Source organism: Azospirillum sp. VT-I1 (assembly GCF_055698305.1).
The window spans coordinates 2,763,362-2,818,971 of sequence record NZ_CP168800.1 but is presented as its reverse complement, the minus strand read 5'-3'; the positions used below and the strand labels follow the sequence as shown (position 1 = coordinate 2,818,971).

The 55,610-nt window shown below is 68.4% G+C and carries 56 protein-coding genes, 1 tRNA gene, 1 other RNA gene and 1 pseudogene (2 of these 59 running past the window's edge); 19 read left to right on the top strand and 40 right to left on the bottom strand.

The window, feature by feature from the left end; genetic code table 11:
• Positions 1 to 570: the final stretch of a methyl-accepting chemotaxis protein gene (locus tag AB8P05_RS13595; protein WP_472758309.1), read on the top strand. Its footprint begins 1,116 nt before the window's first position; 570 of the gene's 1,686 nt are visible here — the last part of the coding sequence; its start codon lies off the left edge, out of view; the stop codon is at positions 568 to 570.
• Positions 571 to 809: 239 nt separating this feature from the next.
• Here AB8P05_RS13595 and AB8P05_RS13590 read toward each other — a convergent pair whose 3' ends face one another.
• The 8 genes from AB8P05_RS13590 to pdxH form a co-directional block, all read right to left on the bottom strand.
• Entirely contained in the window at positions 810 to 1,631 is an 822-nt protein-coding gene (locus AB8P05_RS13590; protein ID WP_472758308.1) for a universal stress protein, read from the bottom strand.
• Between the two features lie 167 nt (positions 1,632 to 1,798).
• Entirely contained in the window at positions 1,799 to 2,911 is a 1,113-nt protein-coding gene (hypD, locus tag AB8P05_RS13585) for a hydrogenase formation protein HypD (RefSeq protein ID WP_472758307.1), read from the bottom strand.
• A gap of 99 nt (positions 2,912 to 3,010) precedes the next feature.
• Positions 3,011 to 4,240: an HD domain-containing phosphohydrolase gene (locus AB8P05_RS13580; protein WP_472758306.1), complete on the bottom strand. Its 1,230-nt coding sequence runs from the start codon at positions 4,238 to 4,240 to the stop codon at positions 3,011 to 3,013.
• 108 nt (positions 4,241 to 4,348) lie between these two features.
• Positions 4,349 to 5,584: an SLC13 family permease gene (locus AB8P05_RS13575; RefSeq protein ID WP_472758305.1), complete on the bottom strand. Its 1,236-nt coding sequence runs from the start codon at positions 5,582 to 5,584 to the stop codon at positions 4,349 to 4,351.
• Positions 5,585 to 5,597: 13 nt separating this feature from the next.
• Complete coding sequence (locus AB8P05_RS13570) at positions 5,598 to 6,422, bottom strand: MBL fold metallo-hydrolase (RefSeq protein WP_455171265.1); 825 nt, start codon at positions 6,420 to 6,422, stop codon at positions 5,598 to 5,600.
• A gap of 131 nt (positions 6,423 to 6,553) precedes the next feature.
• Entirely contained in the window at positions 6,554 to 7,945 is a 1,392-nt protein-coding gene (locus tag AB8P05_RS13565) for a methyl-accepting chemotaxis protein (protein WP_472758304.1), read from the bottom strand.
• A 278-nt stretch (positions 7,946 to 8,223) separates the two neighbouring features.
• On the bottom strand, positions 8,224 to 9,147 hold the full coding sequence (locus AB8P05_RS13560) for a cation diffusion facilitator family transporter (RefSeq protein WP_472758303.1): 924 nt from the start codon (positions 9,145 to 9,147) through the stop codon (positions 8,224 to 8,226).
• Positions 9,148 to 9,199: 52 nt separating this feature from the next.
• Entirely contained in the window at positions 9,200 to 9,811 is a 612-nt protein-coding gene (gene pdxH / locus AB8P05_RS13555) for a pyridoxamine 5'-phosphate oxidase (RefSeq protein WP_472758302.1), read from the bottom strand.
• 203 nt (positions 9,812 to 10,014) lie between these two features.
• Between pdxH and AB8P05_RS13550 the strand changes: the two genes are divergently transcribed.
• Positions 10,015 to 10,488, top strand: a complete 474-nt coding sequence (locus AB8P05_RS13550) for an RT0821/Lpp0805 family surface protein (RefSeq protein WP_472758301.1) — start codon at positions 10,015 to 10,017, stop codon at positions 10,486 to 10,488.
• 51 nt (positions 10,489 to 10,539) lie between these two features.
• The gene (locus AB8P05_RS13545) at positions 10,540 to 11,502 is read left to right on the top strand and encodes a DnaJ C-terminal domain-containing protein (RefSeq protein ID WP_455171260.1); all 963 of its coding nucleotides are present in this window, start codon (positions 10,540 to 10,542) and stop codon (positions 11,500 to 11,502) included.
• Between the two features lie 93 nt (positions 11,503 to 11,595).
• Here AB8P05_RS13545 and AB8P05_RS13540 read toward each other — a convergent pair whose 3' ends face one another.
• A complete protein-coding gene (locus AB8P05_RS13540) occupies positions 11,596 to 13,482 on the bottom strand; it encodes a YihY family inner membrane protein (protein WP_472758300.1) in 1,887 nt (628 codons plus the stop codon).
• A gap of 118 nt (positions 13,483 to 13,600) precedes the next feature.
• Between AB8P05_RS13540 and fabI the strand changes: the two genes are divergently transcribed.
• From fabI to AB8P05_RS13525, 3 genes are all read left to right on the top strand, one after another.
• Complete coding sequence (gene fabI, locus AB8P05_RS13535) at positions 13,601 to 14,449, top strand: enoyl-ACP reductase FabI (protein WP_085088841.1); 849 nt, start codon at positions 13,601 to 13,603, stop codon at positions 14,447 to 14,449.
• Between the two features lie 153 nt (positions 14,450 to 14,602).
• Entirely contained in the window at positions 14,603 to 15,358 is a 756-nt protein-coding gene (locus AB8P05_RS13530; protein WP_472758299.1) for a hypothetical protein, read from the top strand.
• Between the two features lie 41 nt (positions 15,359 to 15,399).
• On the top strand, positions 15,400 to 15,747 hold the full coding sequence (locus tag AB8P05_RS13525) for a hypothetical protein (RefSeq protein ID WP_472758298.1): 348 nt from the start codon (positions 15,400 to 15,402) through the stop codon (positions 15,745 to 15,747).
• Between the two features lie 244 nt (positions 15,748 to 15,991).
• On the opposite strand, the gene ftsH is transcribed toward AB8P05_RS13525, so the two are convergent.
• The 20 genes and pseudogenes from ftsH to AB8P05_RS13425 form a co-directional block, all read right to left on the bottom strand.
• The gene (ftsH, locus tag AB8P05_RS13520; RefSeq protein ID WP_063634124.1) at positions 15,992 to 17,929 is read right to left on the bottom strand and encodes an ATP-dependent zinc metalloprotease FtsH; all 1,938 of its coding nucleotides are present in this window, start codon (positions 17,927 to 17,929) and stop codon (positions 15,992 to 15,994) included.
• Between the two features lie 82 nt (positions 17,930 to 18,011).
• Positions 18,012 to 19,382: a tRNA lysidine(34) synthetase TilS gene (gene tilS / locus AB8P05_RS13515; RefSeq protein WP_472758297.1), complete on the bottom strand. Its 1,371-nt coding sequence runs from the start codon at positions 19,380 to 19,382 to the stop codon at positions 18,012 to 18,014.
• Positions 19,370 to 20,221: a tol-pal system protein YbgF gene (ybgF, locus tag AB8P05_RS13510; RefSeq protein WP_455171256.1), complete on the bottom strand. Its 852-nt coding sequence runs from the start codon at positions 20,219 to 20,221 to the stop codon at positions 19,370 to 19,372. Before ybgF ends, tilS begins: the two co-directional genes overlap by 13 nt.
• Before the next feature lie 234 nt (positions 20,222 to 20,455).
• Entirely contained in the window at positions 20,456 to 20,926 is a 471-nt protein-coding gene (gene pal / locus AB8P05_RS13505; protein ID WP_044549598.1) for a peptidoglycan-associated lipoprotein Pal, read from the bottom strand.
• A gap of 150 nt (positions 20,927 to 21,076) precedes the next feature.
• Entirely contained in the window at positions 21,077 to 22,429 is a 1,353-nt protein-coding gene (tolB, locus tag AB8P05_RS13500) for a Tol-Pal system beta propeller repeat protein TolB (RefSeq protein WP_455171255.1), read from the bottom strand.
• A 2-nt stretch (positions 22,430 to 22,431) separates the two neighbouring features.
• Positions 22,432 to 23,634, bottom strand: a complete 1,203-nt coding sequence (locus tag AB8P05_RS13495; protein ID WP_472758296.1) for a hypothetical protein — start codon at positions 23,632 to 23,634, stop codon at positions 22,432 to 22,434.
• Positions 23,635 to 23,650: 16 nt separating this feature from the next.
• The gene (locus AB8P05_RS13490; RefSeq protein WP_455171253.1) at positions 23,651 to 24,133 is read right to left on the bottom strand and encodes an ExbD/TolR family protein; all 483 of its coding nucleotides are present in this window, start codon (positions 24,131 to 24,133) and stop codon (positions 23,651 to 23,653) included.
• Positions 24,134 to 24,136: 3 nt separating this feature from the next.
• The gene (tolQ, locus tag AB8P05_RS13485) at positions 24,137 to 24,871 is read right to left on the bottom strand and encodes a protein TolQ (protein WP_472758295.1); all 735 of its coding nucleotides are present in this window, start codon (positions 24,869 to 24,871) and stop codon (positions 24,137 to 24,139) included.
• Between the two features lie 59 nt (positions 24,872 to 24,930).
• Positions 24,931 to 25,413 carry a tol-pal system-associated acyl-CoA thioesterase gene (ybgC, locus tag AB8P05_RS13480; RefSeq protein ID WP_472758294.1) on the bottom strand — a complete coding sequence of 161 codons (483 nt, stop codon included), beginning with the start codon at positions 25,411 to 25,413 and terminating at the stop codon, positions 24,931 to 24,933.
• On the bottom strand, positions 25,406 to 26,479 hold the full coding sequence (gene ruvB, locus AB8P05_RS13475; protein WP_472758293.1) for a Holliday junction branch migration DNA helicase RuvB: 1,074 nt from the start codon (positions 26,477 to 26,479) through the stop codon (positions 25,406 to 25,408). The genes ybgC and ruvB overlap by 8 nt, the downstream gene beginning before the upstream one ends.
• Positions 26,476 to 27,102, bottom strand: coding sequence for a Holliday junction branch migration protein RuvA (gene ruvA, locus AB8P05_RS13470; RefSeq protein WP_472758292.1), 627 nt, complete (start codon positions 27,100 to 27,102; stop codon positions 26,476 to 26,478). The genes ruvB and ruvA overlap by 4 nt, the downstream gene beginning before the upstream one ends.
• Positions 27,099 to 27,503, bottom strand: a complete 405-nt coding sequence (locus AB8P05_RS13465; protein ID WP_472759350.1) for an endonuclease domain-containing protein — start codon at positions 27,501 to 27,503, stop codon at positions 27,099 to 27,101. Before AB8P05_RS13465 ends, ruvA begins: the two co-directional genes overlap by 4 nt.
• 189 nt (positions 27,504 to 27,692) lie before the next feature.
• Positions 27,693 to 28,157: pseudogene (gene ruvC, locus AB8P05_RS13460) on the bottom strand (crossover junction endodeoxyribonuclease RuvC); the annotation flags it as partial.
• An 81-nt stretch (positions 28,158 to 28,238) separates the two neighbouring features.
• The gene (locus AB8P05_RS13455) at positions 28,239 to 28,991 is read right to left on the bottom strand and encodes a YebC/PmpR family DNA-binding transcriptional regulator (RefSeq protein ID WP_455171247.1); all 753 of its coding nucleotides are present in this window, start codon (positions 28,989 to 28,991) and stop codon (positions 28,239 to 28,241) included.
• 181 nt (positions 28,992 to 29,172) lie between these two features.
• Positions 29,173 to 29,652 carry a DUF29 domain-containing protein gene (locus tag AB8P05_RS13450; RefSeq protein WP_472758291.1) on the bottom strand — a complete coding sequence of 160 codons (480 nt, stop codon included), beginning with the start codon at positions 29,650 to 29,652 and terminating at the stop codon, positions 29,173 to 29,175.
• Positions 29,653 to 29,681: 29 nt separating this feature from the next.
• On the bottom strand, positions 29,682 to 30,506 hold the full coding sequence (locus AB8P05_RS13445; RefSeq protein ID WP_455171246.1) for a TIGR00282 family metallophosphoesterase: 825 nt from the start codon (positions 30,504 to 30,506) through the stop codon (positions 29,682 to 29,684).
• A gap of 22 nt (positions 30,507 to 30,528) precedes the next feature.
• The gene (locus tag AB8P05_RS13440) at positions 30,529 to 31,107 is read right to left on the bottom strand and encodes a 5-formyltetrahydrofolate cyclo-ligase (protein WP_472758290.1); all 579 of its coding nucleotides are present in this window, start codon (positions 31,105 to 31,107) and stop codon (positions 30,529 to 30,531) included.
• 35 nt (positions 31,108 to 31,142) lie between these two features.
• A non-coding RNA gene (ssrS, locus tag AB8P05_RS13435) (6S RNA) lies at positions 31,143 to 31,306 on the bottom strand.
• A 14-nt stretch (positions 31,307 to 31,320) separates the two neighbouring features.
• Positions 31,321 to 31,629: a cell division protein ZapA gene (locus AB8P05_RS13430; RefSeq protein WP_391347757.1), complete on the bottom strand. Its 309-nt coding sequence runs from the start codon at positions 31,627 to 31,629 to the stop codon at positions 31,321 to 31,323.
• Between the two features lie 4 nt (positions 31,630 to 31,633).
• Positions 31,634 to 31,858 carry a hypothetical protein gene (locus AB8P05_RS13425; protein ID WP_472758289.1) on the bottom strand — a complete coding sequence of 75 codons (225 nt, stop codon included), beginning with the start codon at positions 31,856 to 31,858 and terminating at the stop codon, positions 31,634 to 31,636.
• Between the two features lie 398 nt (positions 31,859 to 32,256).
• Here AB8P05_RS13425 and tkt point away from each other — a divergent pair, with 398 nt between their 5' ends.
• Both tkt and gap read left to right on the top strand, forming a co-directional pair.
• Complete coding sequence (tkt, locus tag AB8P05_RS13420) at positions 32,257 to 34,251, top strand: transketolase (protein ID WP_472758288.1); 1,995 nt, start codon at positions 32,257 to 32,259, stop codon at positions 34,249 to 34,251.
• 59 nt (positions 34,252 to 34,310) lie between these two features.
• Positions 34,311 to 35,318 (top strand): type I glyceraldehyde-3-phosphate dehydrogenase, encoded by a 1,008-nt coding sequence (gene gap / locus AB8P05_RS13415; RefSeq protein ID WP_472758287.1) that lies wholly within the window; start codon positions 34,311 to 34,313, stop codon positions 35,316 to 35,318.
• 200 nt (positions 35,319 to 35,518) lie between these two features.
• Here gap and AB8P05_RS13410 read toward each other — a convergent pair whose 3' ends face one another.
• Complete coding sequence (locus AB8P05_RS13410) at positions 35,519 to 37,207, bottom strand: methyl-accepting chemotaxis protein (protein ID WP_472758286.1); 1,689 nt, start codon at positions 37,205 to 37,207, stop codon at positions 35,519 to 35,521.
• 171 nt (positions 37,208 to 37,378) lie between these two features.
• The gene (locus tag AB8P05_RS13405; protein ID WP_472758285.1) at positions 37,379 to 37,813 is read right to left on the bottom strand and encodes a toxin-antitoxin system HicB family antitoxin; all 435 of its coding nucleotides are present in this window, start codon (positions 37,811 to 37,813) and stop codon (positions 37,379 to 37,381) included.
• Between the two features lie 235 nt (positions 37,814 to 38,048).
• On the opposite strand from AB8P05_RS13405, the gene AB8P05_RS13400 reads away from it, so the two are divergent.
• From AB8P05_RS13400 to AB8P05_RS13375, 6 genes are all read left to right on the top strand, one after another.
• Entirely contained in the window at positions 38,049 to 38,393 is a 345-nt protein-coding gene (locus tag AB8P05_RS13400; protein ID WP_472758284.1) for a hypothetical protein, read from the top strand.
• A 110-nt stretch (positions 38,394 to 38,503) separates the two neighbouring features.
• Positions 38,504 to 38,746 (top strand): hypothetical protein, encoded by a 243-nt coding sequence (locus AB8P05_RS13395; protein ID WP_455171238.1) that lies wholly within the window; start codon positions 38,504 to 38,506, stop codon positions 38,744 to 38,746.
• A 164-nt stretch (positions 38,747 to 38,910) separates the two neighbouring features.
• The gene (locus tag AB8P05_RS13390; RefSeq protein WP_455171237.1) at positions 38,911 to 39,840 is read left to right on the top strand and encodes a class I fructose-bisphosphate aldolase; all 930 of its coding nucleotides are present in this window, start codon (positions 38,911 to 38,913) and stop codon (positions 39,838 to 39,840) included.
• A gap of 3 nt (positions 39,841 to 39,843) precedes the next feature.
• Positions 39,844 to 40,509, top strand: coding sequence for a thiamine phosphate synthase (gene thiE / locus AB8P05_RS13385; RefSeq protein ID WP_455171236.1), 666 nt, complete (start codon positions 39,844 to 39,846; stop codon positions 40,507 to 40,509).
• 43 nt (positions 40,510 to 40,552) lie between these two features.
• On the top strand, positions 40,553 to 41,359 hold the full coding sequence (locus AB8P05_RS13380; protein WP_472758283.1) for a TSUP family transporter: 807 nt from the start codon (positions 40,553 to 40,555) through the stop codon (positions 41,357 to 41,359).
• A 260-nt stretch (positions 41,360 to 41,619) separates the two neighbouring features.
• Positions 41,620 to 42,945, top strand: coding sequence for an OmpP1/FadL family transporter (locus AB8P05_RS13375; protein WP_455171234.1), 1,326 nt, complete (start codon positions 41,620 to 41,622; stop codon positions 42,943 to 42,945).
• 189 nt (positions 42,946 to 43,134) lie between these two features.
• Here the strand turns inward: AB8P05_RS13375 and epmA are convergent, their stop codons facing one another.
• Entirely contained in the window at positions 43,135 to 44,217 is a 1,083-nt protein-coding gene (epmA, locus tag AB8P05_RS13370) for an EF-P lysine aminoacylase EpmA (protein ID WP_472758282.1), read from the bottom strand.
• 393 nt (positions 44,218 to 44,610) lie between these two features.
• Here epmA and efp point away from each other — a divergent pair, with 393 nt between their 5' ends.
• The 5 genes from efp (at position 44,611) to AB8P05_RS13345 (ending at position 49,640) form a co-directional block, all read left to right on the top strand.
• Entirely contained in the window at positions 44,611 to 45,177 is a 567-nt protein-coding gene (efp, locus tag AB8P05_RS13365) for an elongation factor P (protein WP_472758281.1), read from the top strand.
• A 97-nt stretch (positions 45,178 to 45,274) separates the two neighbouring features.
• Positions 45,275 to 46,072: an inositol monophosphatase family protein gene (locus AB8P05_RS13360; protein WP_149197337.1), complete on the top strand. Its 798-nt coding sequence runs from the start codon at positions 45,275 to 45,277 to the stop codon at positions 46,070 to 46,072.
• A 589-nt stretch (positions 46,073 to 46,661) separates the two neighbouring features.
• The gene (locus AB8P05_RS13355; protein ID WP_472759349.1) at positions 46,662 to 46,955 is read left to right on the top strand and encodes an OmpA family protein; all 294 of its coding nucleotides are present in this window, start codon (positions 46,662 to 46,664) and stop codon (positions 46,953 to 46,955) included.
• A 108-nt stretch (positions 46,956 to 47,063) separates the two neighbouring features.
• Complete coding sequence (locus tag AB8P05_RS13350; protein ID WP_472758280.1) at positions 47,064 to 48,209, top strand: flagellar motor protein MotA; 1,146 nt, start codon at positions 47,064 to 47,066, stop codon at positions 48,207 to 48,209.
• A gap of 36 nt (positions 48,210 to 48,245) precedes the next feature.
• Complete coding sequence (locus tag AB8P05_RS13345; protein WP_472758279.1) at positions 48,246 to 49,640, top strand: peptidoglycan -binding protein; 1,395 nt, start codon at positions 48,246 to 48,248, stop codon at positions 49,638 to 49,640.
• Between the two features lie 15 nt (positions 49,641 to 49,655).
• Here AB8P05_RS13345 and AB8P05_RS13340 read toward each other — a convergent pair whose 3' ends face one another.
• The 8 genes from AB8P05_RS13340 to recJ form a co-directional block, all read right to left on the bottom strand.
• Positions 49,656 to 50,246 carry a GNAT family N-acetyltransferase gene (locus AB8P05_RS13340; RefSeq protein ID WP_455171229.1) on the bottom strand — a complete coding sequence of 197 codons (591 nt, stop codon included), beginning with the start codon at positions 50,244 to 50,246 and terminating at the stop codon, positions 49,656 to 49,658.
• Positions 50,247 to 50,422: 176 nt separating this feature from the next.
• Positions 50,423 to 51,682: a M16 family metallopeptidase gene (locus AB8P05_RS13335; RefSeq protein WP_472758278.1), complete on the bottom strand. Its 1,260-nt coding sequence runs from the start codon at positions 51,680 to 51,682 to the stop codon at positions 50,423 to 50,425.
• Entirely contained in the window at positions 51,679 to 53,100 is a 1,422-nt protein-coding gene (thrC, locus tag AB8P05_RS13330) for a threonine synthase (protein ID WP_472758277.1), read from the bottom strand. The genes AB8P05_RS13335 and thrC overlap by 4 nt, the downstream gene beginning before the upstream one ends.
• 184 nt (positions 53,101 to 53,284) lie before the next feature.
• Positions 53,285 to 54,289: a tRNA dihydrouridine(20/20a) synthase DusA gene (gene dusA, locus AB8P05_RS13325; protein ID WP_472758276.1), complete on the bottom strand. Its 1,005-nt coding sequence runs from the start codon at positions 54,287 to 54,289 to the stop codon at positions 53,285 to 53,287.
• A 53-nt stretch (positions 54,290 to 54,342) separates the two neighbouring features.
• Positions 54,343 to 54,627 carry an addiction module antidote protein gene (locus AB8P05_RS13320; RefSeq protein ID WP_472758275.1) on the bottom strand — a complete coding sequence of 95 codons (285 nt, stop codon included), beginning with the start codon at positions 54,625 to 54,627 and terminating at the stop codon, positions 54,343 to 54,345.
• Between the two features lie 27 nt (positions 54,628 to 54,654).
• Positions 54,655 to 54,945 carry a type II toxin-antitoxin system RelE/ParE family toxin gene (locus AB8P05_RS13315; protein WP_472758274.1) on the bottom strand — a complete coding sequence of 97 codons (291 nt, stop codon included), beginning with the start codon at positions 54,943 to 54,945 and terminating at the stop codon, positions 54,655 to 54,657.
• A gap of 98 nt (positions 54,946 to 55,043) precedes the next feature.
• Positions 55,044 to 55,119 (bottom strand) — tRNA-Glu (locus AB8P05_RS13310).
• A 272-nt stretch (positions 55,120 to 55,391) separates the two neighbouring features.
• A protein-coding gene (gene recJ, locus AB8P05_RS13305) for a single-stranded-DNA-specific exonuclease RecJ (protein WP_472758273.1) crosses the window boundary here: on the bottom strand, positions 55,392 to 55,610 show its 3' end. The gene runs 1,581 nt beyond the window's last position; 219 of the gene's 1,800 nt are visible here — the last part of the coding sequence; its start codon lies beyond the right edge, outside the window; its stop codon occupies positions 55,392 to 55,394.

Sequence of the window (55,610 nt, the reverse complement as noted above, 5' to 3'; positions counted from 1 at the left end):
GTCAGCGGCGCCGGCCGCGCCAACAGCGTCGTCTCCAGCCTGGCCGAAGGCGCCCAGAAGATCGGCGAAGTGGTGGACCTCATCAGCAACATCGCCGCCCAGACCAACCTTCTGGCGCTGAACGCGACCATCGAGGCCGCCCGCGCCGGCGAGGCCGGCAAGGGCTTCGCCGTAGTGGCGAGCGAGGTGAAGAGCCTCGCCAACCAGACCGCCAAGGCGACCGAGGACATCACCGGCCAGATCGCCACCATCCAGGGCTCCACCCGCGAGGCGGTCGCCGCCATCAGCGAAATCGGCCGCATCATCACGGAAATCAGCCAGATCTCCGCGACCATCGCCTCGGCGGTGGAGCAGCAGAGTGCCGCGACCCAGGAGATCAGCCGCAACGTCCAGGAGGCGGCCCAGGGCACCCAGCAGGTGACCAGCAACATCGCCGACGTCACCCGCGCCGCCGGCGACACCGGCCGCGCCGCCGGCGAAGTCCGCAGCGTCGCCGACCATCTGAGCAGCGAATCCGCCCGCCTGCGCCAGGAGGTGGAGAGCTTCCTGGGCGGGGTGAAGGCGGCGTGAAACGTCGGGGAGGGCGGCGCGTTTTGCCCCCTCCTCCTCCTTTGCCCCCTCCCCATCCCTCCCCCGCTCTCGGCCGGCCAAAGGCCGGTCCGATCGCGGGAGAGGGGGCAGGACGCTTGGAGGCGTGACGTATGTGTCAAAGCGGCGGCAGTCCCCTCTCCCGTGATCGGACCGGCCTTTGGCCGGCCGAGAGCGGGGAGGGTTAGGAGGGGGCAAAAACGAAGCCCCCCGACACCCGCTCAATGCGACAGCAGCAGCGGCACCGGGCAGCTGCGCAGGACGTGCCGGGTGCCGCTGCCGCGGTGCAGGAACGGGAAGCCGTAATGGCCGTGGGCGCCCATCACCAGCAGGTCGGCGCCGGTGTCCATGGCACGGGCCAGCAGGGCGTCCATCGCGCCGATGTCGGTCACGGTGAAGTGGGTCTGCTCCGCCGTCACGCCGTGGAAGGCCAGATGGTCGAGCAGACCGACCCGCGGCGCCTCCGGTGCGGAGTTCGATGCCTGGGTCAGGACGGTGATGACCGTCACCTCGTCGGCCTTCTCCAGCATCGGCATGGCGTCGGACAGGGCGCGGGCGGCCTCGCGCTCGGCGTTCCAGGCGACGGCGACGCGCTTGCCGATCACCGGGAAGCGGCCGGCATAGGGAACGACCAGGACCGGACGGCCGGAATTCAGCACCACCTGCTCGTTCAGTTCCTCCGGCGCCGCCTGCGACCCGGCTTCCCGGTCGTACTGGCCCAGCACGGTCAGGTCGGCGAAGCGCGACCAGATGATGACTTCGCGGATGACATGGTTGTATTCGCCGTGGGTCAGGCCGTGCCACTGGCCCTGCAGGCCGGCCGCGGCCAGCTTGTCCCGGAACAGCGCCTCGCTGCGCCCCGCCGCCTCGACCAGATGGTCGCTCGACCGCCGGGCGATGACGCTGGTGGCGTTGCGGTCGCCCTGCGCGAACAGGCCGCGCAGGAAGGCGCCGTGACGCTGCGCCAGCGCGATGGCCGCGTCCAGCCGCGCCTCCACATGCGGGCTGCTGTCGAGGTGAACGAGGATGTGCTTGTAGGTCATGCGGGTCCTCCCGGTATGAAATGCGATGTCTTCCGACGTCTGCCGTTCTCCGCCGGACCGACCAGGGGCCGGGCGGATTGTTTCATGTGCATCATGTTTAACCGCGCAGCGTCCGTCCAGCCTGCGGCGAAAGGTCGCAAGGCTGCGATGCCGGCGATCATCGCGGCTCAGGCGTCGCGGAACCGCCCGTAGGTGTAGTGGGCGGCGCAGGCCCCTTCGGCCGAGACCATGCAGGAGCCCATCGGGTTCTCCGGCGTGCAGACGGTGTCGAACAGCTTGCAGTCGACCGGCCGCTTCACCCCGCGCAGGATGGCGCCGCAATCGCAGCCCTTGTGGTCGGGCACGCTGGCGCCGGCGATGGGGAAGCGCCGTTCGGCGTCGAAGGCGGCATAAGCCTCGCGCAGCTTCAGCCCGCTGTGCGGGATGCTGCCCAGGCCGCGCCATTCGAAGGAGGGGCGGGCCTCGAAGATCTCGGCCACCAGGGCCTGGGCCTTGCGGTTGCCGTCGGCGGTGACGGCACGGGTGAACTGGTTCTCGACCTCCGCCCGGCCGTCGTTGATCTGGCGGACCAGCATCAGGATCGACTGCAGTACGTCCAGCGGTTCGAAGCCGGAGATCACCACCGGCTTGCCGTGCTCTGCCGCGGCCGGGGCGTAAGCCTCCGATCCGATGACCACCGACACATGGGCCGGCCCGACGAAGCCGTCCAGCGACAGCCCCTCCTCCTTGCCGGACAGGATGCCCTGGATGGCCGAGGGGGTCAGCACATGGTTGCAGAAGACGGAGAAGTTGGTCAGCCCCTGCGCCGCCGCGGCGCGCACCGCCAGCGCGGTGGGCGGAGTCGTCGTCTCGAAGCCGATGGCGAGGAACACGACCTGCCGGTCCGGATTCTCCGCGGCGATGCGCACCGCGGCGTCGGCCGCCACCACCATGCGGACGTCGGCCCCCTGCGCCTTGGCCTTCAGCAGGCTGAGCCGCCCCGATCCGGGCACGCGCATGACGTCGCCATAGGTGCAGAGCGTCACTTCCGGCCGGCGGGCGAGCGCGATGGCGTCGTCGATCCGCCCGACCGGCAGCACGCAGACCGGGCAGCCCGGCCCGTGGATCATGCGGACGTTGGCGGGCAGGAGATCGGGAATGCCGTAGCGGGAGATGGCGTGGGTGTGCCCGCCGCAGAACTCCATCAGATGATAGGAGCGGTCGGTCCGCACCTCCCGCGCGATGGCGGCGGCGACGTTGCGGGCAAGAACCGGATCGCGGAACTCTTCGACATACTTCATGGTCGCTCCCTCTCCCCGCCATTTCACCCGCAACACTGACCGTTCGCGTTGATACGGATCAAGGGGTGTGTTTGGAGGAAGCGTTCGCGATGCCCGCCCTCAGGCCTCGACCGGGGCCTTGTCCTTCAGAGCCTCCCAGATGGCGTCGAACTCGACATGACGGGCTGCGAACAGGGAGAGCAGGCGGGGGTCGAAGTGGATTTTGGGATCCAGCCGGTCGTCGCCGTTCAGCAGGATGTCCACCGTCTTCTCGTGGCTGAAGGACGGCTTGTAGGGACGGGCGCTGCGCAGGGCGTCATAGCAGTCGGCGATGGCGACGATGCGGGCGGCGAGCGGGATTTCCTCGCCCTTCAGCCCGTGGGGATAGCCGGTGCCGGCCCACTGCTCGTGGTGGCACAGCGCGATGTCCGCGGCCATCTTCAGCCGGTCCGACACCACCAGGATGTTGTGGCCATACACCGGGTGGCGCTGCATCTCCGCCAGTTCCCGCGCGTCCAGCCTGCCCTTCTTGTGCAGGACCGCCTGATCGACGCTCATCTTGCCGACGTCGTGCAGGGCGGCGGAAAAGCGGATCTCGTCGCAGAAGGCACGGCTGCAGCCGGCCCAGCCGGCCAGCGCGTAGGAATATTCGTTGACGCGCAGGATGTGGTTGCCGGTGTCCTCGTCATGCACCTCGGCGGCGCGGGCCAGCAGGTTGACCGACACCATGAAGGCGCGCTCCGTCTCCGCCTGGAGTTCGGCGACGCGGCGGCGCTCCCTGGTCAGGGCGCGGTTGCGCTCGGTCAGCCGCTCCAGCGTCGCGGCGCGTTCCAGGGCACGGCCGACGATGTGGTTGACCGGGGCGATCATCTGCTCGTGGACGGGCAGGAAGATCGGCGCCCCCGCCTCCCCCGGCACGGGCCGGCGGTTGATCAGTTGCACCACCCCGATGGGACGGCCGCGGGCGCCCTTCAGCGCGAAGGCCATGATGGAGCGGGTGCGGAAACCGGTGCGCTGGTCGAAGGCGGGGTTGAAGCGGTAGGGCCGCTCCTCCGGGATCGCATAGGCGTCGTCCAGCAGCAGGGTCTCGCCGGTGGACGCGACATAGCCGACGATGGAGGTCTGGTTCACCGGCACCGTGAACAGGGCCGATTTGGCGCGGATGACGTCGTTCTGGGCGCTGACCGCCTCCAGATGCCGGCCCCGCCCCTGCCCGCGCAGCATGAAGACCGTCCCGGCCTCCGCCCCCGTCACCTCGCGGCATTTGCGCAGCACGCGGTCGCTCAGCGCGCGAAGCGATTGGTTCGGCGCGCTTTCGATGAACTCCATGAACTGCACGACCAAACTCACAGCGCGCCTCCCCCGGTGCGCGAACAGATTACTCCATTTGTCGCAGTCTGAAGAAGAGGCTTGCACTTTAAAAAATTACGATACGATCACAGGTCACAGATCATGCGGTCAAAGCGCCATCCAGCCGCCGGCCCACAGCCAGACCGCCGCCACCGCCATCGACAGCAGCGCGATCGGCACACCGCAGCGGGCATGCTCGACAAAGCCCAGCCGCACGCCGGAGGCCGCCGCCCGCTCCGCCACGATGATGTTGGCAAGGCTTCCCGGCAGCAGCAGGTTGCCGGCCAGCGTCGACAGCAGCGCCAGCCCGTACAGCGCGCCTTCCGGCGGGTTCGGCCATGCCGCCAGCAGCAGGATCACCGCCGGCACGTTGCCGATGCTGTTGCTGCCGGCGAGCGCAATCGGCACCATCACCGCCAGCCGGTCGGGCAGCCATCCCGCCGCCTGCAGGTCGCCGACCAGTGCCGCCGGGATGCCGGTCAGCCCCAGCGCATGGTTGATGGCGAAGAGTGCCGCGAACAGGACCAGCAGGTGCCAGTCCACCATGCCCAGCATGTCGCGACTGGCCATGCGCCGGCTGACCATCATGACGCCGGCCACCAGCAGCACGGAATGTTCCTGCGGGATGTCGCGGGTGAACAGCACCAGCAGCACCAGCGTCGCCGCCACCGCCTTGCCCAGTTGCCAGCGGTCGAGCGGCACCGGCGCCACCTCCCCACCCATACCCTCCACGGCGGGTTCGCCGAAGCGGCCGCGCCAGACGAACCAGACGATCAGGTAGACGATGAGCATGGCGGCCAGGGCCGGACCGGCGCACACCGCCGCGAAGCGCCAGAAATCGAGATGCCCGACCTGCCCGATCAGGATGTTCTGCGGATTGCCGATCACCGTCGCCGCCGACCCGGCATTGGCGGCGCCGGCCAGTGCGATCAGGTAGGGCCGCGGGTCCAGCTTGCGCGCCAGCAGGCCCAGGCACAGCATCGGCGTCATGGCGAAGACGACCACGTCATTCGCCAGCACCGCCGACAGCCCGCCGGCGACCAGCACGATCACCGCCAGCAGCCGCGCCGGCGACCGCGCCGCCTGCGCCACCCTCAGCGCGCACCAGTCGTAGAATCCGCTGCCGGCATATTGCGCCGACAGGATCATCAGCCCCAGCAGGATGAAGATCGTCGGAAAATCGACCGCTTCCACCAGCTGGCCGGTGTCGAGCGCCCCGGTCGCCAGCAGCAGGATGGCGGCGACAAGCGCGATGCCGGTGCGGTCGATGCTGAGACCGGGAAAGCGGCCCAGCGCCATGCCCAGATAGGTGGCGCCGAACAGGATCAGGATTGTGGCCGTCATTCTTTCGGGGAGATCATTCCAGGGAGATCGTCGTGCCCTCGCGCGCGGCGAAGCAATTGGGGAACTCCGCCTTCGCCGCGGCTTCGATCCGTTCCATGGTGGCGTCGTCGTGATCGGGATCGTGGTGGAACAGGCCCAGCGTCTTCACATGGGCCGCGCGGGCGATCCGCACGGCCTCCATCCAGGTGGAATGGCCCCAGCCGACGCGCTGCGCCCACTCCTCGTCGGTGTAGGTGGAGTCGTAAAGCAGCAGGTCGACCCCGTCCACCAGGTTCAGGATGTTGCGGTCGGGATGGTCCGGCACATGCTCGGTGTCGGTGACATAGGCGAGCGAGCGGCCCTGATACTCGATGCGGTAGCCGGTGGCGCCGTCGGGGTGGTTCAGCGCCGCGGTGTGGATGCGCACCCCGCCCTCCAGCTTGAAGCTGTGGCCGGGCGGCACCTCCAGGAAGCTGAGGTCGCCGCCCATGGTGCGCAGCGGCACCGGGAACAGCGGCCGTTCCATCTGCCGGGCCATCACCGATTCGATGTCCGGGCTGCCGGTGAGGTGGCCGGAGATCACCCGCAGCCCGAAGCCCTTGGTGTAGGCCGGCGCGAAGAAGGGAAAGCCGCTGATATGGTCCAGGTGGGTGTGACTCAGCAGCAGCGTGGCGCTGGTCACCCCCTCCGCCAGCAGCTTGCGCCCGAGCAGGCGCAGGCCGGTTCCCGCATCGATGATGATCCGCTGCTTGCCGGCCTGCACCTCGACGCATGAGGTGTTGCCGCCGAAGCCCAGATGCGAGGCCATCGGGCAGGGAATCGTGCCGCGCACGCCCCAGAAGGTAACCGTGAAGCCCATTCCCCCGCCTCCAGAGCGCAAGTTTGCGCCGTCTCAACCCCTTTGGCGGCCGAGTTTACCGCGATTCACCGCCTTGTACACGATGGTGGTGCCGTGGGGGCCTTGGGAGGGGGCACAGTCCCGGACTTTCCTCACACCTTGTAGGCCAGCCGCAGCCCTCCCCAATGGCGGCCGCGCACCGTGACGGGGGCGGAGACGTCCTTCATCAGGGCGTATTTCCCGCCGCCCATGTCGCGGCGGTAGGTCTGCAGCAGGAAGGGCTTGGTGTTGCGGCCGGCGGCCAGACCGACGCGGTCGTTGAAGATCCGGCGGTTCCGGCAGTTGGCGGCGTTCCAGACCGGGTCGCGCCCCTGCGGCTGGCTGAATTGCCGGTTGTGGGTGGGCAGATAGCCGTTGTCGTCCACCGCCACGCAGAAGACGATCCGGCCGTTGGCGGACAGCACCGGTTCCTGGATGCCGGGCAGCAGGCGGTCGCACAGCTGGGTGAAGCGGGTCATCATCTGCTGGGGGTCCGATCCGGCGATCGGCTGGTAATTGCGGTCGAACAGGTCGGCCTCGGTGATGTCGCCGCGGGACAGCGCCTCCTCGAAGGCGGCGGACACCTTGGCGGCGGCGTCCTTCACCGCGGCGATGAAGGGGGTATCGACCGTCTCGATGTTCAGTTCGGCCGTCACACCGATCAGCCGCTCGCTCATGCCGACCAGATTGTTCACCCGGTCGCGGGCCTGGGCGAGGTTGTCGCTGGACAGCTTCACCCCGGCGGCGAGGTCGGCGATCTCATGCTCCAGCTCGCCGCAATTGGCGCCGATCTCGGCGGAGGCGGCGTCGATCTTGTCGGTCTCGCCGTTCAGTTCGCGCATGGCGCGGCCCACCGTCTCGATCACCGTGCCGATGGCGGTGGTGCCCTCGCTGACCGCGCGGGCCTTGGCGGCGCTGGCCGCACTCTCCGTCATCAGGCGCTGGGCCTGCTCGTTCAGGTATTTCAGCGTCGCGTCGATCTCCGTCGTCGCCTCGCTGGTCTTGGTGGACAGCGACTTCACCTCGTTGGCGACCACGGCGAAGCCGCGCCCGGCGTCGCCGGCCCGCGCCGCCTCGATGGTGGCGTTCAGCGCCAGCAGGTTGGTCTGCTTGGCGATGGTGAAGATCTCCTTGGCGACCTTGCCGACCCGGTCCAGCGCGTCGCGCAAGCCGGCGATCTGCCCCTCGATCCCCGTCACCGAGGACACCAGCGCATGGATGTCGGACAGCGACTGCTGCACCCGGTCGTGCGAGCTGTCGACCTCCTGCCGCGCCTGTTCGGTGACCGACCGCGCGACCGCCGAAGCTTCCGAGATGCGCTGCGTGCTGCGCGACATCTTGGCGCCGGTATCCCGCAGCTGTGTGAAAACCTCCGACTGGTGGGTGACCCGGGCGTTCACATCCTCGATGTGGCCGGCGATGTCCGCGATCTCGATGCCGAGGTTTCCGGCCTCCGTTGCGATGTCCGCGATCAGATGTGGCCGAAGCGCGAAGCTTCCATCCATTATGCCCACCATTCTTGCTGTTTTGTAACTGAGCGCTTTCTCCCAAGCACTATTATTGCGCTTTTGAGACATGTTCGCAATGAACCGGCGGTCCGGGATGGGCCCGGCACCCCCTGTCCTTTGGTAGGATACCTTTAGGAGAGGCCACGCCCGCCGATTGTGCAGCATGGCCGGTTGATCGCGAAATACGGTTTTACCCGCAATACGGAACCGTATCATCGGTGACAATCCGCAAGCGGCAATGGCGGCCGGCCGCAAGCGGCGGCGGACGCCTGCGCTCAGCCGGCGATGCGGTTGTCCAGACGCTCGTCGGCCAGCCCGGCGGGCTCCTGATGGACCAGCACCTCGGCATTGACGAAGGCATCCCGCAGACGCCGCTCCACCCGGTCGGCGATCTCGTGCGCCGCGGTCAGGGTGAGGCCGCCGTCCAGCTCCAGATGCAGCTCGATGAAGCAGCCGGTGCCGGCGTTGCGGGTGCGCAGGTCGTGCAAGCCCCGCACGCCCGGCTCGGCCCGCGCCAGCGTCGCGATGCGATCGCGCTCCTCCTGCCCCAGTTCGCGGTCCATCAGCACGTCCAGCGCATCGCGCGCCACGCCGCGGGCGCCGTTCAGCAGGAACAGCGCGATGCCGATGCCGAACAGCGGATCGACGATGGCGAGCCCGGTCGCCTCGGTCAGCAGGATGGCGGCGATGACGGCGCTGTTCATCAGCAGGTCGCCGGCGTAATGCAGCCGGTCGGCCCCGATGGCGACGGAGCCGGTGGCCGCCTGCACCCGGCGCTGGAAGGTGATGAGGCCGGCGGTCAGCGCGATCGACAGCAGCATCACCGCGATGCCCACCGCCCCCTCGCCGATCGGTTCCGGCCGGATGATGCGCCGCACCGCCTCCACGCTCAGCAGCACGGCGGACCCGGCGATGAAGGCCGCCTGGGCCAGCGCCGCCAGCGCCTCCGCCTTGCCGTGGCCGTAGCGGTGGTTGGCGTCGGCCGGCCGCAGGGCCTGGCGCACCGCCAGCAGCGTCACCAGGGACGCCATCAGGTCGGTGGTCGAATCGATCAGCGACGACAGGATGCTGACCGATTCGGTCAGCAGATAGGCGCCCAGTTTCGCCGCGATCAGGGTGGAGGCCACCGTCACGCTGGCATAGGTGGCGTAGCGGCGCAGACGATCCGCCCGCGCGCCGCTTCCCGGTTGTTCGCTCACGACCTGCCTCTGTTCGGGGCCTCTTCGGGGCCTAGGGTTCAGGACCTGGGGTTTAGGGATAAAGCCGCTCCGTCGTCCAAACCGGCGGGGCCGCGTCCGCCGTCTCCACGGCGCGGCGGTAGACGAGCCGGTCGTGCAGGCGGAAGGGCCGGTCGCGCCAAAACTCGATCCGCGATGGCAGGACGCGGAAGCCGGTCCAGTGCGGCGGGCGGGGCACGGTGCCGATGGCGTACTTCGCGGTGAACTGCGCCACCCGCTTCTCCAGCTCCCAGCGGCCTTCCAGCGGGCGCGACTGCTGCGAGGCCCAGGCACCGATGCGGCTTTCGCGCGGGCGGCTTTCGAAATAGGCGTCGGCCTCGGCGTCGGTGACGACCTCCACCGGTCCTTCGACCCGCACCTGCCGGCGCAGGGTCTTCCAGTGGAAGCAGAGGGCGGCGTTCCGATTCGCCAGCATCTGTTCGCCCTTGCGGCTCTCGGTGTTGGTGTAGAAGACGAAGCCGCGCGGATCGATGCCCTTCAGCAGGACCATGCGCACCGACGGAACGCCGGCCGCATCGGCGGTTGCCAGCGCCATGGCGTTGGGGTCGTTGGGCTCGCTCTGCTCGGCCTCCTTCATCCATTCGGCGAAGAGTTCGTAAGGGTCGCGCTCGCTGCTGTCGGTCATGCCCATGGTCCTGTTACGATCGGGTCCGGCCTTGATGGGTCCCGCACCGGCCGAAGGCGGGAGGCGGGGGCTATCTTCTGTGCAAAAGCGAAAGGGTCACAGCCTCATCACAATTCACAGCAAGGATAGGGTCGCTTATATCACTGTCCACCGCGAAGCCACCGATAAGGTGCCGCGGCAACCAACCTTTTCGAGGCGCAAGGATGTTCGTGAAGAAAGTCGTTCCGGCCGTGATCGTCGTGGGCCTGCTGGCCGGGTGCCAGACGGGCGGTCAGAAGGAAACGGTCGGCACGGTCGGCGGCGCCGTGGCCGGCGGCCTGATCGGTTCGCAGATCGGCGGCGGAACGGGCAAGCTGGTGGCGACCGGCGTCGGCACGCTGCTGGGCGCCTTCATCGGCCGCGAGGTCGGCAGCTCGCTCGACAAGGCCGACGCCGGCTATGCCGAGACCGCCGCCCGCCAGGCCTATGCCGCTCCGGTCGGCGACCGCATCACCTGGAACAACCCGCAGTCGGGCAACTCCGGCACCATCGTCACCACCCGCGACGGCTACAGCAACACCGGCACCTATTGCCGCGAGTTCCAGCAGACCATCGTGGTCAAGGGCCGGACGGAGCAGGCGTACGGAACCGCTTGCAAACAGGCCGACGGTACGTGGAAGATCATCGGCAACTCGTAACATCTCCGTTCCGCAACCTTTGAGCCCCGTTGGGGCGGGAATCCTCTGCCCGTGGCTACGCGCGATCCCTACAGCGTTCTCGGCGTCAGCCGGTCCGCCAGTGCCGACGACATCAAGAAGGCGTACCGCAAGCTCGCCAAGCAGCATCACCCGGACCTGAAGCCGGGCGACGCCGCCAACGAGGAGCGGTTCAAGGAAATCTCGGCCGCCTACACGCTGCTGTCGGATACCGAGAAGCGCGCCCGCTACGACCGTGGCGAGATCGACCCGTCCGGGCAGGAACGGCACGCGGGCTTCGGCGCCCGCGGCCGGACCAGCCGGGGCAAGGCCTACAGCGGCACCGCCGACGACAGTTTCTTCGGCGGCGGTGACGACTGGTTCTCCGACCTGTTCGGCGGCGGCCGGCGCCGTCCCGGCGGTGCCGGGGCGGGGGCCGGGGCCGGCATGGGCGGCGGCTCCACCGGGCCGAAGGTTCGCGGCAGCGACATCTCCTATTCCGTCACCGTCCCCTTCGTGGAGGCGGCGAACGGGTCGAAGCGGCGCATCAACCTGTCCAACGGCAAGAGCATCGACGTCGCCATCCCGCCCGGGACGGAGAACGAGACGAAGCTGCGCCTGAAGGGCCAGGGCCTGCCCGGCATGGGCGGCATGCCCAACGGCGACGCCATCGTCGAGGTGCATGTCGAATCCCACCCCTTCTTCACCCGGCAGGAGAGCGACATCCACGTCGAGGTGCCGATCACCCTGAACGAGGCGGTGCTCGGCGCCACCGTCAACGTCCCGACCATCAGCGGTAAGGTGGCGGTGAAGGTGCCCCCCGGCGCCAACACCGGCTCCGTCCTGCGGCTGCGCGGCAAGGGCGTGGTCAACCAGGCCACCAAGCAGCCGGGCGACCAGTATGTGAAGCTTAAGGTCGTCCTGCCCGACCCGCCGGATGCCGAACTGGTCAAGTTCGTGGAACAGTGGGCCAAGACCCGCAGCTACGACGTCCGCAGGAAGGCGGGGCTGGAGTAAGCGAAAGCGGCCGGTCGACCTGCATGCGGCGATCGACATGCGGCCTGCCCTTCGGGGCGGGCCGTTTTCATTTGCGCGGAGTCCTGGAGCGCGTCACGACGCCGCGGTCGGGACTGTTCCGCATCGAATGAGAGTGTTGCACCGCACCGATTGCCTGCAGATCGTGACGTCATCAGGCTGACCAATCGCGGCAGGCCATTCGCCGAGGTAGCGGACGATGAATTTCTTCGAAGCCATCAGGTCGGTGTTTTCCCAATATGTCGGGTTCTCCGGCCGCGCACTGCGATCCGAATACTGGTATTGGGTTCTGTTCACCGTGCTGATCAGCATCGTCACCGGCATCATCGATGTCGCTCTCTTTCCATTCGAGGATGCCAGCCCCCTGAGCTCCATCACCAATCTGGCGCTGCTGCTGCCGGGCTTGGCTGTGTCGGCCCGCCGCATGCACGACGTCGGGCGGTCCGGCTGGTGGCTGCTGTTGGCGATGGTTCCGGTGATCGGATGGATCGTCCTCCTCGTCTGGACGGCGACCAAGGGCGATGCCGCAGAGAACCGCTTCGGCCCGCCGCCGCAGCCGACTGCCGGTTCGCCCGCCGTCGCTTGAGCGGCTACTTCTTCACCGCCCGCAGCGGCACCGCCCCCCGCCGCTCCTTGCCTCTCCCCCTGCCCCGCCGGCTGACCCTCCGGCGGGGGATCGTCGTTCAGCAGCGTCTTCAGCGGCACGCTCAGCAGATCGCTCTGACTCGATTCCGCTGCGTCCAGCAGGCGGGCGGTGCGCTCCTGCCAGGGCAGTTCCAGCCCGCCCAGCCCGTGGACGGAGCCGCGCATGCCGATGCCCAGCGCCTTCATCAGCTCCAAGAGCGTCGCCTCGCCCATGTCGCGGGTCACCACCCAGGCGTCGCGCGTGGTATGGGCGACCCAATGGGCGTCGCGCAGCTGTTCCAGGATGCCGTCGATCAGCAGGGTGCCCACCGGGACGCGACCGACCAGCGTGCGGCGGCGCAGTCCCACGCCCAGCCGGCTCGCCTCCATCAGCTCGTGCAGGACGGCGAGCGCCAGCGCCAGCCGCTGGGCCGGCAGCAGCCCCTCCATGCCGCCGCGGGTGACCTTGCCTGCCCGCCATTCCGGAAGGGACGCGGCGACCACCGCGCCGAACAGCACCGTCGACCATGCGATGTAGAGCCAGAACAGGAAGATCGGCACGACCGACAGCGCGCCGTAGATGGTCTGGTAGGCGGGGTATTCGCGCATGTACCAGCCGAAGATCGCCTTCGATCCCTCCAGCAGGACCGATCCGATGGCCCCGCCGCACAGGGCGTCGAGCCAGAAGACGTCGCGGTTGGGGATGATGAGGTACAAAAGCGTGCAGCCGATCAGCTGCAAGACAAAGGGCAGCAGCATGCCGATGCCGGCCAGCGGATGGACCACCCCCTCCAGATGAGCCAGCTCCAGCGCGGTCCACAGCGTGCTGGACAGCGACAGGCTGGCGCCGGCGAACAGCGGCGTCAGCGACACCACCGCCCAGAAGGACAGGATGCGGGTGACGTAGGACCGCGGCTCCCGCACGCGCCAAACGGTGGCGAAGGACCCCTCTATGGTCCAGATCAGCAGCACCGCCGACATCGCCAGCCCGATCACGCCGAAGATCGGCATCTGGCCGGCATTCGCCATGAAGCGGCCGAGATACTCGAGGATCGCGTCGCCGATCTCCGGTACCAGATTCTTGATGACGGCGGTCTGGATCCGCATCTGCAGCGCGCTGAAGGCGGGAAAGGCCGAGAAGATGGCGAAGCCGATGGTCATGATCGGCACGATCGCCAGCAGCGAGGTGTAGGTCAGCGCCGCCGCGGTCTGGAAGCAGTTGTCGTTGTAGAAGCGCAACATCGAATGGCCGAAGAAGCCGCCCAGCTCCTTCAGCCCGGTCACGATGCGGCTGCGCTCCTCCTCCTCCAGGCGCGGTTTGTCCTTAAAGACGGACATGCGACGCCTCCTGCGACAAGACAGCCCGCGTCGGTTTGACCGGTGGGCGCTTTCGTGTAGGATGCGCCGCACTTTTCGCGGCTCCAGCCGCAGCACTTCCGTCGTTCACGAGGTTCCGATGTCCAATCCGATGCCGCTCATGGCCGGCAAGCGTGGCCTGATCATGGGTGTGGCCAACGATCGTTCGATCGCCTGGGGGATCGCCTCCACCCTGGCCCAGCACGGGGCGGAGCTTGCCTTCACCTATCAGGGCGATGCGCTGCTGAAGCGGGTGAAGCCGCTGGCCGAACAGGTCGGCGCCAAGCTGGTCCTGCCCTGCGACGTGACGGACGAGGGCAGCATCGACGCGACCTTCGCCGCCATCGAGAAGGAATGGGGCGGGCTGGACTTCGTGGTTCATGCCATCGCCTTTTCCGACAAGAACGAACTGGACGGGCTGTATCTGGATACGACGCGGGCCAACTTCCTGCGCACCATGGACATCTCCTGCTACTCCTTCACCGCGGTGGCGCAGCGCGCCGTGCCGCTGATGAAGGACGGCGGCAGCCTGCTCACTCTATCCTATTACGGCGCCGAACGCGTCATGCCCCATTACAATGTGATGGGTGTCGCCAAGGCGGCGCTGGAGGCCAGCGTGCGCTATCTGGCCGTCGATCTGGGTGGCCGCAACATCCGTGTCAACGCCATCTCCGCCGGCCCGATCAAGACGCTGGCAGCCAGCGGCATCGGCGACTTCCGCTACATCCTGAAATGGAACGAGCTGAACGCCCCGCTGAAGCGCAACGTCACCATCCAGGAGGTCGGCGGCGCCGGCCTGTTCCTGATGTCCGATCTCGGCAGCGGCGTCACCGGCGAGGTGATGCATGTCGACAGCGGCTATCACACCGTCGGCATGGTCGCGGTGGACGAGGCGGCCGAGGTCGCCAGCCTGCTGGGCTCGCTGGGCGGCACGCCGAAGGCCGGCTGAGGCCCGCCCGGTTGAGCGGCGGCATCGTGCCTGCAATCGCATGACGAGGAGGGGGATCGGTTCACCGATCCCTCTTTGCGTTTGCGAAGGCGGCGTTTATGATTTGCGCAATATTCGCGGATTTGGGTAATATTCATGCGCGCTCGCAAGAAAATGGACTCGGTTTCTCCGATCCTTGAGCAGATCCTTTACGGCGGCTCCAGCGTGTCGATGAATCTCATCGCCATCACGCGCGAAATCCCCGAAGAGCAGCGCATGTTCAAGGCGCAGGGCCTGAACAACTGCATCCTCTTCAAATATCCGAACTTCGACGACCGCGACGACGACGGCGGCGATCCGATGGCGGAGGACGAGGAGCTGGAGGGCGGCAGCCGGCCGGTCGAGACCGGCATCTATGTGCCGCACAACGCCAAGTCGCCCGAATCCGGCGGCGTCGCCGTCTATCTGCGCGGCCGCAACAGCGAGGCGCTGCTGGAAGAACAGTTCGGCATCAAGCACGGGCCGCAGGAAAACGGCATCATCGGCGACATGAAGATGCTGCAGATGATCGACGACGTGCCGTCGCTCGACGCCTTCCTGCTGAAGACCTGCTTCGAGGCGGAAAAGGTCAACGTCGATCCGCGCCACTGGCTGATCAGCAACGAGGAGGACCACCAGCTCCGCCGCCTGATCCGCGCCCGATCGAGCCGATCGTCCGCAAGGCGCTGTCCGGCAGCCAGGGCAACGCCCAGAGCATCGAGCGCTTCCTGGAGGCGATCTGGAACCCCAACCTGGAAGAGGCCGGCCTGTTCGTCTCCGCCTTCGGCATCGAACGGGCGGAAGCCGACACCATCTTCAGCGCCTGGAAGGGCACGACCTTCTACGAGTACCAGCTGCGCCGCATCGCGCCGCGCGCCCGCATCATCCTGACCTGGCTGAAGTCGCGGGAGTGCATTCCGGTCGACATCCGCATGCACAAGCCCTACGAGACCCAGCTGCTGATGCACATCGAGAAGGTGGGCAAGCTGCTGGAGACGACGCTGCTCGACATCCGCACCATCCTGTCGGACTACGAGACCTCCTTCAGCAGCTTCATGAACGGCCAGCCGGAGCCCTTCCGCGACTATCTGCGCAGCATCCGCTCGCGCTACTGGCTGCTCGGCTACTGCGTCTCGGCCCTGACCAGCGTCGCCCATCTGGACGCCCGCTGCATGAAGAACACGCCGTCGCGCAAGCTCTACTTCGAAGGCATGCAGAAGCTGCTCCGCCAGTTCGACGTGGCGCTCGACCGCCGCCGCGAGCAGAAGGGCGCGTTCTGAGGGATCTCCCGAGCCTACAGTCTGCCCCCTCCCCGCCCTCGGCCGACCGTAGGTCGGTCCGATCGCGGGAGAGGGGGCAGGACACTTGGTGCGCGGTTTAGCCGTACGACAGCGGCAGTTCCCTCTCCCGCAAAGCGGGGGAGGGTTAGGGAGGGGGCGAGCGCTCACCCACTGCAATCACGCTCTCAAGAAAAAAGGCGGCGCCTCACAGCGCCGCCTTCTTCATGTCAAACTCTTCGAAGCCTTACGTACCCTGCGGCTCCGGACCCATGCCACCGCTTTCCTGCCCGCTGCTCGGCGGGACGGAGGAGCGGCGTCCGCCGGCGGTCGGGCGCGGCGGCGGGGCGGCGACCGTGTCGCGGTCGTCGTCGCGCAGGATCGGTTCGCCGCGCAGCAGACGGTTGATCTCGTCGCCGCTCAGCGTCTCGTACTCCAGCAGGCCCTTGGCCAGGGTGTGCAGCTGGTCGATGTTCTCGGTCAGGATGGTCCGGGCGCGCTCGTAGCTCTCGTCCACGATGCGGCGGATCTCCTCGTCGACCAGCTGGGCGGTGCGGTCGGACATGTTCTTGTGCTGGGTCACGGAATGGCCCAGGAACACCTCCTGCGTCGGCTCGCCGTACAGCAGCGGGCCGAGCTTGTCGCTCATGCCCCACTCCGTCACCATGCGGCGCGACATCTCGGTCGCCATCTTGATGTCGCCAGAGGCACCGGTGGTCACCCGCTCCTTGCCGAAGATCAGCTCCTCGGCGATGCGGCCGCCCATGGCAACGCACAGGTCGGCCAGCAGCTTGGCCTGCGACAGGCTGATGCGGTCGCCTTCCGGCAGGCGCATCACCATGCCCAGCGCACGGCCGCGCGGGATGATGGTGGCCTTGTGGACCGGGTCGCTGTCGGCGCAGTGGATGGCGCAGATGGCGTGGCCGGCCTCGTGGTAGGCGGTCAGCTTCTTCTCGTCCTCGGTCATCACCATGGAGCGGCGTTCCGCACCCATCATGACCTTGTCCTTGGCGGCCTCGAACTCGGCCATGCCGACGACGCGCTTGCCGATGCGGGCCGCGAGCAGCGCCGCCTCGTTGACCAGGTTGGCCAGATCGGCGCCGGAGAAGCCGGGGGTGCCGCGGGCGATGACCTTGGCGTCGACGTCCGGCGACAGCGGGACCTTCCGCATGTGGACCTTGAGGATCTTCTCGCGGCCCAGCACGTCGGGGTTCGGCACCACGACCTGACGGTCGAAGCGGCCCGGACGCAGCAGCGCGGGGTCGAGAACGTCCGGACGGTTGGTCGCGGCGATCAGGATGACGCCCTCGTTCGCCTCGAAGCCGTCCATCTCGACCAGCAGCTGGTTGAGGGTCTGCTCGCGTTCGTCGTTGCCGCCGCCCAGGCCGGCGCCGCGATGGCGGCCGACCGCGTCGATCTCGTCGATGAAGATGATGCAGGGGGCGTTCTTCTTGCCCTGTTCGAACATGTCGCGGACACGGGATGCGCCGACGCCGACGAACATTTCGACGAAGTCCGAACCGGAGATGGTGAAGAACGGGACATTGGCTTCGCCGGCCACCGCGCGGGCGGTCAGCGTCTTACCCGTACCCGGAGGACCGACCAGAAGGCAGCCCTTCGGGATCTTGCCGCCCAGCCGCTGGAACTTCTGCGGGTCCTTCAGGAACTCGACGATTTCCGTCAGCTCCTGCTTGGCCTCGTCGATGCCGGCGACGTCGTCGAAGGTCACGCGCCCGACCTTCTCGGTCAGCAGGCGGGCCCGCGACTTGCCGAAGCCCATCGCCTTGCCGCCGCCCGACTGCATCTGGCGCATGAAGAAGATCCAGACGCCGATCAGCAGCAGCATCGGGAACCAGGACAGCAGCACCGAGAACAGCGACGGCACGTTGCTGTCGTCGGGGACCGCGTTGATCCGGACGTTCTTGTTGGTCAGGCGCTCCACCAGCCCCGCTTCAGGCGGGACATAGGTGCTGAAGGAGCGGCCGTCCGAGAAATGGCCCGAAACCTGGTTGCCCTTGATCGTCACGTCGGCGACCTGGCCCCGGTCCACTTCGGCGAGAAGCTCGCTGAACGGAACGGTCGTTTGCGGGCTGCGGGTGGAGGAACTCTGGAACAGGTTGAACAGGGCCACGAGCAGCAGCCCTATGATGATCCAGAGCGCGAGGTTCTTGCCGAAATTGTTCACGTCACACGCCTTTCTGCGAACCCATCGCCATGCGGTGCGCCGACAAGGCCGCACCCCGGACTCCTACGGGCACGTTCCCAGATTAAATAATGCCGCGCCGGTCCGAAACAACCGTAAAAGCTGGTCTTCCCAACGGCGAAATCGGGCGGAAGATCGCGCGGTCCATCGGGTCCTGTCCATCCGCGTCCGACCCGTATGCTCCACCGATGGTGGGTATGGCAAGCATTTCCGTTCCCAACCAAAGGCTTGGCAGCGTTTCCCGCACCGGGGCCGGCAGATCGGACAGCCCCGAATAGCCTCCCCGCCCCGCCCGATCGCGCCAGCCTGCGGCCCCCAGCGCCGCGACTTCGACGGGCCGTTCCCACCGCAGCGACACCCTCAGGTCGAAGCGGCCGTCCCACAGGACCCGGCCGCCGGGCGGCACGGTCAAGCGCTCCACCGCCGCCGGCTCGCGCGCGACCATGATCGCCCCGCGGCGCATCCGCAGCACGCAGCCGCCCAGCGTCCCGCCCCGCCCATCCGCCAGCGAGCCGAACAGACGCTCCAGCGCCTCGTCCCGCACCGGGCCCGCTCCACCGACCGCCGCCAGCGCCTGGGCCAGCGCCCGCAGCGCGATCTCCTCCGGCGCGGCCAGCAGCGGCGCCGGGGCCAACGTGACCCAGCCTTCGGGATGGATGGTCGCGGCCTGGGCCAGCAACGCCGCGGTCGCCTGTTCGAGGGCCGCACGGGCGCGGCCGGCGCGGCGGGCGACCTCGCACAGCCGGTCGCCGTCCAGCCCCTCCCCGCCCAGCAGATCGCGGGCGGCACGCAGCCGGGCACGGGCGAAGCGCGGGTTGTGGTTGGAGGGATCCTCGACCCAGTCCAGTCCGGCGGCACGGCAGGTCGCCAGCAACCGCTCATGGGAAAATCCCAGCAGCGGACGGATCACCCGGACGGCGCCATCGGCGCGCACCGCCGCCATGCCCGCCAGCCCGTCGGTGCCGGAGCCGCGGGCCAGCCGCAGCAGCACCGTCTCCGCCTGATCGTCGCGGTGGTGGGCGAGCGCCAGATGCAGGATGCCGGCCCCGGCACAGGCATCGGCCAGCAGCCGGTGGCGCGCCGCCCGCGCCGCCGCCTGCAGCCCGGCGGCCGGCTTCGCCCCCTTCCAGCGCAGGATGCGGTGGGGAATGCCGAACCGGTCCATCGCCTGCCCGACCGCCGCCGCCTCGGCTGCGGATTCGCTGCGGAGACCGTGATCGACGGTGAGCGCCAGCAGGCTTCCGCCCCGCTCTGCGACCCAATGCCGCAGCAGCAGCGCCAGCGCCAGACTGTCGCCGCCGCCGGACAGGCCGACCGCCACGGCGGGTGCCGGCTCGAACCCGTCCAGCGCCGCCATCGCACGGTCGAACTCCGGCGCCGTCACCGGAGCGGAGTCGGCCGGGCCGGCGGCGGCGCCGGCCATCAGGCCGGGCAATTCAGACGCTTGCGCTCCGTATCGGCACGGCGCTTGACGTTGGCCGAAGCCTCGGGAAACTTGCTCAGCAGCTGGTTGAAGGCGGTGCAGGCATCCGACTTGCGGTTCATCTCCTGCAACGTCATGCCCAGCTTCAGCAGGCTGTCGGGGGCCTTGGGGTTGGTGCGGTACTTCGACAGCACCTCGCCGAAGGCCTGAGCCGCATCCGGATACTTCTTGCGGACGTAATAGCTTTCGCCCAGCCAGTACTGCGCGTTGCCGGCATAGGCATGGCTCTTGTTCTTGACGATGAACTCCTGCAGGGCCTTCTCCGCCCGGTCATAGTCGGAGTTGCGCAGCAGCTCGAACGCCTGTTCGTACTGCTTTTCCGGCGACAGCCCGGCGGTGGACGGCGGGTTGGCGGCCGCAGTCTGCGCCGGCTTGTCGGCGGGCTTCTTGTCGTCGGTCTTGGCGGCGGCCTTCGGCGGAGCGGCGTCGGACATCGCGCCACCCATGGCGCCACCCATCGCCCCGCCGCCCTTCTCCAGGTCCTTCAGGCGGAAATCGATGTCGCCGTTGATCTTCTCCAGACGCTCGCGCAGCTGCGTGATCTGGTAGGTCGACTCCTCGTACTTGCCGGTCAGCTCCTGCATCGAGCGTTCCAGGTTCTGCAGCCGGATCTCGAAATCCGCCGCGACGGAGGGCGACAGCTGCGCCACCTCCACCGGCCCGCCCAGCGCCGCGACCTGCGTTTCCAGCGAGTGCAGCCGCTCGATCTGCCCCTTCGACTGGGCCAGTGCGGGGCTTGCCGCGAGCATGCCACCCAGCAACAGGGCGGCGACGGGACGGATGTGGGTCATGCGCGTGGGATCCTGAGGAGATCTGAAGCCTGGGCGGAAGCGCCCGCGGCGACCATGGCAAACGAAAAAGGCGACGCAATGGCCGCTGTTTAGCAGAAGTTTCGCGGCGGCGCAAAGAACCGCCATCGTCCTATGCCCGTGCCGGAACTCTCCGCCGCCAAAGAAAAGGCGCCGCACCGGTTGCCCGGCGGCGGCGCCTTGTCTCCATTCCCCGTCAGGCGGGGACCGGCGTCATTAGTTGACGACGGTCACGCCACGGCGGTTCTGCGACCAGGCGGCCTCGTTCGAGCCGACCACCGCCGGACGCTCCTTGCCGTAGGACACGACATTGACGCGGTTCGGGGTGATGCCCTTGGCGGCCAGGTAGTTCTTCACCGAGTTGGCGCGGCGCTCACCCAGGGCCAGGTTGTACTCGCGGGTGCCGCGCTCGTCGGCATGGCCCTCGACGGTGACGGTGACCGAGCCGTAGGTCTGCAGCCACTTGGCCTGACGGTCCAGGGTGGCGCGAGCCTCCGGCGACAGGTCGTAGCGGTCCAGGCCGAAGAAGACGCGGTCGCCGACGTTGACGACGAAATCTTCCGCCGAGCCCGGACGGACCGACGACTGCTGAGCACCGGTGTTCGCGCCGTTGGCGGCGTCGTTCGGAGTGGATTCGCAAGCGGCGAGCAGAGCAACCGCGGCGAGAGCGAGGAACTTCATACGCATGTTCAGGGACCCCTTGAACGAAACTTGTTGAGTGGTCGGACAATTATCGGCGCGAGAGCCGCTTCTTTCCGCCAAGCCCCGACGAAAAGACGACGTCCAACCCAAGTCTTGAGCATTGCTCTCGCGTGGCCGCAAAATAGGGCTACTCCACTAGGGAATCAAGGGCGACCACGCGGGGTCCGACGCATCGACCGGGCTGCTGACGCGGCGTTCGTTGGCGCCGGTGATGTCGATGCTGTACAGCTTGGCATTGCGGCCGCGCCCGTCGCCCGACGGCAAGTCCTTGAAGAACATGATGACTCGGCCGTTGGGTGCCCAAGTGGGACCTTCGACGTGGAAGGCTTCGGTCAGGATTCGTTCCCCCGTCCCATCCGGACGGATTACACCGATTGCAAAGCTGCTACCACGCTGGCGCGTGAATGCGATCAGGTCGCCGCGCGGCGACCACACCGGCGTACCGTAACGGCCCTCGCCGAAGGTCAGCCGCTTCACGCCCGACCCGTCGGCGTTCATGGTGTAGAGCTGCTGCGTGCCGCCGCGATCCGATTCGAAGACGATCCGCTGTCCGTCGGGCGAATAGCTGGGACCGGTGTCGATGCCGGGCGCGTCGGTCAGCTGGGTCTGGCGGCGGGTGCGCAGGTCCAGAGTGTAGATGTCGGTGTTGCCGTTCTGCGCCATCGACATGATGACCTTGTTGCCGTCCGGCGAGAAGCGCGGGGCGAAGGTCATGCCGGGGAAGTCGCCCAGGACCTCCTGGCGGCCGGTGTCGATGTTGAACAGGTACACGCGCGGCTTCTTGTTGAAGTACGACATGTACGTGATTTCCTGGGACGTCGGCGAGAAGCGCGGCGTCAGGACGAGCGTCTGCCCGTCGGTCAGGAACTGATGGTTGGCGCTGTCCTGGTCCATGATGGCCAGCTGCTTCTTGCGCGCGTTCGCCGGGCCGGATTCGGCGACATAGACGATGCGCGTGTCGAAATAGCCATCCTCGCCGGTCAGGCGCTTATAGATGGCATCGGCCACGATGTGGGCGATGCGGCGCCATTCCTGCGGCGAGGCGCTGTAGCTCAGCCCCTGCATGTACTGGCCGGCGGCGACGTCCCACAGCCGGAAATCGACCTTCATGCGGCCGTCGGCACCGGTGGTGGTGTTGCCGGCGACCAGCGCCTGGGCGCCCAGCGCCTTCCAGTCCTGGTAGCGCGGCTCGCCGGTGCGCAGCTGGTCCGGGGTCTGCAGGAAGCCGCGCGGATCCAGCGGCTTGAACAGGCCGGAGCGCTCCAGGTCGTCGGAGATGACCTTGGAGATGTCGGCGCCCATCTGGGCGTCGCGCCCGCCCGAACCGGCGAAGCTGGTGATCGCGATGGGCAGCGGCTCGGACACGCCCCGCGTGATGTCGATGCGCAACTCGGCGCGCGCCTCCTGCGGAGCGGCAACGCCGAGGGAGAGGAGAAGCGCGCCGGTGGCCCCGGCCAGCTTCAACAGAAGCCTCGTCTTCGTCGTCATGGTCAGAACATGTCCCTCGGGTCGAAATTGAACACGATGTAGCGCCAGCTTTCGTAGGTGTCCGGCGTGAACTCGCTGGACAGCAACTCCAGCGGGCTCGACCGCTTGACCGCGCGAACGGCGGCGTCGGCCGACGCGCGGAAGGCGGCGTCCGACATGTAGCGCGACCGGTACTTGTCGTCGATCCAGGCGCGGACCACGCTGTGGTCGCGGCCGACCTCGACGTGGATCTCGATCTGCATCGACGCGGCGTCCTTGCGGCCGCTGTCGAAGTTCCAGTTCTTGCTCAGCTGCCCGCGGATGGCGTCGAGCGCGCGGCCGGACGGCTTGAACGGCCGGTCGGGGCCGTTCGTCGCCTTTGCCGCCCCGGCCGGCGCCGCCGAAGCGGTCTTCTGGCTGGGCTTGGCGTCGCTGTTGGCGCTGGCCGATGCCTTGCCGTCCGCCTTCGGGTTGTCCGACGGCTTGATCTTCCCGACGTTCGACAGCAGGTCGGACAGCGGGTCGGTCTTGGCCGACGGCTTCTCCGGCTGTTTGGCCGGAGCCTCCGTCTTCTTCGGATCGGCCTTGGCGGCGTCCTTCGGCGGCTCCGCCTTCGCTACCTCCTTGGGCGGCTCCTTTGGCGGTTCCGGCTTCTTCGGCTCGACCTTCGGCGGTTCCGGCTTGGGCGGTTCCGGTTTCGGGGGCTCGGGCTTCTTCGGTTCCGGCTTGGGAGGCTCGGGCTTGGGCGGCTCCGGTTTCGGAGGCTCAGGCTTCGGCGGCTCGGGCGGCTTGGGAGTCGGCGACGGCGCCGGATCCGGGGGCGGAGGCGGCGGGGGTGGCGGCGGCGGCGGAGGGGGCGTCGGGGCCGGCTTGGGCGGCGGAGTCGGCTCGCGCGGGGGCGGCGGCACCTGCGCGACCTTCGGCGGCTCCGGCGTCTTGGTGGGCGGCGGCGGCGGAGGCGGCGGTTCGTCCTCCTCGTCCGGCGGTTCCGGGGCCGGCGGGGCGGGCTTCGCTTCGGGCACGGGCGGACGCGGCGCGGCGTTGGCGGCCGGCTTCGGTTCACCCTTCTCGACGCGGGCGGCCTCGGTGATCTCGCCGACGTCGACGATCTCGATCGGGATCGAGGAGGCGATTTCGAGCTTGCGATCGCTGGGCGGCATGCCGAGCACCATCAGCGCGACCAGCGCGACGTGCAGCACCGCCGAGGCGATCAGGGGCTTGCGCATGGGAGTTCCGCCCGCCTCAACGCGCCGGCTTGGGTGCGCCGACCCGCGCGCCGGACGCGGTCGCACCGTTCGGCATCTCGGCGACCAGGCCGACCTTCTTGAAGCCGGCGGCGCTCATGGTGCCCATCACCTCCAGCATCTTGCCGTAGGCGATCTTGGCGTCGCCGCGGACGAGGATGCGGGCCTCGGGGTTGTTGTTGGTCACCGCGATCAGCAGCGGCACCATGTTGGTCAGCTCCACCGGCGTCTCCTGCACGAAGACGCGGCCGTCGGTCTGCACGGTGACGAACAGCGGATCCTTCTGCTGCTCCAGCGGGGCGGCGTTGGTCTTGGGCAGGTCGACCGGCACGCCGACGGTCAGCATCGGGGCGGCCACCATGAAGACGATCAGCAGGACCAGCATGACGTCGATGAAGGGCGTCATGTTGATCTCGGCCATCGCGCGATAGCCCCGGCGCTTGCCGCGCCCGTGGGTCTTGCCTGCGAGTTGTCCGGCCATGGTTCAGGCGGCTCCCCGCTCCTCGAGGTGGCGGGACAGGATCGCCGAGAACTCGCCCGAGAAGGTGTCCAGCCGGTCGGCGTAGCGGCCGAGGTCGGTGGAGAACTTGTTGTAGGACAGCACCGCCGGGATGGCGGCCAGCAGACCCATGGCGGTGGCGAACAGCGCCTCGGCGATGCCGGGCGCCACCACGGCGAGGCTGGTGTTGCCCGAACCGGCGATGGAGGTGAAGGAGTTCATGATGCCCCACACCGTGCCGAACAGGCCGATGAAGGGGGCCGTCGAGCCGACCGAGGCCAGGAAGGTCATGTAGCGTTCGGCCCGCGCCATCTCGCGGCCGATGGTCACCGCCATCACCCGCTCCACCCGCTGCTGCAGCGAGCCCTTCATGGTGCCGGCGATGCCGCGGTCGGCGGCGTGGCGCCATTCGCGCATGCCGGCGGCGAAGGTCGCGGCCATCGGATCGGCCGGCGACTGGCCGATGCGGTCGTACAGCGCGTCCAATGAGCCGCCGGACCAGAACGCCTCCTCGAAGGCGTCGGCCTGGGCGTTCAGGCGGCGGATGCGCATCAGCTTCTCGATGATGATCGCCCAGCACCAGACCGAGGCGACGATGAGCATCAGCATCACGATCTTGACGACCGCATCGGCCTGCCAGAACAGGCCGAGCATGGTGATCTCATGTGCCGTCGTGGCGGCGGCGTTGCCGGCCAGTTGGGCGGTTTGCAGGGCGTCCATCGCAGTCAGTCTCGCGTTTGCGCTGTTGGCACGGGGTGGGAAGGGAAATACGTGAAAAATCAGGCTATTGGAGAGAAGCTTTGCTTAGCATGCAGCGTCTCCATCGCCGCTTTCACCGCATCGGGCAGGCGCACGGCCCGCCCGGCGCGGTTGATCGTCACCAGCTGCAGGTCGGCGCGCGCCAGCACGCGACCGTCGCGGCGGATGACTTGTGCAACTGCGAAGGAGGCACCGCGGATATCGACGATTCGGGTTTCCACTTCAAGCGTGTCCTCCAGCTTGGCAGGCGCGTCAAAATCAATGGTCAGGCGCCGTACCGCAAATGACACACCTGTGACATCGCCCGAACCCTCCGCCATCTCCTTCTGACGGAAGCCCATCAGGTACAGCATCTCCGTCCGCGCCCGCTCCGCGAAGCGCAGGTAGTTGGCGTGGTAGACGATGCCGCCGGCGTCGGTGTCCTCGTAATAGACCCGCAGCGGATAGCGGTGCGTGCCGTCCTCGGCGAACCATCCCGAAAGGGAGGCGACGCGCTCACTCATCGCCATCCCCTTCCGTCGGATCCGGCACCCGGTCCAGCAGGTCGAGCTGCCGGGCCGGCGCGTTCGGCGGGTTGAGGCCGAGATAGCGGAAGCCCTGGTCGGTCAGCATGCGCCCGCGCGGGGTGCGCTGCAGGAAGCCCTGCTGGATCAGGTAGGGTTCCACCACCTCCTCCAGCACGTCGCGCTGCTCGCCCAGCGCCGCGCCGAGCGTCTCCACCCCCACCGGCCCGCCGCCGTAATTGTTGGCGACCAGTCCCAGGTAACGGCGGTCCATGCTGTCCAGCCCGAGCCGGTCGACCTCCAGCCGGGTCAGCGCCGCGTCGGCGACGCGCTTGTCGACCTCCTCGACGCCCGCCACTGCGGCGAAATCACGCACCCGGCGCAGCAGCCGGCCCGACACGCGCGGGGTGCCGCGCGACCGGTTGGCGATCTCGCGGGCGCCCTCCGGCGTGATGCCCATGCCGAGCACCCCGGCGGCGCGGCGCACGATCAGCTCCAACTCGTCCGGCTCGTAGAACTGCAGGCGCACGGGAATGCCGAAGCGTTCGCGCAGGGGACGCGTGATCAGGCCGCTGCGCGTCGTGGCGCCGACGAGGGTGAAGGGCGGCAGGTCGATCCTGATGGACCGCGCCGACGGGCCTTCGCCGATGATGAGGTCGAGCTGGAAATCCTCCATGGCGGGATAGAGCACCTCTTCCACGGCGGGATTAAGGCGATGAATCTCGTCGATGAAGAGGACGTCGTGCGGCTGGAGGTTGGTCAGCAGCGCCGCCAGATCGCCGGCCCGCGCGATGACCGGACCGGAGGTGGCGCGGAAGCCGACGCCCAGCTCCCGAGCCACGATCTGCGCCAGCGTGGTCTTGCCCAGCCCTGGCGGCCCGAACAGCAGCACATGGTCCAGCGCCTCGTTGCGGGAGCGGGCGGCCTGGATGAAGATCGACAGGTTTTCGCGCGCCTGGCGCTGGCCGATGAACTCGGCGAGCGACAGCGGACGGATCGACGCCTCGGCCGAATCGCCGTGGCCCTGGCCCGGCTGGACCAGACGGTCGGAATTGGGGTCGCTCATTGGCTCAGTTCCTTGAGGCCCTGGCGGATCAGATCGGACACGCCGGCGTCATCGCCCAGCACCCGCCCGGCGGCGACGACCGCGCCGAAGGCTTCCGACCGGCCATAGCCGAGATTGACCAGCGCCGACACCGCGTCGGCCAGCGCCGGGCTGGCGCCCGGAACGGCAGCGGGGGCACCCTTGCCGGCAGGCGCACCCGCGGTCGCCGCGGGGCCGAGCGCCAGATTGCCGACCTTGTCCTTGAGTTCGTTCAGGATGCGCGCCGCCACCTTCGGCCCGACGCCGTCGGCGCGCACCAGCGCGGTCTTGTCCTGCGAGGCGATGGCGCGGGTCAGCTGGTCGGGGTCGAGCACGCCGAGGATGGACAGCGCCAGCCGGGCGCCGACGCCCTGGATGGTGGTCAGCAGCTTGAACCACTCCCGCTCCGCCTGATCGCCGAAGCCGTGCAGGACGATGCGTTCCTCGCGGATGAAGGTCTCCACCACCAGCGACACGCGCTCTCCCGCCACCATCCGCGACAGCGTGCGGTTGGAGCAGGACAGAAGGTAACCGACGCCGTTCACGTCGAGCACGACCCAGTCGGTGCCGGTGGAATCGACGATGCCGGTCAGCTTGGCGATCATGGGAACTCCCGGCCCGAGGGCTGGCTGCGAAGAATGGAGGTCTCTTCGAGACGCGCGCGGATGGTCTCCAGCACGCCGTCAAGGTTGTCGATCACGTCGGTGTTCCAGAAGCGCAGGATGCGGAAGCCGGCCTGCTCCAGCATGCGCGACCGCCTCTCGTCATGGGCGGCGCGCTGCTCGGCATGCTGGCCGCCGTCCAGTTCGATGATGAGGCGATGGTCATGGGCGACGAAGTCGGCGACGAAGCCGAGGATCGGCTCCTGCCGCCGGAATTTAGCGCCGAGCTGGGCATTGCGCAGCTTCTGCCAGATGATCTTTTCCACATCCGTGGCGTTCATCCGCAGGTCGCGCGCACGATCCGTTATGTATTCAGTGGGCTTGGCTTTCGCAACCCGCGCCATGTCCCCCACTTTCCCCAGGGGCACATCCCCCTCTCCCCCCGGGGAGAGGGTTGGGGTGAGGGGGAAGCACTGCGTGGATTCTTGGTTGCGGGCCGCCGCGCGTCCCCTCACCCTGCCCTCTCCCCGGGGGGAGAGGGGATTCCGAGTTTGCCGCGGCGCATCGGCGTTCTTCCGCCACATCGTCCAGCTCGCCCGATGATGCGCGTGGCAGATCGCCACGGCGAGCGCGTCGGCAGCGTCCGGCGTGCCGATCTCGCAGCCGGGCAGCAGCAGGCGCACCATCGTCTGGACCTGCGCCTTCTCGGCGCGGCCTTGGCCGACGACCGCCTTCTTGACCATGTTGTTGGCGTATTCCGCCACCGCCAGCCCGGCTTGGGCCGGCACCAGCAGGGCCACGGCGCGGGCCTGCCCCAGCTTCAGCGTCGAGACCGCGTTGCTGTTGACGAAGGTCTCCTCCACCGCCGCCTCGTCGGGGCGGTAGCGCTCCACCACCGCAGACAGAGCGTCGTGGAGCTGCACCAGACGCTCGGCCAGCGGGCAGGAATCGTCGGAATGCACCGCGCCGTCGGCAACGTGGCTCAGGCGGTTGCCCGCCACGTCGATGATGCCCCAGCCGGTGTGGCGAAGGCCGGGGTCGATCCCCAGCAACCGCACCGGCGAAGGCATCGTCGCATCAGTTCGTCCTGCCCGCGCAAACACGGCACCCGCACTCCGCCTGCAAGACCCGCGTCGATGTTACGCAGTCAGCTTCTGCATCAGCTCGTCGGAGATGTCGAAGTTGCCTTCGACCACCTGGACGTCGTCGTTGTCCTCCAGCACGTCCAGCAGCTTCAGCAGGCTGGCCGCGGCATCCTCGCTTGGTGCGACGGTGTTCAGCGGACGCCAGGTCAGGCGCGCGCTCTCCGCGCCGCCGAACTTGGCCTCCAGCGCGTCGCGCACGGCGCCGAAATTCTCGACCGTGCTGGTCACCTCATGGCCGTTCTCGTCGGATTCGACGTTGTCGGCACCGGCCTCCAGCGCCACCTCGAACATGGCGTCGGCATCCGCGGCCGAGGCCGGGTAATAGATCGCGCCGACGCGGTTGAACATGAAGCTGACCGAATTGGTCTCGCCCAGGCTGCCGCCGTACTTGGTGAAGCTGGAACGCACTTCCGAAGCGGTGCGGTTGCGGTTGTCGGTCAGCGCCTCGACGATCAGGGCGACGCCGCCGGGACCGTAGCCCTCGTACCGCACCTCCTCGTAGTTCGCGTCGTCGCCGCCGCCGGGCGTGCCCTGCTTGATGGCGCGGTCGATGCGGTCGCGCGGCATGTTCTGGGCGCGGGCGGCGAGGATGGCGGCGCGCAGGCGCGGGTTGGCCGCCGGGTCCGGCAGGCCGGCCTTGGCGGCCACGGTGATCTCGCGGGCGAGCTTGTTGAAGATCTTGGACCGCTTGGCGTCCTGCGCGCCCTTGCGGTGCATGATGTTCTTGAACTGGGAATGACCGGCCATGGGTCGAACGAGCCTCGAAACGGAAGATGGTCAATCGGGCGGGGTGAGCGCACGACACATGTAACAGGTCTGCCGCCCCACCGCACCTTTTCGGCGCGGGAGACGACACCCACGGGATTAGAAAGTCAATATGGCGAGATTGCGGCGGCCCCGCTCCCGCTCAAGCCTGCGCCGCAGGGCTCTACTGCAGCCCGTGCTGATTGTCCGGCCAGAAACCGGGATCGAGCAGTTCTTCCAGGCGATACGGGCATTCGCGCGGCAGGTCGCGGTCGAACAGCCCGTCGGCTTCCAGCCCGAACAGCGCATCCTGCCGCCCATCCGCCCAGGCGTTGGGCAGGAATTCATCCAGCTTGGCCCGCAAGCTGGGACTGTCGCGCAGCACGCGGCCCAGCGCCGTCCGCTGCTGGATCACCGACCGTCTCCACCCGTTGCGCGGCCGGTCGGCCGGCGACAGTTCCAGCTTCAGCAGATGTTCGACGATGCGGGCCAGCCGGGACGTGACCTCCAGGCGATCGCTGCGCCCCATGCTCTCGATTTCCTCGGCAAGGTTCTCCCAGTCCAGCGGCAGGTTGGTTCCCGACGCCGCGGCCTCGCGCAGCCGCGCCGCCTGCTCCATCGCCCAGGCGTAGAAGTCCTTGTCGTGCTTGGCCTGGAAACCCATGGGACCGCGCCCCCGATGCTGTTTAGGCTTTACTGCATCCGCTCCGGCAAAGTCTGGCTCAGCCGCCCGCCGATGCGCAACGGTTCGATGCGGACCGCCAGCCCGGTGCGGTCGTCGGTCTCGACGTAGCAGCCGCAGACGGTGCCCTCCCCTTCCGCTGGCGACAGCCGCTCGGTCGGCAGCTTGCGCACCATCTTGGCGAGCGCCACCTCCTTCTTCATGCCGATGGCGCTGTCGTAGTCGCCGCACATGCCGGCGTCGGACTGATAGGCGGTGCCCTTCGGCAGGACCATATGGTCGGCGGTCGGCACATGGCTGTGCGTGCCGACCACCAGCGAGGCGCGGCCGTCGCAGAAATGGCCCATGATCATCTTCTCGCTGGTCGCCTCGCCATGCATGTCGATCAGCACGGCATCGACGCCCCCCGGCCCCAGGCGATGCGCCTTCAGCACCCGGTCCACCGCGGCGAAGGGATCGTCCATCGGCTCCATGAACAGGCGCAGCAGCACGTTCACCACCAGCACCTTGCGCCCGCCGCGCGCCTGCAACAGGACGAATCCGCGGCCGGGCGTGCCCTCCGGGTAGTTCAGCGGACGGATGATGCGCGGCTGCTGCTCGATGGTGCCGACCAGTTCCTTCTGGTCCCAGGTGTGGTTGCCCAGCGTCACCACGTCGATTCCGGCGGCGAAGAACTCCTCGGCGATCTTGACGGTGACGCCGTAGCCGCCGGCGGAGTTCTCGCCGTTCACCACGGTCAGGTCGGGGTCCAGCCGCTCGCGCAGCATCGGCATGTGCGCCAGCACCGCATCTCGCCCGGCCCGGCCCACCACGTCGCCGAAGAACAGAATCCGCATCGCCCCAACCTTCCCGCTGATCTCACTTATGAATGCGGAGCGTTTCCCGCTCCGTCACGATCCAGTCCAGCCGCTCGTCATAACGGTCGACCGGCACCGCCGGCATCTCCTGCGCCGCGAAGGCCACGCCCACCGCCAGGACCGCACCGTTCGCCCGCAGGCCGTCCAGCGTCCGGTCGTAATAGCCGGCGCCGTAGCCCAGACGATGCCCGTGGCGGTCGAAGGCCAGCATCGGAACCAGCAGCAGCGACGGGCGCAGCACGGCACGCCCCTCCGCCGGCTCTTGGATGCCGTAGCGGCCGGCGGCCATTGGCGCCTCCGGATCCCAGCCGCGGAAGACCAGCGCGGTGCCGCGCGGACCCGAGACCGGCAGGGAAACCGGATGGCCGAGCCGTTTAAGATGGAGCAAAGCCGGCCGCGCGTCGAGTTCGGAGCCCAGCGGCCAATATCCGCCGACGGCCCCCCGCGGCAGGTGCCCGTCCGCCGCCAGCTCGGCGATGCGGCGGCACACGGCGGCGGAGGCTGCGGGGCGGTCGGCGACGGCGTCGCGCCGGGCGCGCGCCTCGCGTCGGGCGGCGTCCTTGGCTTGCGGATCGGTCATCGCGGACTGCGTGCGGAGGGGGAGGAAAGAGGGTGGAAGGGGCCGCCTCGGCCGGTGGCCATGTGCCTATCCTCCATGGCCTGCATGAGCAGGTGGGCGCCGTGTACCCGGCCCGATGGGCCGGACAGGGACAGCTCCCTAGAGATCAAGGTTATCGGCCCTGGGGATTATTGCAGCCTGTCGAACCAGGCAGCGGTCCTTCCGTGTACCAATCTAGGCGCGCTCGAGCCGCGCGGCAACCTCTTCGATGCGTTTTGCGACACGATCGAGTTCGCCGACCACTGCGGCCTCGTCCACGGCGGGGGCAATCCCCTTGCCGGACATCACGTCCTGCAGCTCGTCCGCCAGCACCAGGCAGGTCATCAGCATCATCTGCGCCTCCGACCCGCTGCGGCCGCCGCCGGTCAGCCGGCGCAGCCGGTCGTCGACGTAGGCCGCCAGTTCCCGCAGCCGCCCCTCCTGCCCGTCCTCGCACAGCATGCGATAGAAACGGCCGTTCACTTCGATGTCGACCTGGGCCATGGCGTCAGCTCTCCAGCACATGTTGCAGCCGGGCGATGGCGACCTCCAGCCGCTGGGACACCGCCTCGGCGGTGGCCTGGGCGGTCGCCCGCTCGGCCCGCGCGGTTTCCAGCGCCTGCGACAGGTCCTGCTCGCGCCGGCCGACCCGCTCCTCGCGGGCCGCCGCGGCATGTTCCAGCCGGTCGACGGAGCGGCCGAGACGGTCGAGAGCGGCTTTCAGGGAATCCATGGACGTCAACCTCGACCTGTGGGCACGTCATGTTCGCGGGGCAGCGGACCCGGACCGGCTGTTCGCCAAGCCGAGCCGCTGCCTTATCGGAGCGCATAGAGTTGGGCCGGCACGCCGACCGCGTCAACCGTCACGACGGCATCTTCCACCGAAAGCCCATACCGAATACCAGGGCGTGACGGAAGGCCGCATCGGACACGCGGATGCAGCGACGGTATCCCGCGGGAAACATCTCACACGGAAGAGGGGCCACTGCCATGCCATTTCCTACCCCATTCCCATGTTGACCTGCGGACGGCGGTTCTGCATGGTGCGCCCGTTTCGCGGCGCCTCATCCGGCGACCGCGCAACCACCGTTGCCGACGCCGCAACCGCGCCCGACCCGCAGGAAACGCCAGATGTCCGCTGCCTCCGCCCAGCCCTCCCTCCACACGATGGCCAGCGCGATCCGCGCGCTCTCCATGGACGCGGTCGAGGCCGCGAAGTCCGGCCACCCCGGCATGCCGATGGGCATGGCGGACGTCGCCACGGTGCTGTTCACCCAGTACCTGAAGTTCGATCCGAAGAACCCGTCCTGGCCCGACCGCGACCGCTTCGTGCTGTCGGCCGGCCACGGCTCGATGCTGATCTACTCGTTGGCCTACCTGACCGGCTATGAGCGGATGACCATCGACGAGATCAAGCGCTTCCGCCAGCTGCACAGCCTGACCCCCGGCCACCCGGAAGTCGATCCCAGCCTGGGCATCGAAATGACCACCGGTCCGCTGGGCCAGGGCGTCTCCACCGCCGTCGGCATGGCGCTGGCGGAGCGGATCACCAACGCCCGCTTCGGTGACGAGCTGATCGACCATTACACCTACGTCATCGCCTCGGACGGCGACCTGATGGAGGGCGTCAGCCACGAGGCCTGCTCGCTGGCCGGCCATCTCGGGCTGAACCGCCTGATCGTGCTGTGGGACGACAACCACATCTCCATCGACGGCTCGACCGACCTCAGCTTCACCGACGACACCCAGGCGCGCTTCCGCTCCTACGGCTGGAACACCATCGCCGTCGACGGCCACGACACCGACGCGGTGTCGAAGGCCATCGCGCAGGCGCGGACCTCCACCGACAAGCCGACGCTGATCGCCTGCCGCACCATCATCGGCAAGGGCGCCCCGAACAAGGCCAACACCCACGGCTGCCACGGCTCGCCGCTGGGCGCCGACGAGGTCGCCGCGACCCGCGAGGCCATCGGCTGGACCCATGAGCCCTTCATCGTTCCGGACGAGGTTCTGTCCGCCTGGCGCGCCGCCGGTACCCGCAGCGCCGACGCCCATGCCGCCTGGGCCGGCCGCCGCGCCGGCCTGACCGAGGCCGCCGGCAAGGCGTTCGACGAGGCCTTCGCCCGCGGCGTGCCCTCCGCCCTGACCGAGACCATCGTCGCCTTCAAGGAGAAGGTCAGCGCCGACAAGCCGAGCTGGGCGACCCGCGTCGCGTCCGGCAACACGCTGGAGGTTCTGGTCCCGGCGATCCCGGAGATGATCGGCGGCTCCGCCGACCTGACCCCGTCGAACAACACTAAGGTCAAGAACACCGCCGACGTGAAGGGCAAGGGCGAGTTCGCCGGCCGCTACGTCCGCTACGGCGTTCGCGAGCACGGCATGGCGACGCTGATGAACGGCATGGCGCTGCATGGCGGCGTCATCCCCTACGGCGGCACCTTCATGCAGTTCGCCGACTACTGCCGCCCGTCGATCCGTCTGGCCGCGCTGATGAAGCAGCGCTCGATCTTCGTGATGACCCACGATTCGATCGGTCTCGGCGAAGACGGCCCGACCCACCAGCCGGTGGAGCATCTGGCCGCCCTGCGCGCCATCCCGAACCTGCTGGTGCTGCGCCCGGCCGACGCGGTCGAGACCGCCGAATGCTGGCAGATCGCGCTGGAGGCCACCGGCAGCCCGTCGGTGCTGGCGCTGACCCGACAGAACGTCCCCACCCTGCGCACCGAGCACACGGCGGAGAACCTGTCCGCCCGCGGCGCCTACGTCCTGGCCGAGGCCGAGGGCGAGCGCAAGGCGACGATCCTCGCCACCGGTTCGGAAGTGTCGCTGGCGATGGAGGCCCGCAAGGCCCTGCAGGCCCAGGGTATCGGCACCGCCGTTGTGTCTATGCCGAGTTGGGAACTGTTCGAGCGTCAGGACGATGCGTACAAGGCATCGGTGCTCGGCACCGGCGTGCGCGTCGGCGTCGAGGCTGCGATCCGTCTGGGCTGGGACCGCTGGCTGGGCGACAAGGGCGCCTTCGTCGGCATGGCCGGCTTCGGCGAATCGGCACCGTATCAGGAACTGTACAAGCACTTCGGCATCACCGCCGAAGCGGTCGTGGACGCCGTAAAGGCGCGTCTCTGAGAGAAGCCGAAGGGGCGTCCAGCCGAATTCGGGCGCCCCATATCCAACTGGAGGAAGTCATGGCTGTACGGGTAGCGATCAACGGTTTTGGCCGCATCGGCCGTCTGGTTCTGCGCGCCATCTACGAGAGCGGCCGCAAGGACGTGGAGGTCGTGGCGATCAACGACCTGGCCGATCTGAAGGCCAACGCGCACCTGCTGAAGTACGACAGCGTCCACGGCCGCTTCCCCGGCACCATCGAGACGGGCGAGGGCGTCCTGATCGTCAACGGCCACTCCATCAAGGTCGTGCAGGAGCGTGACCCGGCCAAGCTGCCGTGGAAGGATCTCGGCGTCGAGATCGCCATGGAATGCTCGGGCATCTTCACCAAGCGCGCCGATGCCGCCAAGCACCTGGAAGCCGGTGCGCAGAAGGTCCTGATCTCGGCCCCGGCCACCGACGAGGACATCACCGTCGTCTACGGCGTCAACCACGACAAGCTGACCGCCGAGCACAAGATCGTCTCGAACGCGTCGTGCACCACCAACTGCCTGGCCCCGGTCGCGCATGTCCTCCACAATCTGGTGGGCATCGAGAAGGGCTTCATGACCACGATCCACTCCTACACGGGTGACCAGCGGATCGTCGACACCAACCACAAGGACCTGCACCGCGCCCGCGCGGCGGCCCTGAACATGATCCCGACCTCCACCGGTGCGGCCAAGGCGGTCGGCAAGGTGCTGCCGGAGCTGAAGGGCAAGCTGGACGGCACCGCCATGCGCGTTCCGACCCCGAACGTGTCGGTGGTCGACTTCAAGTTCACCGCCAAGCGCGCCACCTCGGTGGAAGAGATCACCAAGGCGATCTCGGATGCCGCCAACGGCCCGCTGAAGGGCGTGCTGGGCGCCTACACCGAAGATCTGGTCTCGACCGACTTCAACCACGACCCGCACAGCTCGATCTTCGCGCTGAACGAGACCAAGGTCATCGACGGCAACTTCGTCCGCATCATGACCTGGTACGACAACGAGTGGGGCTTCTCCAACCGCATGAGCGACACCGCCGTCGCCATGGCGAACGCCAAGTAAGCCTCGCTTCGGCAGGAAAAGGGCGCCTTCCGCAAGGAAGGCGCCTTTTTTGTTGTGCGGGGGTTGAGCAAAGCCCCTTTCCCCCTGTGGGAGAGGGGTTGGGGTGAGGGGTCGCAATTCTCAGTCCCTATCGCGGCCTGCGGCCGCCCCCTCATCCCAACCCTTCTCCCGCGATGGGGAGAAGGGCTTTGTCAGCAACCTCACGCCGCCCGAACCGTCGCCAGGAAGGTCCCGACCTGGGCGTTCAGCCCGGCGGCTTCGTCGGACAGCTTGCCCAGCGCCTCCACCAGTTCGCGGGCGGTGCGGCCGCTCTCGTCGGAGGCGGCGGTGACGCCGGAGATGCTCGACGACACCTCGCCCGTGCCGGCGGCGGCCTGCTGGACCGAGCGGGAGATCTCGGCGGTGGCGGCGTTCTGCTGCTCAACGGCGGCGGAGATCGCGGTGGCGATGGCGCTCAGCCGCTCGATCACGGTGGAGACCTTCTGGATCTCCGTCACCGCCTGACCGGTCACCGTCTGGATGCCGCTCATCTGGCCGCCGATCTCGTCGGTCGCCTTCGCCGTCTGGTTGGCCAGCGCCTTCACCTCGCTGGCGACCACCGCGAAGCCCTTGCCCGCCTCGCCGGCGCGCGCGGCCTCGATGGTGGCGTTGAGCGCCAGCAGGTTGGTCTGGCCGGCGATGGAGTTGATCAGCCCGACCACCGTGCCGATGCGGTCGACCGCTTCCGCAAGGCTGCCAATGCGGCCGGTCGCCTCCTGCGCCATGCCGACCGCCTCGTTGGCGACGCGGCTGGCCTCCGACACCTGCCGGCCGATCTCGACGATGGAGCTGGACAGCTGTTCCGACGCGGCGGCGACGGTCTGGACGTTGGCGGCGGTGCCGTCGCTGGCGCTGGCCACGATCCCGGCGAGCTGGCTGGTCTGCGCGGCCGCATGCGACATCGCCCGCACCTTCTGCCCCAGCTCGTCGGTGGTGGAGGAGACCGAGCGGATCATGCCGCCGACCGTCCCCTCGAAACGCGCGGCCAGCCGGTCCATCGACTGGCGCTTGTCCTCCTCGGCCCGGCGGGCGGACTCGGCCTGCTCGGCCTCCAGGCGGCGGCTCGCCTCGGCATTCACCTTGAACACCTCGACGGCGCGGCCCATGTCGCCCAGTTCGTCGCCGCTGCCGGTCTCCGGCACAATGGCCGACAGGTTGCCGTCGGCGAGGCTGCGCATGCTGTCGGACAGGCGGCGGATGCGCCGGCTGATCGAGTTGCCGACCAGCGCGATCAGCGCCACCACCGGCAGGGCCAGCCCGCCGACGATGGCCGCCATGGTCCACAGGCTGCGCATGAAGCGGGCGTCCAGATCGTCGATGTAGACGCCGGTGCCGATGACGACCTGCCACGGCTCGAACATCTTGACGTAGCTGAGCTTGGGCAGCGGCACGTCGCCGCCGGCCTTGGGATAGCTGTAGGCGACGAAGCCCCCGCCCTTGTTGCGGGCTGTGTCGACCATCTCACGCGAGAAGAAGACGCCGTTGGCGTCCTTCATGTCGCGCTGGTCCTTGCCGATCACGTCCGGGCGGACCGGGTGGATGACCGCCTGATAGGCGGTGCCGAGGACGAAGATATAGTCCTTGCCGTTGTAGAACATCGTGTTGATGTTCGCCTTGAACCGCTCGAACGCCTGCTCGCGGGTCAGGCGTCCGGCCTTCACCTCGGCGTCGTAGCCGGCGGCGAGCCCATGGGCGGTCTGCACGACGGAGCGCAGCGTCTCTTTGCGGTCCTCCAGCGTGCTGCGCTGGTTCAGCCACAATGCCGAGGCGGCGAGCGCGATGCAGATGGCGCCGGCCAGCCCGACCAACGCCCACAGCTTCGCCCGCAGGGTGAGTTTCAGTCCGCTCATCGGATTCCCCTTTATCCTTTGGGGGCATATGAGCAAGTGCAATGCCAGTCAGGCAAGAGGAACGTGCCGGCGCATCTCAACGCCTGCGCGCAAGACCGGCCCACGACCCGAATGCCAAATTGCCAATCCGCCCGAGCGGCGCACGCATTCAGCGTCGCATTCTGCGAATCCTCAGCCCGTCTTCACCTTCGCCACCCCGGCCGCCCGGCCCAGGCATTCGGCGATCCAGGCCGACAGGCTCTTGCCCTCGCGCGCGGCGCAGTCGGCGATGGCCTGGTGCAGGATCGGGTTGATTCGGATGGCGAGCCGGCCGGAGAAGGGCTGCCCCCATCTCCGCCCATGTCGCAGGACAGGTCGAGATAATCGTCCACCGCACGGCGGAAGGATTCGCGCAGTTCGTCCACAGACCGGCCGGAAAAGGTGATGCCGTCGTGGGTGTTGATGACCTCGCCGACGAAGACGCCCGCGTCGTTGTCGAAGTCGATCTGGGCTTTGTAACCCTTGTATTCCATCATCGCGGCATTCCCGGGGGACCAATTCCCATGAAACGGACCCCGGCGCGCTGGCACCCTGTCCCCAGAGATTGGGTCCGATGCGACAGACCATACTCCGGGACCGCGATCACAGGGTTTGACCTGCCTCAATTCTCTCAACCGCAGGAGCATGCCCGGCCCGGATCGCCGATTCGCCCGTTCCGGCCGACGCCCACCGCGGCTAGAGTGCGCGGCCATGACCGCCCCCTCCCCTCCGTCCCGTCCTGGTCAGCGGCCTGGACGACGCCCTGATCGCCGCAGGCGTTGCCGCGGCGGCCGGCGACTCAACCGGGACGCCCCTTGTCCTGATGGCCCCGCCGGCGGCGGGTGGCGCGTGGCTGTGCGGGCTGGTGGACCGCGTCCGCAAGGCCCATCCCGGCCTGGAGGTCGCCGGCCTGCTCGATTGCGGCGACCGCGCCGGCGAGGCGCAGGCGGCGCTGGCGGCCGGCCTGCCGCTGGTCCTGTTCACCGGCCGGCCCGACGCGGCCGGGCGGTTGGCCGCCATCGCCGCCGCCCGCGGCGCGGCGCTGCTGACCCGCTGCCCGCCGGTCCTCGATCTTGCGGCCCATGCCTCCGCCGAAGGTCTGGGCCGGCGCCGCGCCGCCGCGCTGGAGGCCCTATGCCGCGGGTGGCTGGCGCGCGACCAAGGTTAGGGCGGGACTACCGCTTTTTCGCACAGCCTCGCCGCGCGAAGGTGGTGTAACGTCGCGTAAGGATATTTTTGTGACACCGCGCCCTCCCTCCGATGCCGGAAGCCCCGCCCATGAGCATCACCTCCCTGACCCCACCGGAGTCGACGATCGCGCAACCTCACCGTCCGGGGCACGCCGCCGGACGGATGGCGGAACGGGGCGGGCTGGGCTCCGCCGGCCCCGGTGCCGGGCCGGAGAAGATGCGCGGCGTCCGTCTGGTGGCGGTCTGGGTGGGGCTGACCGCGGGGGCCTGGGCGGTGCTGGGCGGCGCCGGCTACGGGTTGTACATCGCGCTGCACACCCTTCTGCCCTAACCCCTTGGTGGGTGCGGCACCCGCCCGGCGGGCGCGGCCCGTCCGCATGCCCTAGGCCGTTCAGACGTGGCAAATGGCCGCTTTATGCCCCTCCCGCCGTTGCAAAACGGCCGAATACGGGCTAAGACGGCGCCATTCCAAGAATGCCCCAGGGAAGAGCCACAATGAAGCTCACGCGCCGCGTCAAAGACATTCTCGCCAACTACGAGAGCGACAACCCCGGCACCAAGGCGAACCTCGCCCGCATCCTGATGGAAGGCAAGCTCGGCGGCACCGGCAAGCTGGTGATCCTGCCGGTCGACCAGGGCTTCGAGCATGGGCCGGCCCGCAGCTTCGGCCCGAACGATGCCGGCTATGACCCGCACTATCACTACCAGCTGGCCATCGACGCGGGCTGCAACGCCTACGCCGCTCCCCTGGGCTCGCTGGAAGCCGGCGCCGGCACCTTCGCCGGTTCGATCCCGCTGATCCTGAAGATGAACAGCGCCAACTCGCTGTCCACCCAGAAGGAAAACGCCGACCAGGCCGTGACCGCCTCGGTCCAGGACGCGCTGCGCCTGGGCTGCTCGGCCATCGGCTTCACCATCTATCCCGGCTCCGACTCCATGTACAACCAGTACGAGGAGTTCCGCGAGCTGTCGAAGGAAGCCAAGTCCTACGGCCTCGCCACCGTGCTGTGGTCCTACCCGCGCGGCGGTGCCGTCTCCAAGGACGGCGAGCTGGCCATCGACGTGATCGGCTACGCCGCCCACATGGCCGCTCTGCTGGGCGCCCACATCATCAAGGTGAAGCTGCCGTCGGCCCATCTGGAGCAGGCGGAGGCCAAGAAGGTCTACGAGTCCAAGCAGATCGCCATCGGCACCCAGGCCGAGCGCGTGAAGCACATCATGCAGTGCACCTTCAACGGCCGCCGCATCGTTGTCTTCTCCGGCGGCGCCACCAAGGGCGAGGATGCGGTGTTCGAGGATGCCCGCGCCATCCGTGACGGCGGCGGCAACGGCTCGATCATCGGCCGCAACGCCTTCCAGCGCCCGCGCGAGGATGCCCTCAAGCTGCTCGACCGGATCATGAAGATCTACCAGGGCCGGGAGTAACACTTGGCCAAGGGAAAGCCGGCGCAGGCGGAACCTCCCGCCTGCCGTCTGTACCTCGTGACGCCGCCGGCCCTGGAGCCGGCGGCGTTCGCGCCGCTTCTGACGGAAGCGCTGGACGCCGGCGACGTCGCCTGCGTGCAGCTGCGCCTCAAGGACTGCCCGGAGGACGACATCCGTCGCGCCTGCGACCTGCTGCGCCCCATCGCGCAGGAGCGTGACGTCGCCTTCATCCTGAACGACCATCCGCGCCTCGCGCGGGAGACCGGCTGCGACGGCGTCCATGTCGGGCAGCAGGACACCCCCTATCGCGAGGCCCGCAAGATCCTGGGCAACGACGCCATCGTCGGCGTCACCTGCCACGACAGCCGCCATCTCGCCATGATCGCCGGCGAGGAGGGGGCCGATTACGTCGCTTTCGGCGCCTTCTTCCCCACCACCACCAAGACGGCCGAGTACAAGGCGGAGCCGGACCTGCTGAGCTGGTGGTCGGAGCTGATGGAGGTGCCCTGCGTCGCCATCGGCGGCATCACCGCGGAGAATTGCGCGCCGCTGGTCACTGCGGGCGCCGACTTCCTGGCCGTGGTCAACGCCGTCTGGGGCCATCCCCAGGGACCGGGTGCCGGGGTCCGGGCACTGAACGCCGCCATCGAGGCCGCCCTCGCCGGCTGAGCTGGACGATTGCCTGGCCGATTACCTGGACTTCCCCAATATCATGGATTTTCTGACGCCCGAGTCGCTGGGCATCCTGTTCGCCGTCGGGCTGCTGGCCGGATTCGTCGATTCGATCGCCGGCGGCGGCGGTCTCCTCACCATTCCGGCCCTGCTGTCCGCCGGCCTGTCTCCCGCCGAGGCGCTGGCGACCGGCAAGCTGCAGTCCAGCTTCGGATCGCTGTCGGCCAGCATCAAGTTCATCCGCCGCGGCGAGGTCAATCCCGCCGCCATGCGCACGATGATCCTCTGCACCTTCGTCGGGGCCGGCGCCGGCGCCACGCTGGTGCAGATGCTCGATCCCAGCTTCCTGCGCGACGTCATCCCGATCCTGCTGATCGGCATCGCGATCTATCTGCTGGTGTCGCCCAAGGCCGGCGACGTCGACGCCCATCAGCGCATCGGCGAGCACGCCTTCGCGCTCAGCATCGGCACCGGCATCGGCTTCTACGACGGCTTCTTCGGGCCGGGCACCGGCACCTTCTTCGCCATCGCCTTCGTCTCGCTGCTGGGCCACAACCTGCGCAAGGCGACCGCCCACACCAAGGTGCTGAACCTGACCAGCAACGTCGCCTCGCTGCTGTTCTTCATCCTCGGCGGCCATGTGCTCTGGACAGTGGGGCTGCTGATGGGCGTCGCGCAGTACATCGGCGCCCAGGCCGGCGCCCATATGGTGATCCGCAACGGTGCCCGAGTCGTGCGTCCGATGCTGGTCGTCGCCTCCATCGTCATCACCGCCAAGCTGGTGTGGAGCGACGAACACAACATCCTGCGCGAGATCTTCTCCGCCGCCATCTCCTGGATCGCCTGAGGCGCCGGGGGCGGCGGCACCGCCTTGATCGCTGAAATTCCTGACTGATTCCGCCGCGAGGCGGCGCTCCGGCCGGCGGGTTCGCTCCCGCCGGCCGCGCCTTTTCGTGGTGCCCGCTCCATTCCGGCTTCCGCTTCCGGTGCAAGCCCGCAACACTGCTTGTGTGGCCAACAAAAAGGTGGTGAGCGGCTCTTTACGTAAGCGTCAGTTTGTGTATCATTGCGTCAATAACACAATTTGGGGAAGGAACGATGTCTCCGATGACGCTCAAGACACGCCTGATGACCGCCGCTGCCGCCCTTGCGGTGACCGCACCGATCGCGACCGCCTCCACGTCGTTCGCGGCCGGCTTTGCGTTGAAGGAGCAGAGCGTTTCGGGCCAGGGCACCGCCTATGCCGGCGTGACCGCCGGCGGCAACGGCGATGCCAGCTCCATGTATTACAATCCGGCGACGATGGGTCTGGTGACCGGGATCGAGGCGGTGCAGACCGCCACCGGCGTCATCGTCAAGTCGAAGGTCGAAAGCGCCAGCGCCACCCGCGCCCGCCAGTTGGGCGGCACCGCGATCAGCGGCAACGCCTCGCCCGGCGACATCGCGCAGGACGCCATCGTCCCGGCCGGCTATTTCGTCTATTCGATCAACGACGACCTGAAGGTCGGCCTGTCGGCCAACGGCCCGTGGGGCCTCGTCACCGATTACGGCGACAGCTGGATCGGCCGCTATCACGGCATCCGCTCCGACCTGCGCACCTACAATTTCGTGCCGACGGTGTCGTACCGGATCAACCCGATGATCACCATCGGCGGCGGCGTGCAGATCCAGTACGCCAAGGCCAAGCTGTCGCAGTCGTCCGACTTCGGCGCCAGCCGGCTGGGCCGTCCGGGCGCGCTCGACGTCAAGAGCGACGTGACCGGCGACGATTGGGGCTGGGGCGTCTCGCTGGGTGCCCTGATCGAACCGATGAAGGGCACGCGCATCGGCGTCGGCTTCCGCTCGGCGGTCAAGCACACGCTGACCGGCAACATCTCCTTCACCGGCCTGCCGCCGGGGCTGGCCGGCGCCCTGCCCTCCCAGGGGGCCAACGCCGACCTGATCACGCCGGAAATCGCCTCCCTCGGCCTCTATCACGAGGTTAACGACCGCTGGGCGGTGATGGCCGACGTGCAGTGGACCAACTGGTCGCGCTTCAAGGAACTGCGCGTCAACATCGCCAACCCGGCGCTCAGCTCGGTGACGGAGGAGCACTGGGAGGACACCTGGTATTACGCGCTGGGCACCTCCTACAAGGTGACCGACAAGCTGACGCTGCGCGGCGGCGTCGCCTTCGACAAGGGCGCCGTCGACGTCAGCTACCGCACGCCCCGCATTCCGGAGCAGAACCGCTACTGGCTGTCGGTCGGCGCCGGTTATCAGGTGACCGACAGCCTGCGCGTCGATGCCGCCTACTCGCACGTCTTCGTGCCGAAGGCCTCGGTCAACCTGACCGACGACCTGACCGGCCCCGAGACCGGCCGCGGCAACCTGACCGCGGAGTACAAGAGCAGCATCGACCTGATCGGCCTGCAGGCGAAGTTCACGTTCTGAGCAATCCTACCCTCTCCCGCCCCGGGAGAGGGAGGGACCCGCCGAAGGCGGGAGGGTGAGGGGTAATCCGGACAAGCATTTCCGGATCCGGATTTTCGATCCTCGGATCACCCCTCACCCTTCCCAAGCTCCGCTTGGGCCCCTTCCCTCTCCCGGGACGGGAGAGGGAGCGGTCTTCCCCGCCCTCCCTCACACCCCCGCCACCGGCAGCCACAGCACCTGCTCGATGCTCTCGGCCCCGCTGCACAGCATCGCCAGCCGGTCGAAGCCCATGGCGATTCCGCTGCTCTGCGGCATGCCATGCTCCAGCGCCGCGAGGAAATCCTCGTCCACCGGGAAGCGCTCCCCGTACAGCCGCTCCTTCAATTCCATGTCGGCCTCGAAGCGGGCGCGCTGCACCGCCGGATCGGTCAGTTCGCCGAAGGCGTTCGCCAGTTCCAGGCCGCAGGCATACAGCTCGAACCGTTCGGCCAGCCGCGGGTCCTCCGGCTTCGGCCGCGACAGCGCCGCCATGCACAGCGGATAGTCGGTCAGCACGCAGGGCACGCCCTCGCCCAGATGCGGCTCGATCCGGTCGAACATGATGCGGAAGACGATGTCCTCCCAGCGGTCGCCCTCATGCGGGGCGATGCCGATGCGCGCGGCCTCCGCCGCCAGCGCCGCCGGGTCAGGATCGTGGCTGCCGTCATAGGTCGCCATCAAATCGATGCCGGCATACTCCCGGAACGCGTCCGGCACGGTCAGCACCCGCCAGACGCCGAAGGGGTCGCAGGTCATGCCGCGGAACGCGAAGCTCCGCCGCCCGCCCGCTTCCGCCCCGGCCCGCAGCAGCTCCTGGCAGTCCTCGATCAGCGTGCGGTAGCCGTCGCCCGCCCGATACCACTCCAGCATCGAGAATTCCGGCGCATGGGTGCCCGACCGCTCGCCGTTGCGGTAGACATGCGCCAGCTGCCAGAGCCGCGGCACGCCCGCGACCAGCAGCTTCTTCATGGCGAATTCCGGGCTGGTGTGCAGGTAGAGGGGCCGGCGGTCGTCCGGATGGGGCCCCTTCAGCTCGGTGGCGAAAGCCTGGAGATGCGGCTCCATCCCCGGCGACACCTGCAGGGCCGGCGTGTCCACCTCGACGAAGGCAAGCTCCTCGAACACGCGGCGGACGGCGTTCAGCACCCGGCCGCGCGCCGCCAGATAGGGGCGGCGGCGGGCCAGCGCCTCGGGATGCCAGGGGGAAGCTCGGGGGATCGGGGGGCGGGCATGCGGCGCGCTCTTCTGCAAAGTCGAAAGGGGTGCCGGTGCATCTGAACACCCACGGGCGGCGTACTCAAGCCGGGTCGCCAATGGTCACAGCTTCCGCCTTGCCGCCACCGGTTTTGGCGCACGCGCCTACCGCCGGGAATGGCTGCGTGCTACTCTCACCGGGCTAACGGCGGGACCTTGGGCGGATGGGAATGGAACAGTGAACAGAGGCCGGCGAGATGTTCCAAATGTTCCGTTACTGGAGCCATTCTAAATCGGCCACCCGATTCGCCGGCATTTCCGCCCCCGGCCGGCAAAGAATCGCACGCCGGCGGCCCGGATCGCACGCGGTTACCGTTCCGCGCCGTTGCCTATGGGCGGTCAAGCTGGTAGGGTCCGCGCCGCCCGTATCTTGGAATTCACGAGTAAGCCATGAAGGTCAATGCCAACACGATGCGCCCCGGCCATGTGCTGGAGCACAACGGTAAGCTCTGGGTCATCACCAAAACCGCCATCGTGCAGCCTGGCAAGGGCGGCGCCTTCATCCAGCTGGAAATGAAGGACGTTCGCACCGGCACCAAGTCGATCGAGCGGTTCCGCACCCAGGAGACCGTTGAGCGCGCTCGCCTGGACGAGCATGAGATGACCTTCCTCTTCGCCGAAGGTGACAGCTTCACCTTCATGGACAAGGAAAGCTTCGAGCAGGTCTCGATCCCGCGCGACATCATCGGCGACCCGGCCGTCTTCCTGCAGGACGGCATGGAAGTCACGGTGCAGAGCCATGAAGGCTCGCCGCTGGGCGTCGAGATCCCCGGCAAGGTCACGCTGACGATCACCGAATCCGACCCGGTGGTGAAGGGCCAGACGGCCTCTTCCTCCTACAAGCCGGCCAAGCTGGAGAACGGCGTGTCGATCCTGGTTCCGCCGCACATCGAGGCCGGGACCCGCGTCGTCGTCGACACCGCCACCGGCGAGTATGTCGAGCGCGCGAAGGACTGATCCTTCAAAGGTCCGTCCTGCCATCACCGGTCTTCGCCACGCGCGGAGGCCGGTGTATTGTTTTCTGGTTCCTGCATAAAACGGTACACCAACGCCCATGGCCACCCGCTCCGCTCTCATCAACGTCATGGTCCGCGCCGCCGAGAAGGCAGCCCGGGGTCTCGTCCGCGACTTCGGCGAGGTCGAACACCTCCAGGTGTCGCGCAAGGGGCCGGCCGACTTCGTGTCCGCCGCCGACCTGAAGGCCGAACGCACCCTGCGCGAGGAACTGCAGAAGGCGCGTCCCGAATTCGGCTTCCTGATGGAGGAGAGCGGCGCGTCCAAGGGCAGCGACGCCGAGGCGCGCTGGATCGTCGACCCGCTCGACGGCACCACCAACTTCCTGCACGGCCTGCCGCACTGGGCGATCTCCATCGCCGCGGAACGCAACGGCGAGATCGTCGCCGGCGTCATCTACGCCCCCATCGGCGACCAGCTGTTCTGGGCGGAGAAGGGTGCCGGCGCCTTCGTCAACCACACCCGCCTGCGCGTTTCCGAACGCCGCCGGCTGGAGGATTGCGTGATCGCCACCGGCATCCCCTTCAAGGGCCGCGGCGACCACGCCACCTTCCTGAAGGAACAGGAAGCGGTGATGAAGGAGGTCGCGGGCATCCGCCGCTTCGGCGCCGCCTCGCTCGACCTCGCCTACACCGCCGCCGGCCGATTCGACGCCTATTGGGAGCGCGGGCTGGCTCCCTGGGACTGCGCCGCCGGCGTGCTGATGGTCACCGAGGCCGGCGGCTTCGTCGGCGAGATCGAGGGTGGCCGCAACCCGGTCTTCACCGGCAACGTGCTGGCCGCCAACAGCCACCTCCAGGTCCCGGTTGCCCGCCTGCTGAAGTCCGCCAAGGGCTGAGCCCCGGTCCGCACCGGCCGTCCGCCCGTCCTGCCCCACACCGGGGCAGGACGGATGAGCGGTTGTGGCTGGTGCGATCGATAGGCTATGCTTTGCACGACAAGGGTTTAACGGGACGCATCGTTTTGGGCCGCTGGGGACACGCCGACCGCAGACACCGTGCCGTCGCCGCCGCGCTGTGCGCGGCCTGGGCGCTGCATCCTGCCGCCCTCTCGGCTGCGGCTCCGGCGAATGCCCAGGTCGCCGCCGGGCTGACGCTGGAGAATGCGGTCCCGCTGTCCGTGCCGCCACGCCCCAACCTGCGCACCCCGCCGGCGATCAAGGCACCGCCGCGCCTCGTCCTGCCGCAGCCGCTCGACGCCCCGCCCCCGCCGGATCTGACGGAAGGCCCGGCCCAACCGCCCGCGTCCCGACCCGCTCCGCCGTCCGCGCCCGCGGTCGCCACAGCGCCGCCGCCACCCGCCGCGGCACCGGCACCGGCACCCGGGGCCGAACCGGCGACGCCGCGGACCGACACCGCGGCCCTCCCCCTCCCCCGGAAGCGGCACCCCCTGCGGCGAGCCTGCCACCTTCGAGCGTTTTGAGCCTTGTGTTCCCGGCCGACGCCACCAATCTGCCGGATACCGCCGACGCCACCGTCGACCGGATCGTCGAGCGGCTGCGCGCCAGCGACACCGCCCGGCTGCAGCTGCGCTCCTACGCCAGCGGCACCGCCGACACGGCTCGCGAGGCGCGGCAGCGGTCGCTGGCCCGGGCGCTGGCGCTGCGCGAGCGGCTGACCGCCTTCGGGATCCGCAGCAGCCGCGTCGACGTCCGCGCGCTGGGGCTCGACGAGGCGGGCGGAGCGCCGGACCGGATTGATGTTGTCTTCCTGAACGAGTAGCGCTCCACCCGTGGGCCCATCCCTGGGCAAGGTCTGATCGGAACACCCCTTCGGAGCATCATGACCGCCACAACCCCGACGACCCGACCGCTGGAGGTATCCTCCCTCATGACACGCCCGGAGCGGTTCCTGACCCGGATGATCCTGTTCCTGGTGGTGGTCGGTGCCGTGTGCGGACTGCTGTTCCCGGCCTTGCGCGCCGCCTTCCTGAACAATGCGCCGCTGAACGGCGTCATCCTGGCGACCTTGCTGGCCGGCATCGCCTTCATCTTCCGACAGGTCCTGATGCTGCGCCCCGAAGTGGCGTGGCTGGAGCAGTATCAGAGCGGCGTCGCCCCCGCCTCGCTGCAGGAGCCGGTGCTGCTGGCCCCGATGGCCCGCATGCTGGGCGAACGGCGCGGCCGGCTGACCCTGTCGGCCCTGTCGATGCGCTCGCTGCTGGACGGCATCGCCTCGCGGCTGGACGAATCGCGGGAGCTGTCGCGCTACCTGATCGGCCTGCTGATCTTCCTCGGCCTGCTCGGCACCTTCTGGGGCCTACTGCACACCGTGCAGTCGGTGGGCGGCGTCATCGGCAGCCTGTCGGTGCAGGGTGGCGACGTCGGTACCATGTTCTCCCGCCTGCAGCAGGGGCTGGAAGCGCCGCTGGTCGGCATGGGAACGGCCTTCTCCTCTTCGCTGTTCGGCCTTGCCGGGTCGCTGGTGCTGGGCTTCCTCGAACTCCAGGCCAGCCAAGCGCATAATCGTTTCTTCCAGGACCTGGAGGACTGGCTGTCCAGCGCCACCCGGCTGTCGAGCGGTGCGGCCGGCGGGCTCGAGTCGGGCGATCACGCCGCCTCCGCCTACCTGACCGCCCTGCTGGAGCAGACGGCGGAGAACCTCGACTCTCTCCAGCGCACCGTCGCCACCGCTGAGGAAGGCCGGCGCGCCGCCAATGCCAATCTGATGGCGCTGACGGAGCGGCTGTCGAGCCTCACCGACCATATGCGGGCCGAACAGCAGCTCCTCCTGCGGCTGGGGGAGAACCAGCTTGAGGTGAAGAGCCTGCTCGACCGGCTGGCGGAGACCGCAGGCGGCGGCTTCGACGACGCCTCGCGCCAGCATCTGCGCAACATGGACATCTACCTCGCCCGCATCGTCGAGGAATCCTCCAACGGCCGCATCCAGGCGGTGCAGGAGATCCGCAGCGAGATCAAGCTGCTGGCCCGCACCATCGCGGCGTTGGCCGAAGAAGCCGACCAGCAGCAGCGCTGATACCCAGACCACCAGAGGCCAACGCCGGGAGCACCCATGGCCAGCATCAGCCGCCGCAACGGCCACCGCGACGCCAGCGCCTGGCCCGGCTGGGTCGACGCCCTGTCGTCGCTGGTGATGGTCGTCATCTTCCTGCTGATGGTCTTCGTCGTCGCCCAGTTCTACCTCGCCACCACGCTGACCGGCCGCGATGAGCAGCTGACGGTCCTCAACCGCAAGATCGCGGAGATGAACGACCTGCTGGCAATGGAGCGGGAGGCGAACGCCGATCTGCGCGTCAACATCACCCAGCTGTCGACCGAACTGCAGACCTCCGTCGCCACGCGCGATGACATGACGCTGTCGCTGAGCCAGCTGCAGGAGGACCGCGACCGCACCGCCCGCACGCTGGAGGAACTGCAGCGCAACGTCCGCGTCGACCGCGAGACGCTGGACCTCAAGCTGAAGGAAATCCTCAGCCTGCAGGCCGACATCAAGGCCTTGCGCGACGCCCGGCAGAAGCTGGAAGGCGAACTGGCCGCAGCCGTGGCCGCCACCAAACTGACCGAACAGCAGCGTCAGGCCCTGCTGGCGGAACTCGGCACCACCCGCGACCGGGCGAAGGCGCTGGAGACGGAACTGGCCTCCGCCACCGAGAAGACGATGCTGGCGCAGAAGGAGATCGACCAGCGCGACATCCGGCTGAAGGGGCTGGAGTCGCAATTGGCCGACAGCCGGACCCAGGCCCAGAAGGATTTGGAGCAGCGTGACGTCCGCATCCGCGACCTGCTGGCCTCGCTGACCGGCGAGCAGGCGGAGGGCACCCGGAGCAAGCAGCAGATCGACCTGCTGAACCAGCAGCTTCTGGCGCTCCGCGAGCAGCTCGCCCGCATCGGCGCGGCGCTGGAGGCGTCGGAGAAGGCGTCGGCCGAGCAGAAGGTGCAGATCGCGGAGCTGGGCGCCCGGCTCAACCAGGCGCTCGCCGCCAAGGTCCAGGACCTCGCCCGCTACCGGTCGGAGTTCTTCGGCCGGGTCCGCGAGGCGCTGGGCAGCCGGCCGGACGTGCGGATCGTCGGTGACCGCTTCGTCTTCCAGTCGGAGCTGCTGTTCCCGTCGGGCTCGGCGACGCTGGAGGAGGCCGGCAAGCAGCGGTTGGCCGACCTTGCCCGCACCCTGATCGAGATCGGCAAGGCGATTCCCTCCGACATCAACTGGGTGCTGCGGGTGGACGGCCACACCGACATCAAGCCGGTGCGCTTCCAGTTCGCCTCCAATTGGGAACTGTCGTCGGCGCGCGCGCTGTCGGTGGTGAAGTTCCTGATCGACCAGGGCATCCCGGCGGAACGGCTTGCCGCCGCCGCCTTCGGCGAGTTCCAGCCCATCGACCCCGGCACCTCGGACGAGGCGCTGGCGAAGAACCGCCGCATCGAGATCAAGCTGGACCAGCGGTAAGGGCCGGCGACGGGGTCAGCCCTTCCATTCCTCGCGCAGGATGGCGTAGAGGACATGGTCGCGCCATGCGCCGTCGATGCGCAGGTAGCCGCGGGCATAGCCTTCGTGGGTGAAGCCGACCTTTTCCAGCAGGCCGCGGCTCGGCAGGTTGGTCGGCAGGCAGGCGGCCTCGACCCGGTGCAGGCCGAGCTGGCCGAAGGCGAAATCCAGAACCAGCCGGGTGCCGCCGGAGACATAGCCGTTGCGGGCATAGGGCTGGCCGGCCCAATAGCCGAGCGTCCCCATCTGCGCGACGCCCCGCCGGATGTTGGTCAGGCCGAGCCCGCCGACCAGCGCATCGGTCCCCCGGTCGAAGATCAGGAAGCTGTAGCCGAGATCGTCGCGCCATTCCTGGGCCTGCCGCCGCAGCCGGCGGGAGAAGGCCGCCCGCGTCAGGGCGTCGGCCGGCCATGTCGGTTCCCACGGGGTGAGAAACGTGCGCGAGGCGGCACGAAGGTCGGCCCATTCGCGCCAGTCCCGCGGCAGCGGCGGCCGGATGTAGCAGTGCGGCCCGTCGAGGCGGAGCGCGGGCGGGCTGATGAGGCCGCTGCCGAGGAGGCGGATCATCGCGGTAGTCCCTCCCCCACCTTTCTTTCCCCTCTCCCCCCGGGGAGAGGGTTAGGGTGAGGGGGATCCGCCCGCCGAACGATCCACGCAATGTATCCCCCTCACCCCGACCCTCTCCCCGGGGGGAGAGGGAGAAAAGCGCAGGGGGAGAGAGGGCGCAGCCACCGTCTTCATCGTCAGGCGAGACGCTCCGCGATGCGGTCGTAGCTTTCCAGCTTGGCGATCGGGCCGAGGGCCGCGACGGTCGGACGGCTGGCGCGCAGGCGGGTGGCGGCCTTGACCACGGCATCGCGGTCGACGCCGTCGATCTTCGCCACGATCTCCTCCACCGGGATCGGGCGGTCGTAGATCAGGATCTGCTGACCCAGCTGCTCGCAACGCGACATGGTGCTTTCGAGCGCCATCAGCGTCCCGGCCTTCAGCTGCGCACGGGCACGGGCGACCTCGTCCTCGGTGACGTCGGCACCGACCTTGGCGATCTCGTCGCAAACGACGGGGACCAGTTCCGCCACCTCATCCTCGCCGGTGCCGGCATAGACGCCGAACAGCCCGCCGTCATGATAGCCGCCGGTGAAGGTGTAGATGGAATAGACCAGCCCGCGCTTCTCCCGCACCTCCTGGAACAGGCGGGAGGACATGCCGCCGCCGAGCAGGGTGGAGAGCACCGAATGGGCGTAGAAGTCGGGATCGTGGACCCCCACCCCGTCGAAGCCGAGCACGAGGTGCATCTGCTCCAGGTCGCGGTCCTCACGGAAATCGCCGCCGGTGTAGCGGGCGGTTTCCGGCTTGGGCGGAGCGCCGCTCGGCAGATCGCCGAAGGCCTTCATCGCGAGATCGACCATGCGGTCATGCTCGATCCGGCCGGCGGCGCTCAGCACCATGCCCGGCGCGCCGTAATGGCCGGCGATGTAATCGACCAGCGCCTCGCGCGGCAACGCCCCGACGATGTCGGCGGAGCCCAGCACCGGGCGGCCGATGGCCTGCCCCGGATAGGCGGTGGCCTGGAAATGGTCGAAGATGATGTCGTCGGGCGTGTCGGCGCTCTGGCCGATCTCCTGCAGCACCACCGTGCGCTCGCGCACCAGTTCCTCCGCGTCCAGCGTGGAGTGCTGGATCATGTCGGACAGGATGTCGAGCGCCAGCGGCGCATCCTCGTGCAGGACCTTGGCGTAATAGGCGGTCTGCTCGCGGGTGGTGTAGGCGTTCAGCTGCCCGCCGACATTCTCGATCTCCTCGGAGATGCGGAAGGCCGAGCGGCGCCGGGTGCCCTTGAACAGCATATGCTCGACGAGGTGGGCGACGCCGTTGACGCTCGCCGCCTCGTTGCGGGTGCCAACCCCGACCCAGCAGCCGAGAGACACGGACTGCACGTCGGGCATGGTGTCGGTCGCGACGCGAAGCCCGTTGGGCAACGTCGTCACACGAATGGAACTCATGCGGCCTCCTGGGCGGCGCGGGCGCGCGCGGTGACGAAGTCCTGGACCGCCGCCAGATCGTTCGGCAGTTCGGACAGGCGCTCCTCGCGCACATAAAGATCGGACAGGCGCGGCGGCAGGTCCGGCCGGCGGCCGGTCGCCTTTTCCACCGCGTCGGGGAACTTGGCGGGATGGGCGGTGGCAAGAACCACCATGGGAACGGACGGATCGACCCGGCCGGCCGCAACCGCGGCCTTGGCCGCCCCGATGCCGACCGCCGTGTGCGGATCGAGCAGATAGAGGCTGCCCTTCCAGGTGTCGGCGATGGTCGCCATGGTGGCGGCCTCGTCCACCCGGTGGCCGGAGAAGATGGCCAGCGCGCGGGCGAGCTGGGCGTCGGTCACCGCGAATTTGCCCTCGGCGCGGAAGCGGTTCAGCGCTTCCGTCACCGCAGTACCGTCGCGGTCGAGCAGGTCGAACAGCAGCCGCTCGAAGTTGGAGGAGATCTGGATGTCCATGCTGGGAGACAAGGTAGGCACGACCGGCGCCGCGACCATGCTCCCACTGGCGAAAAAGCGCGCCAGGATGTCGTTGCTGTTGGAGCCGACGACCAGCGTCTCCACCGGCAGCCCCATGGCGCGGGCGCCGTAGGCGGCATAGACGTTGCCGAAATTGCCGGTCGGCACCGTGAAGGCGACCTTGCGATCCGGAGCACCCAAAGCCACCGCTGCGGTGAAGTAATAGACGATCTGGGCCATGATGCGGGCCCAGTTGATCGAGTTCACCGCCGACAGCCCCATCCGGTCGCGGAAGGCGCCGTCGTTGAACATCGCCTTCACGAGGTCCTGGCAATCGTCGAAGGTGCCGTCCAGCGCGATGTTGTGGACGTTGGACGACAGCACGCTGGTCATCTGCCGGCGCTGCACCTCGGACGTGCGGCCCTTGGGATGCAGGATGAAGATGTCGACGTTCTGGCGGTCGCGGCAGGCCTCGATGGCGGCCGAACCGGTGTCGCCGGAGGTGGCGCCGACGATGGTCACCCGCTGCCCGCGCTTGGCCAGCACATGGTCGAACAGGCGGCCGAGCAACTGCAGCGCCACATCCTTGAAGGCCAGGGTGGGCCCGTGGAACAGCTCCAGCACCCAGGTGGTCGGGTCGACCTGCACCAGCGGGGTCACCGCGGCATGGTCGAAGCTGACATAGGCATCGCGGACGATGGCGCGGAACTCGTCCTCGGAGATCGAACCGCCCAGGAAGGGCAGCATCACGCGGACGGCGATCTCGCTGTAGGGCAGACCGCGCAGGGCGCGGATGTCGTCGGCCGTGAACTGCGGCCAGGTTTCCGGCACATAGAGGCCGCCGTCACGCGCCAGCCCGGCCAGGAGGACGTCTTCAAAACCCAGGACCGGGGCCGCGCCCCGCGTGCTGACGTACCGCACCGCTTACACTCCGTCCGATGAAGTGGGCATAGTTAGCGAGGTGCCCGCCCGCACGCAAGCGGTGCGGGACGCACGGCGCATATTCCGTCCGGTTGGGGGCGCTCGGCGGCTTCGGATGGAACGCTTGAAACACCGTGAAACGGTTTTCCGGGGGTGTTCACTGTTCCATCCGGGCCGGCGCCTCTCACGCGGCCTCCTCCGCCAGTTCGTCGACCCCGCGCCGGCGCACCAGGGAGGCGGCGCGCTCCAGCACCTCCGGCCCCGCGCCGGGGCGGTGGGCGTTCTCGGCGATGTGGCGGCGGTAGGCACGGGCGCCGGGCAGGCCCTGGAACAGGCCCAGCATGTGGCGGGTGATGGCGGACAAGGGCGTGCCGCGCGCCATGCGCGCCTCTATGTAGGGCAGCATCGCCTCGATCACCGCATGGCGGTCGGGACCGGGCTCCCCGCCCATCAGGCGGCGGTCGGCGTCGGCCAGCAGATAAGGCGTCTCGTAGGCGGCGCGGCCGATCATGACGCTGTCGAGCTTGCCCAGATGCTCCTCGGCCTCGTCCAGAGTCTTGATGCCGCCGTTGATGGCGATGGTCAGATGCGGATACTCCGCCTTCAGCCGGTGGACGAGGTCGTAGCGCAGCGGCGGGATGTCGCGGTTCTCCTTGGGGCTGAGGCCCTTCAGCCACGCCTTGCGGGCATGGACGATGAAGTGGGTGCAGCCGGCGGCGGAGACGGTGCGGATGAAATGGTCCAGCGTCGGCCACTCCTCCATCTCGTCGATGGCGATGCGCGACTTGACGGTGACGGGAATCGACACCGCGTCGCGCATGGCGCCGACCAGCCGCGCGACCAGATCGGGCTCCGCCATCAGGCAGGCGCCGAAACGGCCGGACTGCACGCGGTCGCTGGGGCAGCCGACATTGAGGTTCACCTCGTCATAGCCCCACTCCTGCGCGATGCGGGCGCAGGCGGCGAGATCCGCCGGGTCCGACCCGCCGAGCTGCAGCGCCACCGGATGTTCCGCCGCGTCGAAGCCCAGCAGCCGCTCGCGGTCGCCATGCAGCACGGCGCCGGTCGTCACCATCTCGGTATAGAGCAGGGTCGAGCGCGACAGCAAACGGTGGAAGTACCGGCAATGCCGGTCGGTCCAGTCCATCATCGGGGCGACGCTGAGGGGGATGGCGGGAGGAGTGGTCATGACGGGTACGGGGCCGGTGCAGGAGAACGGGAGAGCGGTAGGGGCGGAAGTTGCTATGGGCTGACGGTCAGGCGAAGCCCCAGAGATTTGATGACCTTCAAGACGGTTGCGAATTCCGGGTTGCCTTCCGGCGACAGGGCCTTGTAGAGGCTTTGGCGGCCGAGTCCGGCGTTGCGGGCAACCTCCGTCATCCCCTTGGCGCGGGCGATGTCGCCGAGTGCCGCAACGATCAACTGCGGATCGCCGTCCTCCAGCGCCGCGTCCAGATAGGCGGCGATGCGCTCGTCGCTGTCCAGACTGTCGACGATGTCCCAGGGACGGGTCTCTGTCCGGGCCATGCTCCCCTCCTTCACCAGGATGCGCACCTAAAGGTCCCGTGCCAGCGCGATGGCGGCGGCGATATCGCGGTCCTGGGACCGCTTGTCTCCACCAGCCAGCAGCACGATCAGCGTGTTGCCGCGCTGGATGAAATAGACGCGGTAACCGGGGCCGTAATCGATGCGCAGTTCGCTGACGCCCTCGCCCACCGGCTTCGTGTCACCGGGATTGCCAAGCTGAAGTCGGCGGATGCGCACTTCGATCCGCATACGAGCCCGATCATCCCGCAAGCTTTCCATCCAAGCGGCGAAGCGGTCGGTCTGGCGGACCTCGATCATCAGAGAATGTCTTCCGCAGGAGACAGCTTGTCAAGCCGCCGGTCCAAAAACGACTAAGCCCCGCACAAGGCGGGGCTTAAGTTATCGAACCGAGAAGGTGGCGTCCCCGACGGGAGTCGAACCCGTGTCGCCGCCGTGAAAGGGCGGTGTCCTAGGCCTCTAGACGACGGGGACGTCGTTCGCGGTGACGCGCTTTCTAAAGATCGGCGGCGGTGAGCGCAAGCGCTTTTTTGTGTGGGACGATGCTTTTTTGTGGGCGGGGGTTGGAAGCCGGGTGCCCCCTCCCCATCCCTCCCCGCTACGCGGGAGAGGGGGTAGGACGCTCGTCAGCGTGACTTATTTGCCGAAGCGGCGGCAGTCCCCTCTCCCGCGGCAGCGGGGAGGGTTAGGGAGGGGGCACCCGCAACGACCACTCGCACCTCTGCCCCGCCAACCCCTCGCAGCCCCTACGCCGACCGCGCAGGCGCCGCGTCGTCGATCAGCAATTGCACGCCCTCGGATCCGTTCCAGCGGTCGATGCGCAGCACCCCGGCGAGGTGGAAGGGGGTGCCGCGGCCGGTCAGCAGGGCTTGGCCCATGTCGCTGTCGAGCGCGCGGAAGGCGATGGCCTTCAGCCGGGCGCCATCGTTGCCCTGCAGGATGCAGCGGACATGGTTGGCGCCAAC

Bases quoted from the DNA above. Each gene is read 5' to 3' on its own strand.
- AB8P05_RS13590 (WP_472758308.1), bottom strand. From the start codon at position 1,631: ATGACCTACAAGCACATCCTCGTTCACCTCGACAGCAGCCCGCATGTG.
- hypD (WP_472758307.1), bottom strand. From the start codon at position 2,911: ATGAAGTATGTCGAAGAGTTCCGCGATCCGGTTCTTGCCCGCAACGTC.
- AB8P05_RS13575 (WP_472758305.1), bottom strand. From the start codon at position 5,584: ATGACGGCCACAATCCTGATCCTGTTCGGCGCCACCTATCTGGGCATG.
- AB8P05_RS13570 (WP_455171265.1), bottom strand. From the start codon at position 6,422: ATGGGCTTCACGGTTACCTTCTGGGGCGTGCGCGGCACGATTCCCTGC.
- AB8P05_RS13565 (WP_472758304.1), bottom strand. From the start codon at position 7,945: ATGGATGGAAGCTTCGCGCTTCGGCCACATCTGATCGCGGACATCGCA.
- pdxH (WP_472758302.1), bottom strand. From the start codon at position 9,811: ATGACCGACAGCAGCGAGCGCGACCCTTACGAACTCTTCGCCGAATGG.
- AB8P05_RS13550 (WP_472758301.1), top strand. From the start codon at position 10,015: ATGTTCGTGAAGAAAGTCGTTCCGGCCGTGATCGTCGTGGGCCTGCTG.
- AB8P05_RS13540 (WP_472758300.1), bottom strand. From the start codon at position 13,482: ATGTCCGTCTTTAAGGACAAACCGCGCCTGGAGGAGGAGGAGCGCAGC.
- fabI (WP_085088841.1), top strand. From the start codon at position 13,601: ATGTCCAATCCGATGCCGCTCATGGCCGGCAAGCGTGGCCTGATCATG.
- AB8P05_RS13530 (WP_472758299.1), top strand. From the start codon at position 14,603: ATGGACTCGGTTTCTCCGATCCTTGAGCAGATCCTTTACGGCGGCTCC.
- AB8P05_RS13525 (WP_472758298.1), top strand. From the start codon at position 15,400: ATGCACAAGCCCTACGAGACCCAGCTGCTGATGCACATCGAGAAGGTG.
- ybgF (WP_455171256.1), bottom strand. From the start codon at position 20,221: ATGACCCACATCCGTCCCGTCGCCGCCCTGTTGCTGGGTGGCATGCTC.
- pal (WP_044549598.1), bottom strand. From the start codon at position 20,926: ATGCGTATGAAGTTCCTCGCTCTCGCCGCGGTTGCTCTGCTCGCCGCT.
- tolB (WP_455171255.1), bottom strand. From the start codon at position 22,429: ATGACGACGAAGACGAGGCTTCTGTTGAAGCTGGCCGGGGCCACCGGC.
- AB8P05_RS13495 (WP_472758296.1), bottom strand. From the start codon at position 23,634: ATGCGCAAGCCCCTGATCGCCTCGGCGGTGCTGCACGTCGCGCTGGTC.
- AB8P05_RS13490 (WP_455171253.1), bottom strand. From the start codon at position 24,133: ATGGCCGGACAACTCGCAGGCAAGACCCACGGGCGCGGCAAGCGCCGG.
- tolQ (WP_472758295.1), bottom strand. From the start codon at position 24,871: ATGGACGCCCTGCAAACCGCCCAACTGGCCGGCAACGCCGCCGCCACG.
- ybgC (WP_472758294.1), bottom strand. From the start codon at position 25,413: ATGAGTGAGCGCGTCGCCTCCCTTTCGGGATGGTTCGCCGAGGACGGC.
- ruvB (WP_472758293.1), bottom strand. From the start codon at position 26,479: ATGAGCGACCCCAATTCCGACCGTCTGGTCCAGCCGGGCCAGGGCCAC.
- ruvA (WP_472758292.1), bottom strand. From the start codon at position 27,102: ATGATCGCCAAGCTGACCGGCATCGTCGATTCCACCGGCACCGACTGG.
- AB8P05_RS13465 (WP_472759350.1), bottom strand. From the start codon at position 27,503: ATGGCGCGGGTTGCGAAAGCCAAGCCCACTGAATACATAACGGATCGT.
- AB8P05_RS13455 (WP_455171247.1), bottom strand. From the start codon at position 28,991: ATGGCCGGTCATTCCCAGTTCAAGAACATCATGCACCGCAAGGGCGCG.
- AB8P05_RS13450 (WP_472758291.1), bottom strand. From the start codon at position 29,652: ATGGGTTTCCAGGCCAAGCACGACAAGGACTTCTACGCCTGGGCGATG.
- AB8P05_RS13445 (WP_455171246.1), bottom strand. From the start codon at position 30,506: ATGCGGATTCTGTTCTTCGGCGACGTGGTGGGCCGGGCCGGGCGAGAT.
- AB8P05_RS13440 (WP_472758290.1), bottom strand. From the start codon at position 31,107: ATGACCGATCCGCAAGCCAAGGACGCCGCCCGACGCGAGGCGCGCGCC.
- AB8P05_RS13430 (WP_391347757.1), bottom strand. From the start codon at position 31,629: ATGGCCCAGGTCGACATCGAAGTGAACGGCCGTTTCTATCGCATGCTG.
- AB8P05_RS13425 (WP_472758289.1), bottom strand. From the start codon at position 31,858: ATGGATTCCCTGAAAGCCGCTCTCGACCGTCTCGGCCGCTCCGTCGAC.
- tkt (WP_472758288.1), top strand. From the start codon at position 32,257: ATGTCCGCTGCCTCCGCCCAGCCCTCCCTCCACACGATGGCCAGCGCG.
- gap (WP_472758287.1), top strand. From the start codon at position 34,311: ATGGCTGTACGGGTAGCGATCAACGGTTTTGGCCGCATCGGCCGTCTG.
- AB8P05_RS13410 (WP_472758286.1), bottom strand. From the start codon at position 37,207: ATGAGCGGACTGAAACTCACCCTGCGGGCGAAGCTGTGGGCGTTGGTC.
- AB8P05_RS13405 (WP_472758285.1), bottom strand. From the start codon at position 37,813: ATGGTCTGTCGCATCGGACCCAATCTCTGGGGACAGGGTGCCAGCGCG.
- AB8P05_RS13400 (WP_472758284.1), top strand. From the start codon at position 38,049: ATGGCCCCGCCGGCGGCGGGTGGCGCGTGGCTGTGCGGGCTGGTGGAC.
- AB8P05_RS13395 (WP_455171238.1), top strand. From the start codon at position 38,504: ATGAGCATCACCTCCCTGACCCCACCGGAGTCGACGATCGCGCAACCT.
- AB8P05_RS13390 (WP_455171237.1), top strand. From the start codon at position 38,911: ATGAAGCTCACGCGCCGCGTCAAAGACATTCTCGCCAACTACGAGAGC.
- AB8P05_RS13380 (WP_472758283.1), top strand. From the start codon at position 40,553: ATGGATTTTCTGACGCCCGAGTCGCTGGGCATCCTGTTCGCCGTCGGG.
- AB8P05_RS13375 (WP_455171234.1), top strand. From the start codon at position 41,620: ATGACGCTCAAGACACGCCTGATGACCGCCGCTGCCGCCCTTGCGGTG.
- efp (WP_472758281.1), top strand. From the start codon at position 44,611: ATGAAGGTCAATGCCAACACGATGCGCCCCGGCCATGTGCTGGAGCAC.
- AB8P05_RS13360 (WP_149197337.1), top strand. From the start codon at position 45,275: ATGGCCACCCGCTCCGCTCTCATCAACGTCATGGTCCGCGCCGCCGAG.
- AB8P05_RS13350 (WP_472758280.1), top strand. From the start codon at position 47,064: ATGACACGCCCGGAGCGGTTCCTGACCCGGATGATCCTGTTCCTGGTG.
- AB8P05_RS13345 (WP_472758279.1), top strand. From the start codon at position 48,246: ATGGCCAGCATCAGCCGCCGCAACGGCCACCGCGACGCCAGCGCCTGG.
- AB8P05_RS13340 (WP_455171229.1), bottom strand. From the start codon at position 50,246: ATGATCCGCCTCCTCGGCAGCGGCCTCATCAGCCCGCCCGCGCTCCGC.
- AB8P05_RS13335 (WP_472758278.1), bottom strand. From the start codon at position 51,682: ATGAGTTCCATTCGTGTGACGACGTTGCCCAACGGGCTTCGCGTCGCG.
- dusA (WP_472758276.1), bottom strand. From the start codon at position 54,289: ATGACCACTCCTCCCGCCATCCCCCTCAGCGTCGCCCCGATGATGGAC.
- AB8P05_RS13320 (WP_472758275.1), bottom strand. From the start codon at position 54,627: ATGGCCCGGACAGAGACCCGTCCCTGGGACATCGTCGACAGTCTGGAC.
- AB8P05_RS13315 (WP_472758274.1), bottom strand. From the start codon at position 54,945: ATGATCGAGGTCCGCCAGACCGACCGCTTCGCCGCTTGGATGGAAAGC.